This is a genomic window from Bacteroides sp. 214 (genome assembly GCF_010501015.1).
Lineage (GTDB): Bacteria > Bacteroidota > Bacteroidia > Bacteroidales > Bacteroidaceae > Bacteroides.
The window spans coordinates 1-57,671 of record NZ_QVML01000009.1; the positions used below are offsets into that span (position 1 = coordinate 1).

Sequence of the window (57,671 nt, forward strand, 5' to 3'; positions counted from 1 at the left end):
AACTTAAAAGTTTCACTGTAGCGATGTTGTACGGTTTTATGCATAAATAAGAAAATATTATGCAGCAAAAAGGTGACAACCAAATCCCGTATAAGACATTAAAGAGTAAACATAACACTGTGTTGTCATGTAAATGAAGATGTCTTACGGTTTGTATACCAGTGATAAAAGTTATATTCAATAGAACTTGTATAGTGAAAGAAAAATAGCTATATTTGCACTCTATTTATTCCGCGCTAATGAAGATAAAGGAAATAGTTAGTGCCCTTGAACGTTTCGCGCCTCTGCCTTTGCAAGATGGATTTGATAATGCCGGTCTGCAATTAGGATTAACAGAAGCGGATGTTACAGGGGCTTTGTTGTGTCTGGACGTTACTGAAGCAGTTCTGGATGAGGCTATTGAATTGGGCTACAACTTAGTTATCTCACATCACCCACTTATTTTTAAAGGCTACAAATCAATTACCGGCAAAGATTATGTTGAGCGTTGCATCTTGAAAGCTATCAAGAACGACATTGTAATTTACTCTGCGCACACCAACTTAGATAATGCGACTAATGGAGTAAACTATAAAATAGCCGAGAAGATTGGTTTGAAGAACATTCGTTTCTTGTCCGAAAAGGAAGAGATGTTACTTAAGTTGGTGACGTTTGTTCCTTTTGCCCAAGCAGACGAAGTGCGCCAAGCGTTGTTCAATGCTGGTTGTGGGAATATTGGGAATTATGATTCTTGTAGCTATACTGTAAAAGGAGAGGGCACTTTTCGTGCTCAGACTGGCGCAAATCCATATTGTGGAGAAGTTGGTGAACTGCATCATGAAGGAGAATTGCGTATAGAAGTTGTGCTTCCGGCATTTAAAAAATCACAAGCTATCAAAGCTTTGTTGGCTGCACATCCCTACGAAGAACCTGCGTTTGATATCTATTCTCTAAAGAATACATGGGCACAAGCCGGTTCGGGTATTATAGGCGAACTGGTAACTCCCGAAACACAACACAACTTCTTAAAGCGTATTAAGCAAACCTTTGAGGTGGGTTGCCTAAAGCATAATTCTATCTCTCAAAAACAAATAACCCGTGTTGCCTTGTGTGGCGGTGCAGGCGCCTTTTTGCTCCCATTGGCAATAGCCAATCAAGCGGATGTCTTTATAACCGGAGAGGTTCGTTATCACGAATACTTCGGGCATGAAAAAGAGATACTTATCGCTGAAATAGGACACTATGAGAGCGAACAGTATACAAGAGAAATTCTGAAAACAATCATTGAGCAGAGTTGCCCCAATGTAAATATGCAATACAGTAAAATAAATACGAATCCAATAAATTATTTATAAGATGGCAAAAAAAGAAAGTATTGATCCCAAGGATCTAACGGTAGAACAAAAGTTGAAAGCATTGTTTCAACTTCAAACGATGTTGTCGGATATTGACAAAATTAAGACCCTGAGAGGTGAGTTACCCTTGGAAGTACAAGACTTAGAGGATGAAATCGCAGGTTTGACTACTCGTGTAGATAAAATCAAAGTAGAAGTTGCTGAGCTAAAAGCTTCTATTGCTGCCAAAAAGATTGAAATGGAAACTTCTAAAGCGGCTATTGAGAAGTATAAATCTCAACAGGAAAATGTGCGTAACAACCGCGAATTCGACTTCCTTACTAAAGAAATAGAGTTCCAAACACTGGAAATTGAGTTGGCAGAGAAGAGAATCAAAGAGTTCTCGGCAGATGAAAAATACAAATCGGAAGAAATTGTAGCAAGCGAAGAATCATTGGCCGAAAGACAAAAAGACCTTGATTTGAAGAGAAGTGAGTTGGACGAAATCATTGCCGAAACAAAGCAAGAAGAAGAAAAACTGAGAGAAAAAGCAAAAAGTCTTGAAGCTTCTATTGATCCACGCTTATTACAATCGTTCAAACGCATTCGCAAAAACTCAAGAAATGGTTTGGGCGTGGTATATGTACAACGTGATGCTTGTGGTGGATGTTTCAATAAAATACCACCTCAGAGACAGTTGGATATTCGCTCGCGTAAGAAAATTATCGTTTGTGAGTATTGTGGACGTATCATGATTGACCCCGAATTGGCTGGAATAACCATAGAGGTAAAACCCGAAAAGACAAGTAAGAGAGGAAAACAGGAAGCGTAATTCTCCCAATACTTAATAACACCCACCAGGGGCGAATTCAATAGGCTATGCTGATATTTGATTCGCCCCTGTGTGAAATATAAATACCATCCCTCCCATGAAAACCCCACCTTATATCTATCTCCTTTTATTATTAGTGTGTTTATTAACCGCAAGTTGTTCACAATCGGACAAGCTCCGGAGAACCACTTTGCCGGGCTTTATTACCAGCCCATATTTCGAAGAACAAGTATTGGCCTATACTTATTTTCCGGATGCACTGATAGAAATAAATGCTCCATCCGTCAAAGAGTTCGACCTCAAGAAACCAACAGCCATTGTTATGTATGGATTGCCTAACGGAAACACAATCGATTGGACAATCGGCAAGAAAGCTTCCGACGATGGAAATGATGATTGGCACTACCAGATACAGCATATCGGTGCTCAAACCCGGTTTGTTCGTGCCCAAAAGCCGGATTATAACTTAGTAACGGTTTACTTACAGGCAAAAGAAAGATCGTGGGGCGCCTGGCGAAGAAATAATCAGGATAGTAATCAGATTATAAAAGATATTACGGAAGATGTTATGTCGTTGTTTGCCCCTTATAATCCCTATATTATTTTAAGCGGGCATAGCGGCGGCGGGAACTTTGTGTTCGGGTTTATCGAGTCTGTTCAGGAGATTCCTTCGTACGTAAAAAGGATCTCTTTTCTCGATAGCAACTACAATTGGGATGAGACTAAATACGGGGCCAAAATAGTTGACTGGCTTAATGCTTCTTCGGAAAACGCTCTTTCTGTTATCGCTTATAATGATAGTGTTGCTATTTACGAAGGCAAACCTGTTGTGTCGCCTACGGGTGGAACCTGGTATAGAAGTAAGTGCATGCACGAGTATTTGAAAGAAAACCTTCCTGCGGTTGAATGGACGGAATCAAGATCAAACGATTTGCTCTCATTCAATGGCGCCGGTAACCGCATACAATTTCTGTTGAAAGATAATCCGGCATGCGAGATTTTGCATACTGTACTTGTTGAGAAGAATGGCTTTATTCAGACATTATATGCAGGAACACCCCGCGAAGAACGGACGTATGCGTTTTACGGAGAACATGCTTATGATGCTTTTATTCAGTCGGATACGGTTTTCCCCCATATCCTTCGAATTCCTCCCCGGAAAACCGGTGCGATAAAAGGAAGTGAATTCATCGAAAAGGTGAAAAATATGTTTCCCGAGGAAAGAGAAAAGGAGCTTTATAGCGAAATAAGTGCCGGCAACATTCCCAACTCACACAGACAGCCAGTGCGGATAAAAGAAACATTGACGGATGCCGATGGCGCTTCTCACCAAGTGGAATTTGAGGTTCTTCCCGACTTCCTGTCTATTGGTGCCGACGACGATTTCTTCCGCATCCCAATGCTACCCGGAACGGCACAACAAATAGCCGATCTGTTCGGTGCCGTACTTCCTACTTCTAAAATATCGGATATTATCCATAAGCATGCAAAAGTAAAGATGAATCCAAGTCCTATGACTCCCGACGAGACCATGACCACTGTCCCCGTTTTTGCCGAACACGACCGGATCATTGAACAAGAACGTTTGGAGAAAGGCGAACCTTTGTCTTCGCTAATTGCCGGGCATAAAAAAGACATTGTAATCAGCAACAAACTAATCGAACGCCCCAATGCAGTGGTTATATATGGCTGGCACTATCCCGAAGGAAAACGAATTCAGCCTACACATGCCGGGCATTCGCGAAACTATGTCGACTACAGTCATGGAGTACGCCTGATCAATAACGAAATATTGCTTGATGGCGTGAACGTAAAAATACAAGATGTTCTCAAAGATCCGGTGATGTATAAGTTGCTGAGCGATGAAGACGCACCTTTGGCAAGTACGGGGTATCATTATTAAAACTCAATCGTTTTCTGTTGCTTATTTTAGCATACCAAACTTACATATCTATTTTTTTACTAATTTTGCAGCTTAATAATAGAAAGAGCTTTATATTAAAATAACTCATTAGTATGGCAAAAGAATTGAAAGACCTCACCAAGCGAAGCGAGAACTACTCGCAATGGTATAATGACTTGGTGTTGAAAGCCGACTTGGCTGAGCAGTCGGCAGTTCGTGGATGTATGGTTATTAAACCCTATGGCTACGCAATTTGGGAAAAAATGCAGCGTCAGCTCGATGATATGTTCAAAGAAACAGGGCATGTGAATGCTTATTTCCCTCTTCTTATACCAAAATCATTTCTTAGCCGTGAAGCCGAACATGTGGAAGGCTTTGCAAAAGAGTGTGCGGTTGTAACCCATCACCGTTTGATGAACGATCCTGAAGGTAAAGGGGTGGTAGTAGACCCTAACGCAAAGCTTGAAGAAGAATTGATCATTCGCCCTACTTCCGAAACAATCATTTGGAATACGTATAAGAATTGGATTAACTCGTACCGTGATTTGCCTATTTTGGTAAATCAATGGGCAAACGTAATGCGTTGGGAAATGCGCACCCGCTTATTTCTCCGTACTGCTGAATTTTTGTGGCAAGAAGGTCATACCGCGCATGCTACCCAGCAAGAAGCGGAAGAAGAAGCTATCAAAATGTTGCATGTCTATGCCGAATTTGCCGAAAAGTACATGGCTGTTCCTGTTGTGAAAGGAGTAAAGAGTGCTAACGAACGCTTTGCCGGTGCACTCGAAACTTATACAATCGAAGCGATGATGCAAGACGGAAAAGCATTGCAAAGTGGTACGTCTCACTTTTTGGGTCAGAACTTTGCTAAAGCCTTTGATGTGCAGTTTGTAAACAAAGAAAATAAAATGGAGTATGTATGGGCAACCTCTTGGGGCGTTTCTACACGTTTGATGGGGGCACTAATCATGACACACTCCGACGATAATGGCTTGGTGCTTCCTCCTACATTGGCGCCAATTCAAGTTGTGATTGTTCCTATTTATAAGAACGAAGAACAACTAACGGCTATTAACGAAAAGGTAGACGGTATCGTTGCCAAACTGAAAGCACTGGGTATCTCTGTGAAATACGACAATGCAGATAATAAACGCCCAGGTTTCAAATTTGCCGATTACGAACTTAAAGGTGTTCCTGTGCGCTTGGTTATGGGTGGACGCGACTTGGAAAACAATACGATGGAACTTATGCGTCGTGATACACTGGAAAAAGAAACTATTTCTTGCGATGGTATCGAAGCGTATGTGAAAAACCTATTGGACGAAATCCAAGAAAACATCTATCAAAAAGCATTGAACTATCGTAATACTCGTACAGTAGAAGTAAATTCGTACGATGAATTTAAGGAAAAGATAGAAGAAGGAGGATTTTTGTTAGCACATTGGGATGGAACTCCCGAAACAGAAGAAAAGATTAAAGAAGAAACCAAAGCAACTATTCGTTGCATCCCGTTGGAGGGCGACAAGACGCCCGGTACTTGTATGGTAACAGGTAAACCTTCGGCTTGCAGGGTAGTGTTTGCGAGGGCATACTAATAATCTTAGTGAAGACCCTGTGAAGGCAAAAAGAAGGGGTCTTCACACGCAACTGGCTTACTTCCATTTGGTTACAGCGGTATGTGAAGGTGAAGACCTATTTGGTAAAACTACATTTGGAGTGTATATTGAGCACTAAATTAATTCGCCAACGAATTTTTATATAAAGAGTACGCCATTCTGAGCATTAAATGTTTGGGATGGCGTTTTGCATTTGGTGCTTTCTAACATCATTTTTTTCAAACAAACTTATTTGTTGTATTTTTGTCTCTTCAAAAATAATGCAATGAAATATATCTACTTCACCCTTGTTCTTCTTCTGTTCTCCTATTATGCTACCGCCAATAGCATGGATTCCCTCTACCGTTTGCTGCCTACTCTGGAAGGGGAAGCTAAACTTGAGGTGTACGACCAGATGTACCTCATGACAGATTATAGTATGGACCCGGAAAAGGTTTTGAAGCTGTTGAACGACTTTCTGCACGAAGCGGAAAAGCAGGGCATGCTTAACTATGAAACAACGATGTATGCTGCCATACTTAACTTTTACTACAACCACGGATGGAAAGAGGAGTTCATGGAGGCTTTTCCCGAACACATACGCTTTCTGGAGGAAAACGACGAAGAACTGATGCTCTTAATGTGGTCGCTGAAGATACGGTTATACCTTTTCGACCGCCAATATAGTCAGGCGCTGGAAGAAGCAGAGGCTTTGCGCACTGAGATTGCTCAAAAGAAAGACCCTTACCTATTGGGAGTGGTTATCGGCGAAATAGGAATGATTTATAAAGAACAAGGACACATTCAGCAAGCCATACCTCTGCTGATAGAAGCTATTGAGCTGATGAAGCAAAAGCCGTCCTACGACCCCGGCTCTATGTTCAATGGCTACTACCATCTGGCCAATGCTTTACTAGGCGAACACAGATTGGAAGAAGCCATCCATTATAATGCCGAATATGAAGCACTTATCCGGAAAGAAGAGGAAGAAGCTCTGGAAAGGTATGGCACGGTGGATGACAATATCAGAATAATACTCAACAAGTACTTTTGCTACTCTCTGTATGCCAAAGTGTATCTGGAGAAAGAAGAACTTGACAAAACAGCGCACTATCTGAATGAATGCGAGGCAATGCTACCCAAGGTTGGAGAAGATACGGAGGACTTCTTCTATGCCAAAGCTCTATACCTTGACAAGAAGGGAGCGTATTACCAGGCGGCAGAACAGATTCAACGCATCATCGACAGACTGGAAGACGGTACTATAAAAGCTACAGAAATAGCTCAACCTAAGTGGTATAAGCTAAAGGCTGACTACCTGACTAAAGCCGGACACAATAAAGAAGCCGGCGAACTATACAACACGGCTTACTCGCAACTTGAAGAGAGCAACCACTGGGAGTTTGAAAGCCGCATCGCAGATTTGCGTACCCGCTATGAAGTAGATAAACTGGAAGCCGAGAAGTTACGCAACCGCAATTACTTTCTTTTCGCCCTTGGCGGATGTGTATTGCTTGCACTGATTCTTTTTCTTATCATCAACTATCAACGTCGGTTGCGCGCTAAGAACCGCCGTCTTATCCGGCAGATTGAGAGCCAGGATGTGCTCAAAACAGAGTTGCGGAATATACGGCAACAGCGCTTAAGTGACTCCGTAACGAAGAACACCAATCTTCCGGAAGAGACAGCCGAAGCCATTCTCTTTGCCCGGCTCGAAAACTACCTGCGTACTACTCATATATATATCAATCCCGAACTCGATCGGCAGCAGTTAATTAATACACTGGCTACCAACCAAACTTATCTTTACAACGCTGTTAAAGTAGTTACCGGTATGTCGCTACAAGAGTATATCAATTCGCTTCGTTTGGAGAAGGCTAAAGAGATGCTCAAAAACAGCCCCAATGAAAGCATTGCGCAGATATCCGCACAGTGTGGTTTCACAACCATACAAACCTTTCGCCGACAGTTTAAAGAGTGCTATGGCCTGACCGCTTCAGAGTACAGAAACTCCTTAGGATAGACAGAAATGTAACAGGTGTTCCCTCAAATGTAACGGGTGTTCCCCTCTCAATTGCTTTATATCGCATCTTTGCTGCAAAATTAGAAATCTTACATTATTAATTAAAAGCAAAGAAACATGAGAAGTAATTATCAACCTCCGCAGCTCGAAATAATCGAAATGCAAAACGAGGGCTCTATTATGACCGGAAGCGGTCTTTCACAGATGGAAGGTCAGGACTTTATTAACAATATCAGCAGTTCGACAGACACAAACATACACCAAGAGGTCAGTCATATGCAAGATATGGAAGATGTATTAAACGAACTATTTACTGTACAAAAATGAAGAAAGTAATGTTGTTAGGTATAGCGGTCATCATGATGACTGCATGCCAGAAAGATGAAGAAACCACAACCCCCGACCAACCCTATAACATCACGGCAATCATGCCCCAAGTTGCAGATACAAGATTATCATACGAAGAAATAGGCGAAGACCCCAAAGGTTTAAAAGTAAGATGGGCGATAAACGATGTAATTGCAGTTGGCAACAAAACCTGCTTACCTCTGACTGAGGGTAAAATCTCAGAAGACGGAACTGTAGCTACTCTTAGCTTTGCTATTCCACCCGTCGGCACCAATGCTTCTTTTGGTAAGCATGATAATACTGTAGAACAAATGCTTAGTGTGAACCCATTGAAAAATCTGAGTAAGTATCATGCCATGGTTGGAACATTCAATAGCGAAACTAAAACGGTTAAGCTTGAACATACAACTTCTGTTATGCATATCGAACTATCCGGACTGCCGAGTAAGATATACCCTAGTTATTTTACGCTGTCGGACAACGCAACTACTTACTATAAAGCCGATGCTGAAAGGCTTAGAGCTACAGAAGAAGGAACACTTGACTTTTACCTTGTTGTAGACCCTCAGGTATTGAACGGTAAAACCGAACTTGTGTTCAGTCTTACTTGCTATAATCCTGTTGGTGACCCAGAATTTGTAGATATAAAATACACCGAATACTTCTCCGAAGGTGTTAAAATAGACCCGGGAAAAGTGTTGCACTGTAACATCAAGATGTCATATACAGAGTCGGAGGTTTAATAAAAATATAGGATAATTATATGTAAAAGGAGGTGTGTTTAATTGCAGCTTAACACACCTCCTTTTTAAAACAACTACAACCGAAGTCGCTTCATTCAACAAAAGTACCTTTGTTAGATTGCAGTAATAGTCGTGATAGAGAAAGGTATCTCCCCTTTGTTCTTAAAAAAGAAACATAAATTTCTTTTTCCCTAACTAATGTTTTCGTAATTTTGCACCTTATTTTAAGTAGTATATAAAAGCAACGAATTTATGAGTAAGAAATTTGCTGAATATTCTCAGTTTGACCTTTCGCAAGTAAACAAAGAAGTACTTAAGAAATGGGATGAAAACAGCGTTTTTGCTAAAAGCATGACCGAACGCGAAGGATATCCTTCGTTTGTGTTTTACGAAGGTCCTCCTTCCGCCAATGGAATGCCGGGGATTCACCACGTAATAGCACGTGCGATTAAAGACATTTTCTGTCGCTATAAAACAATGAAGGGATATCAGGTAAAGCGTAAAGCTGGTTGGGATACGCACGGATTGCCGGTAGAACTTAGTGTGGAAAAAGCTTTAGGAATTACAAAGGAGGATATTGGCAAAAAGATTTCTGTTGCCGATTACAATGCAGCGTGTCGCAAAGATGTAATGAAGTACACCAAAGAGTGGGAGGATTTAACCCATCAAATGGGATATTGGGTAGACATGAGCGACCCTTACATTACATATGACAATCGCTATATTGAAACCCTATGGTGGTTACTCAAACAATTGTATAAAAAAGATTTGCTATACAAAGGGTACACTATTCAGCCATATTCGCCGGCTGCCGGAACAGGTTTAAGCTCGCACGAATTGAATCAGCCGGGTACATACCGAGATGTAAAAGACACTACTGTTACCGCACAATTCCGCATAAAGAACCCTAAGCCTGAAATGACAGCATGGGGAGAAGCGTTCTTCTTGGCGTGGACAACCACACCATGGACACTTCCTTCGAATACAGCGCTTTGTGTAGGTCCTAAAATAGACTATGTTGCCGTACAAAGTTATAATGCTTATACCGGTAAACCGATAACCGTAGTACTTGCCAAAGCTTTGGTGAGCGCACAATTTAATCCTAAAGCTGCCGACTTGGCATTGGAGGATTATAAACAGGGTGACAAATTAATTCCATATAAAGTAATAGCCGAATATAAAGGAAGCGACTTACTGGGTATGGAGTACGAACAGTTAATCCCATGGGTGTATCCGGGCAATGGCGCATTCCGTGTGATACCGGGCGACTATGTAACCACTGAAGATGGTACTGGTATTGTTCACATAGCACCAACTTTTGGTGCGGACGACGCGCAAGTGGCAAAGGCTGCCGGTGTGCCTCCGTTGCAGCTGTTAAGTAATAAAGGTGAATTGCGGCCAATGGTTGATTTGACCGGAAAATTCTACACACTCGACGAATTGGATGAAGAGTTTATCAAAGAACGTGTAAACGTTGATTTGTATAAAGAATATGCCGGTCGTTTCGTGAAGAATGCCTATGATTCAAACTTAACGGAAGCTGACGAAACCCTCGATGTGGCCATTTGTATGATGCTGAAAGCCAACAATCAAGCTTTCCGCATAGAAAAACATGTGCACAACTATCCACACTGTTGGCGTACTGACAAGCCGGTATTGTACTATCCATTGGATAGCTGGTTTATCCGTTCTACTGCTTGTAAAGAGCGCATGATGGAACTGAATAAAGAAATTTACTGGAAACCAGAAGCAACCGGAACAGGACGTTTCGGAAAATGGTTGGAAAACCTGAACGATTGGAACCTTAGCCGTTCGCGCTATTGGGGAACTCCGCTGCCGATATGGCGCACCGAAGATAAGAGCGAAGAGATTTGCATCGAATCGGTAGAAGAACTATACAACGAAATAGAAAAATCAGTTGCTGCAGGCTTTATGGCTTCCAATCCTTACAAGGATAAAGGATTTGTGCCGGGCGTGTATAACGAAGAAAACTACAATAAGATAGACTTGCACCGTCCTTATGTGGATGATATTATCCTTGTTTCGGCAAATGGGCAAGCTATGAAACGTGAAGCAGACCTTATTGACGTATGGTTTGACTCGGGTGCTATGCCATATGCACAAGTACATTATCCTTTTGAGAACAAAGAATTGGTAGATAAAGGAACTGTATTTCCTGCCGATTTTATAGCCGAAGGTGTAGACCAAACGCGTGGATGGTTCTTTACATTGCATGCAATTGCCACGATGGTATTTGACACAAAATCATTTAAGGCAGTTATATCCAATGGGTTGGTACTCGACAAGAATGGTAATAAAATGTCAAAACGTTTGGGTAATGCAGTTGATCCTTTTACAACCATAGAGAAGTATGGCTCAGACCCTGTTCGTTGGTATATGATAACCAATTCTTCGCCATGGGATAACCTTAAATTTGACATTGAAGGAGTAGAAGAGGTACGTAGGAAGTTTTTCGGAACTTTGTATAATACTTACTCTTTCTTTGCTCTTTATGCCAATGTAGATGGTTTTGATGGTTCGCAAACTGAAGTGAATATAAAAGAACGTCCTGAGGTTGACCGTTGGATTATTTCGTTGCTCAATTCGTTGACAAAAGAGGTTGATGCTTGCTACGCCGATTATGAACCAACTAAAGCAGGTCGTTTGATTTCTGATTTTGTAAACGACAACCTCTCTAACTGGTATGTGCGCCTGAATCGCAAACGTTTCTGGGGTGGTGAGTTTACGCAAGATAAACTTTCAGCGTATCAAACGCTTTATACTTGTCTGGAGACTGTTGCCAAATTGATGGCACCTATCGCTCCATTCTATGCGGATCGTCTTTACACTGATTTACTCAGCGTAACAAGTAAAGAAGAAGTATCTTCAGTTCATCTTGTTAATTTCCCCGAATGGAAAAATGAATTGATAGATAGTGAGTTGGAAATCCGTATGCAAATGGCTCAGGATATAACTTCGATGGTGTTAGCACTCCGTCGCAAAGTTAACATCAAGGTTCGTCAGCCACTACAACGTATCATGATTCCAGTGATTAATAAGGAGCAAAGAGAGCATATCGAAGCGATAAAATCACTGGTGATGAACGAAGTAAACGTGAAGGAGGTTGATTTTGTTACTGAATCCGAGAGCGTTTTGGTTAAGAAAGTAAAGTGCGATTTCAAGAAACTAGGACCTAAGTTTGGTAAGCAAATGAAAGCTGTAGCAGCATTTGTAGCCGAAATGTCGCAGGAAGCTATTGCCGAACTGGAGAAAAACGGTAAATATCCTTTGAATATAGAAGGACAGGAAATGGTGCTTGAAGTAGCTGATGTTGAAATAATTAATGAGGACATTCCAGGGTGGCTGGTTGCTAACGAAGGCAAGCTTACTGTGGCGCTCGAAGTTAATATTACTGAAGAGCTTCGTAGAGAGGGTATTGCGCGCGAGTTGGTAAATCGTATCCAAAACTTACGTAAGTCTAGTGGATTGGAAATAACTGACAAAATAGCAATCACCGTTTCTAAAAATCCTATAACAGATGATGCGGTAAATGAATATAATAATTATATTTGCAACCAAGTATTGGGACTGAGTCTTCAATTAGTTGACAACCAAGAGGGCGTTGAATTAAACTTCGATGACTATACTTTATTTGTCACAATAGGCAAACAATAAAAACAATCTTTATACCTTAGAAGTTATGGCAGAAAAAACAAGATATTCAGATGCTGAATTAGAAGAGTTTCGTGCAATTATCAATGAGAAACTGGAATTGGCACAACGCGATTATGATCAGCTGAAACGCAGCATAATGAATCTGGATAGTAATAATACAGATGATACTTCGCCTACATACAAAGTGTTGGAGGAAGGTGCGAGTACCTTATCTAAAGAAGAAACAACACGTTTGGCACAACGCCAACTTAAGTTTATTCAAGGATTACAAGGTGCATTGGTTCGTATTGAGAACAAAACGTATGGAATCTGTCGTGAAACAGGTAAATTGATTCCGGCCGAACGCTTACGTGCTGTACCTCATGCTACATTGAGTATTGAAGCTAAAAATGAAGGAAAGAAATAATTAGTTATAAAGATAAAAGATAAAGGTTGATGGTACTTACTCAGTACCTTCAACCTTTGCTTTTAATATGAAGAATGATGAGAATATCCAAAGGACACATATCCGTTTTAATTATTGTACTATCGCTACTAATTGATCAGGTTATTAAGATTGCCGTTAAGTTGAATATGTATTGGCATGAAAGCATACATGTAACCGATTGGTGCTATATCTTTTTTACAGAAAACCCGGGTATGGCGTTTGGTATGGAGATATTCGATAAACTCTTTCTTACATTATTTCGTATAGTAGTTGTTACGGCAGGATGCTGGTATTTGCATAAAATAGTCAAAGAAAAGCTTAAGATGGGATATATCATCTGTGTTTCGCTTATTATTGCGGGTGCATTTGGTAATATTATAGATAGCGTGTTCTATGGTGTTATTTTTAGCGAAAGTACCAATACTGCTATTGCTACTTTTATGCCAGAGGGCGGGGGATATGCTCCCTGGTTTCATGGTAAGGTGGTAGATATGTTTCACTTTCCTATTATTGACACTTACTGGCCAGATTGGATGCCATTTGTTGGAGGTAAGAACTTCGTGTTCTTTAGTCCAATTTTTAATTTTGCAGATGCCTGCATTAGTTGTGGTATGATTGCTCTTATTATTTTCTATGGAAAATATTTCTCTGAAATGTATTCGGATAAAAAGAAACATAATGAAGAAACCGCAGACTAAATATTTGCCTATTTTCTTTTTATTCCTCTTTACGCTGACCGCTTGTAAGGTGCAGCGTCCTCGTGCTGTTTTATCTGAAAGTAAAATGGAAGAGGTGCTTTATGACTATCATATGGCCAAATCCATGAGTGATAATTTGATGTACAACGAGAACTACAAAAAGAAATTGTATATTGAGTTTGTCTTCAAAAAGCATGGAATAACCGAGGCGAAATTTGACTCTTCGTTGGTTTGGTACACACGTAACCCTGAAATCTTCGGTACATTATATGCAAAAGTAACCACTCGTCTAAAAGCAGAACAAGAAAATGTTAATAACTTGATTGCTATTAGAGACAATAAGCCTAAAGAAACAATGCCGGGCGATAGCATTGACATGTGGATTTGGGAGAAGTTATATCGATTGTCGGGAGATCCGTTGGCGAACAAACTTACTTTTACACTCTCTTCGGATACCAATTTTTATGCGCGCGATACACTTGTATGGAGCGTAAACCATACATTTATAAATGTTCTGGATAGCTTGGAATATGCTATTATGGCAATGACTGTACAATATAAGGATAGTTTGGTGAGTGAGGTGAGGAGAGTGGTAGATTCTGGTAGACAAACTATTGTGTTACAATCAGATACATTTGGGAATATTAAAGAGGTAAATGGTTTTGTTTATTATCCCCGTGGAAAGAAACCAAATGTTCTATTATTAAGTGATATCTCTTTGTATCGCTACCATTCTACTGATTCGCTAACCTTTGAAAGGAACGATTCCATCGCTCCGGAAAAGCAGAAAGAGGAACCAATGATGACAATTGAGGAAGAGGTTAAGCCAGTTGAGTTAAAAGAACAGCTTCCACAACAACGCCTTGAGAGACCGCGCCCTAACCCGAACTTGAGAGCAGCTCCCGAAGAAAAAAATCTAAAAGAATAAAATGAAGCGTTTTGCTGCTAACTATGTTTACGTGTCGCAGTTGGCTCTTCTTAAACAATATGTTGTAGAGATTAATGAAGAAGGGCTGGTTATTAATCTTTTCCCTTTGACGGAGGAGCTCCATTCTGTTAGCTGGTTACCCGGATTGCTTGTGTTGCACAAAGGAGAATTCTCTCCTGTTGATATAAATAGCATTCGCAAATTTGTTCATGCAAAGTCTCTTTCCCCAGAAATGCTTCACACAATAACCTCTTCCGAATATCAACTTACACAAGTACCTGCATTTGATTTTAGTACTCTCTTCTCCTGAATTCTGCGCAAACAATTGCGGTTGCTGTAGCTACGTTCAGCGATTCGGTACTTGGCTTCTCGGGAGGATAATTGGGGATGTAGAGTTTGTTCGTTACAATTTCTTCCAAATCCTTAGATATTCCATTTCCTTCGTTTCCCATGATAATAAGTCCGTTGTTGCTAAGACTCTCTGTGTACATATTTTTCCCGTTAAGGAAGGTGCCGTATACAGGGATATCGCCTAAAGATTGGATAAACTCTTTTAGTGGCAGATAGTGCATTTTTACACGGGCTATTCCACCCATTGTTGCCTGTATGCTTTTGGGATTGTATACATCTGTAGTATTGAGGGAGCAAAAAATATGCTCAATGCCAAACCAATCTGCCAACCTAATAATTGTTCCCAGGTTACCCGGATCTTGGATATCATCGAGTACCAGAGAGAGGGAGTTGCGAATGCTCTCTTTATCTATCGTATACTCAGGTTGCTTAAACACGGCTAGAACTTGTTGTGGCGTTTTGAGCAAACTCGCTTTAGTGAGTTCTTCTTGCGTAACTTCCACTATTTCGTCTGCTTGAATAGCATGAGAGTGAAGCCACTCTTTCGTAGCGGCAAGAAACAGGCAATGAAAGTTCTCTTGTAGCTCTTCAATCAGTTTAGGCCCTTCGGCAAGGAAGACTTTTTCTTCTTTCCGGTTCTTTTTCAGTTCGAGTGAACGGAGATACTTTATTTTGTTCTTACTGAGTGACATGGAATAAAATTCTAATTATTTCAGGAACAAAACTATAAAGATATTCTTAAATATGCCCCCTTCCATCGTTTTTATTTCCTTAACGCAAAAAATAAACTTATATTTGTATGCAGATTAATCATACTATCTTTAGGCTCGAGAATGAACAAATCAATCCAGTTCTTCATTTTGTTAGTCTTTATTGCAATATTGTCTTCATGTACAGCCACTAAGTATGTACCTGAAGGGAAGTATTTATTGGACGAAGTGAAGATACAGACCGATAACAAAGATGTAAAACCATCTTCGCTCGAACCTTACATCCGTCAGAATGCTAACACCAAGTGGTTCAGCCTGGTGAAAACACAGCTCTATATTTACAATCTTTCGGGAAGGGATTCTACCAAATGGCGTAATAAAGTATTGCGACGGTTAGGGGATGAACCGGTTATTTATGACGAATATAGTAACGAGCGTACCCGTGAAGAAATGACAAAGGCTCTTCAAAATATGGGCTACATGGGTGCAAGTGTCAAAAGCATTCCTAAGATTAATAAGAAAAAGCTGAAAATGACCTACCAGGTTACTACTGGGAACCCTTATGTAGTCAACAGTTTGCGCTATGACATTCCTGATGATGGGATTCTTTATTTTATGAACAAAGATTCTGCCAGAACCTTGTTGCACGAGGGTATGCTTTTCGATGTAAATGTACTTGATGCCGAACGTCAACGTATAACCAATCTGTTGCGGCAAAATGGTTATTACAAATTCAATAAGGAGTATATCACATTTGATGCTGATACTATTCGCAATACATTTAAGGTAGATCTCACGATGCATTTGGCTCTCTACCGAGCAGTTTCGGGTGATAGCGCAAAAGAGCATCAACAATACACAATCAACGATATCAGCTTCATAACCGAATATGACATGATGCGAACTTCGGCGTTGAGTAGCATAGAAATAAATGACTCTATCCATTATAAGGGATTCCCTATTTATTTCAAAGACAAACTATATTTACGTCCAAAAGTATTGGTGGATAATCTTAACCTACAACGTGGTAGCTTGTACGATGAGTCGGATGTGCAACGAACCTATAATAATTTCGGCCGATTATCTGCTTTGAAGTATTCTAATATCCGTTTTGTAGAGACACAAATAGCTGACAGTAGTATGTTGAATGCGTATGTGTTACTGACCAAAAGCAAACATCAGTCGGTTACTTTCGAGATAGAAGGAACAAACTCGGCTGGAGATTTGGGTGCGGCAGCTTCGGTTGCGTATCAGCATCGCAATTTCTTTCATGGTTCAGAGAGTTTTATGTTTAAGGTGCGTGGTGCTTATGAAGCAATATCAGGACTTACCGGTAATTATCGTAGCGATAATTACACCGAGCTTGGTGCCGAGACAAGTGTTAACTTTCCACGTTTCTTGTTCCCTTTTCTGTCGTCGGGATTTAAAAAAAGCATTAGAGCAACGACAGAGTTTGGCCTACACTACAATTATCAACTCCGTCCGGAGTTTTCGCGAACAGTTGCTGCTGCTTCGTGGGGTTACCGTTGGACACAAAAGCAGCGCATTCAGCATCGTATTGATTTACTTGACATCAGTTATCTGTATATGCCTTGGATAGACCCTACGTTTGAACAGAAATATTTGAATGATGAAAAGAATTACATTCTGGAGTACAATTACAAGAATAGGCTGATTGTGCGGAGTGGTTATGTATATAATTACAACAGCGTAAACCCCAATCTGATGAATCAAACGTTCAAAACCAACTCACATAGTATTCGATTGGGTGTAGAATCGGCAGGTGGATTACTATATCTTTTTTCTAAGGCGGCAGGACTCTCTAAAAATGGAGAAGGAGAGTACTCAATTCTTAACATCCCGTTTGCACAGTACGTCAAATTTGATTTTGATTTTGCCAAAAATATTGTTATTGACCAGCGTAACTCATTGGCATATCATATAGGAGCGGGGATAGCTGTTCCGTATGGTAATGCCAGTGTAATCCCTTTTGAAAAGCAATACTTTTCGGGCGGGGCAAATAGTGTTCGTGGATGGTCTGTGCGTTCACTTGGACCAGGTTCGTTCCCCGGAGATGGTAACTTCTTGAATCAGTCGGGCGATATTAAATTAGATATGAATATTGAGTATCGCAGTAAGTTGTTTTGGATATTACAAGGTGCTTTCTTTATCGATGCAGGTAATATCTGGACAATCAAAGAGTATGAAGAGCAACCAGGTGGGAAGTTTCAATTTGATAAATTCTATAAACAAATAGCAGTGAGCTACGGGTTGGGCTTTCGCTTTGATTTGGACTTCTTTGTGCTTCGTTTTGATGGGGGTATGAAAGCAATAAATCCTGAGTATGAAAAAGGAAAACGACGTTACCCCATTATTAGTCCTAGATTAAAACGCGACTTTGCGTTTCACTTCGCGGTGGGTTATCCATTCTGATTACAGTGTATCGTAGGCGGGTATATCGGTGAGAAAAGAATAACTATTTTTTTCGTAATCCATGCGGCAGCAATAATGTTGCATGCCATTGCTCACAATCAAGTAATCTACTTTTAGTACAATATTATAGCGGGTAATTTGGTCAAATACTGCCTGCGTGATGGGTATGTCGGGTGCTTTGTATTCAATTATCATGCGGGCAGTAGCGTCGCGACCATACAACAAAGTGTCACAACGTTTGGTGGTTGAGTTGAGTTTAAGTGTAACCTCGTTTGCCATTAGTCCTGCCGGATAGCCTTTATAGTTAATCAAAAAATGAACAAAGTGCTGCCGCACCCATTCTTCGGGAGTTAGTGCAATGTAGCGCTTGCGGATTATGTCAAAAATGACAGACTTTCCGTTGCGCTTGGCAATTTTAGTTTCGAATACGGGTAGGTTTAACAATAACATTTATTATTTTTGTGAGTTAAATAATCGTTCCAACTTATACGTGGGACACAAATTTAACGGATAATTATGAAAACAAAGCAAGAAATCGTTGATAATTGGCTTCCGCGCTACACCAAACGCAACTTGGAAGACTTTGGTGAGTACATTCTGCTCACGAATTTCAATAACTATGTCGAGATATTTGCCGAAGCGTTCAATGTTCCGGTTTTGGGAAGAGATGCAAATATGATATCGGCTTCTGCCAATGGAATCACTATCATAAATTTTGGAATGGGCAGTCCGAATGCAGCAATTATCATGGATTTGCTTGCGGCTATAAAGCCGGTGGCTTGCTTATTTCTCGGAAAATGCGGTGGAATCGACAAAAAATTGAAGCTTGGTGACTTGATTTTACCCATTGCTGCCATTCGTGGCGAAGGAACCTCCAATGACTATTTCCCCCCTGAAGTTCCCTCGCTTCCGGCATTTATGTTGCAACGAGCAGTTTCCTCAGCCATTCGAGACCATGGTCGCGATTATTGGACAGGTACCGTTTATACCACTAACCGTCGTATCTGGGAACATGATGATACTTTCAAAAATTACCTTAGAACTACCCGCGCTATGGCTGTGGATATGGAAACAGCCACTCTTTTTAGCGTTGGCTTTGCTAATCATATCCCTACAGGTGCACTTTTGCTGGTGTCCGATCAACCTATGATTCCCGAAGGTGTGAAGACTGATAAAAGTGACACACACGTAACACGCAATTTTGTTCGCGAGCATGTAGAAATGGGAATTGCTTCATTGCGTATGATAATAGACGAGAAGAAAACAGTAAAACACCTCAAATTTGATTGGTAAAAACAAGATTAATGGCTAAGAAAGAGTGGACATATGAGGGTATCCTCACTGACTTAAAGAACGGAAAATACTATCCGGTCTATTACCTCATGGGTGAGGAAGCCTATTTCATAGACCAAATAGCCGATTATATAACCAATAATGTTCTGTCCGAAGACGAGAAAGAATTCAATCAAACCATAGTCTACGGCATGGACACAGACATTTCTACTGTTATTAATGCGGCAAAGCGATATCCTATGATGTCTAAGTATCAGGTTGTTATGGTGAAAGAAGCGCAGTCGCTGAAGAACCTGGAAGAGCTTTCGTACTATCTACATAAGCCATTGGAATCGACCATTCTTGTCTTTTGCCACAAACATGGCTCACTCGACCGCCGCAAGAAAGTAGCTGCCGAAATAGAAAAAACAGCGGTACTCTACGAATCAAAGAAAATAAAAGACGCGCAGCTTCCGACATTTATAGCCTCTTATATTAAGCAAAAAGGTGTCGACATAGAACCCAAAGCTGCAGCTATGCTCGCCGAATTTGTTGGCACAGATTTAAGTCGCCTTACTGGTGAACTAGAGAAACTTGTTATAACTCTTCCGCAAGGACAAACCCGTATTACTCCTGAATTAATTGAGAAGAACATAGGCATTAGCAAAGATTATAATAATTTTGAGTTGCGTAATGCTCTGGTTGAAAAGGATATCCTGAAAGCTAATACCATCATTAAGTATTTTGAAGAGAACCCCAAAACAAATCCGATACAAATGTCGCTTTCACTACTTTTTTCGTTCTATTCCAATTTAATGCTTGCCTATTATGCGCCCGAAAAGAGCGATCAGGGTGTAGCTGCTTGGTTGGGATTAAGAAGTCCTTGGTTGGCTAAAGACTACATGACTGCTATGCGAAAATATACCGGTATCAAGGTGATGCAAATCATTGGCGAGATACGCCAGGCAGATGCAAAATCGAAAGGAGTAGGGGGCGCTTCCATCTCAAGTGGTGATATTCTTCGCGAACTGATATTTACTATATTGCATTAAGATAAAAAGAAATCCGCCTATGGATCGTGCTCCTTCAGCCATAGGCGCACGAGTGTTCATCCATAGGCTCACACCTCTTCGTCCATAGGCTCACGCCTCTTCAGCCATAGGCTCATGCTTGCTCCGCTTATGGGTTATAGTTTGTCAACCATAGTTTAAGTAAAGAAGCCATTAAATTCAAAAGAAAACCTCTTTGTTGTATACAAAACTTACAATTCTTTTTTAGTGAATTTGTACTATTGACGTAAATAAATTTCTTTTTGTGTATTTGTTGGTCAACAATAGTTTGAAGCAAAATTCCAGAGATTCTTTTCATCCTCCTCTTATCTTATCATAACTCTTTCTTATTGGTTATTAATAATTACAAATAGTTCTCTGTTTTTCAGTATTCAGTTTTCCCTGCTTTTTCAAATAAAGAAGTAAAACAGGTAATCAATTTCTCGACTTATTTCAAAGATATTGGGAGAGAGGAGTTTTCTTATATATGGCCCAAATGCTATCATAATGTCAAAAATAGCATAAAATAGAAATTTTGCTTATTTGATTCAAAAAACAAACAAAGTAGAAAGAGCCGAAAAGTGGCTTATCTTTCTGATAGCCAAATGATTAACTCATTTTTAAGCCTAGTAGAATCGTTTTTTTTCGACAAACTGTCCGGGATGGCGAAATTTTTGAAGTATTGAGGCCTTAAAGGTACTTTGTTTTATGAAATGTAATGATTTGTTTTATTTTTATAGAGTGTACAAAAGTAAATTGAAAAATACTACTGCATAAAACTATGACGAATTGATAGATTTGTTTCATTTACAACTATAGCTTTGTGAAATTTGAATATCGGTAATTTACAGTTGTGATATTTACAATTAGAATGGTATTACAGTTATTATTGTAGTATACTACTTTACAATAATAAAACAAGTAAATTACGATTTTATATTAAGAAATCATTCTGTGATAATTAACTATTAACACAGTTGTTTTGAATAATATTATTTGTTGAATATCAGCCGATTATAATATTTTATATAAACGAACAGTGGCTATTTGAGTTATTTGATGGGTTACAGTTGTAAAACACCTCTTTTCTGTTTAGTTGTAAGTAATTTATTATGCTTATTATTAGCGCTTTATGTAATATTACCTCTTCTAAAAAAACAAATATATTTTAGATCGATGTTGAAGGTTTATTTTACTGTATTATAGATTTGTAAATGTAACCTCACAAACTTAAATTTGCAAATGTAAAATATATGTTTTACATTTGTGCTTTATGTGTATCTTTGTATTTTAATAATGTAAAAGCACAACTGTAACAATATAAATCAATAATATTATCTTTATTATGGGAATAAAAGAGAGAATGGAGCTTATAATGGAAAGTGAGAAGTTAACTTCTACAGCATTTGCCGAGCGTATTAATGTTGTACCAGGCACCCTTTCTCATATCTTTAATGGCAGAAGCCAGCCAAGCTTGAATGTTGTGATGAAAATAAGTAAGCACTACCCTAATATAAATTTAGAGTGGTTGCTCAAAGGAGTTGGCGAAATGTATAATCAAAAAAGCGTTCTTGCTGGAGATTCTTACCCAAGTTTATTCGATTTAAGCGAAGAAATTCCGGCCGAGCGACCGTCTGCTCCGGAAAATCGCAAGGAAATGGCATTAGAAACCCCTAAAAACGAAGCTAACCATACTGTAATTCAAGAAGTTAAATATATAGAAAGACCTCCACGGAAAATCACAGAAATTCGAATCTTTTTCGACGATAATACATACGAAACCTTTAAAGGTGAAAAATGAGTTGCAAAACCTACTCTTGATGGGCAATTTCATTGTATCTTTGTGCTTTAATGACTAATTACTCCTCTTTATTACACCAGATGAAAAAATATGTTTTAGATCTGACGGTAAGCGAGAGTATTCAATTGAATGATACAAATGTATTACTCAAAATGACTTCCTCGCAACCGCTCCCCGAAATGATTCCGGGACAATTTGCGCAATTGCGCGTAGACAATTCTCCTACCACCTTCCTGCGTAGACCTATTTCAATCAATTTTGTGGATAAAGCACGCAATGAAGTGTGGTTTATGATACAATTGGTTGGTGACGGTACACGTTGTTTAGGACGCTCTGTAGAGGGCTCTGTAATCAATGCAATGTTGCCCTTAGGCAATGGGTTTAGTATGCCCGAAGCTGCTACTGAGAAGCTACTGCTGATAGGTGGTGGCGTGGGAACAGCTCCTATGCTTTTTTTAGGCGAGCAATTGGCTAAAAAGGGTTATATACCAACGTTTTTGTTGGGTGCGCGTAGTTCTAAAGACTTGCTGGAACTGGATGAGTTTGGTAAGTATGGCGAAGTATATGCCACTACCGAAGATGGTTCGTATGGCGAACGAGGATATGTTACTCAACATTCTATATTAGAAGGTGCATTTGATCGAATTTACACTTGTGGGCCAAAGCCAATGATGGTTGCTGTAGCAAAGTACGCTAAGGCAAACAACATACTCTGTGAAGTATCATTAGAAAACACTATGGCGTGTGGAATTGGAGCGTGTCTTTGTTGTGTGGAAAATACCACTGAAGGTCACGAATGTGTGTGTGTAGAAGGTCCTGTATTCAATATAAATAAACTATTATGGCAGATTTAAGTGTAAAGATAGGTGACTTAAAATTAAAGAATCCCGTGATGACAGCTTCGGGAACTTTTGGATATGGCGAAGAGTTTGCCGACTTTATAGATATTGCGCGAATAGGCGGTATAATTGTAAAAGGAACTACTCTTCACAAACGTGAAGGTAATGCCTATCCTCGTATGGCAGAAACGCCCTCAGGTATGCTGAATGCGGTTGGTTTGCAAAATAAGGGGGTAGATTACTTCGTAAATTCGATTTACCCACGTATAAAAGAGGTTGATACCAATATAATTGTAAATGTTTCGGGTTCTGCAATAGAAGATTATGTAAAAACAGCAGAAATCATTAATGAACTTGACAAAATTTCAGCTATTGAATTAAACATCTCTTGCCCCAATGTAAAGCAAGGTGGAATGGCGTTTGGAGTGACTGCCAAAGGAGCAGCAGAAGTTGTTAAATCAGTGCGTTCTGCTTACAAAAAGACACTTATCGTTAAGCTCTCTCCGAACGTAACCGATATAACCGAGATAGCCCGTGCAGCAGAAGAAAGTGGCGCAGACAGTGTTTCATTGATAAATACATTACTAGGAATGGCAATAAACGCCGATACAAGGCGTCCAGTGCTATCTACGGTAACTGGTGGCCTCTCTGGTGCAGCCGTAAAACCCGTAGCATTGCGAATGGTTTGGCAAGTAGCTAAAGTAGTAAATATTCCTGTCATTGGGCTTGGCGGAATTATGAATTGGAGAGATGCTGTTGAGTTCTTATTGGCAGGTGCTTCAGCAATACAAATTGGTACGGCAAATTTCGTAGATCCTACTGTAACTGTAAAAGTAATTGAAGGTATTAACGAATACTTAGAGTTACATAAATGTCAATCAATTTCGGATATAATAGGTGCGCTTGAGGTATAACTAAAAACAAGTGATTGCCATTCGCGGGTGTTTTGGCTGAAAAGTGATAATAACGCGATGAAATGGGACAAAAAGAGAAGCTACAAAAACCGTAGCTTCTCTTTTTGTTTTACCCATAAATGGTAAGTTGATTTCTATGTTCTATTTCACTCTTTTCTACGGTTATCCTCAACGAATACAACAATTGAAAATACTTAACGAAAAGAGTTTATTCCTTTAATAAGTCCGGACGAAGTCTTTTTGTGCGTTCCAAAGACTGCTGCAATTCCCATTCTTTTATCTTTGCCTCGTGCCCTGAAAGAAGTACATCAGGTACTTCCCATCCTTTATAATTTGCCGGACGGGTGTATACCGGTGCAGCTAATAAGTTATCTTGAAAAGAGTCGGATAGTGCAGATTGTTCGTCGGAAATAACACCGGGTATGATTCGTACGATGGAATCGGCAATAACAGCTGCAGCAAGTTCGCCACCAGTCAATACATAGTCTCCAATACTTATTTCTTTCGTAATCAGGTGTTCGCGAATGCGGTAGTCTATGCCTTTGAAATGGCCGCAAAGGATAATTAGGTTATTTGCAAGAGAGAGTGTGTTGGCTGCTTTTTGGTTAAATTGCTCACCATCGGGCGTTGTGAATATCACCTCATCATACTCTCTTTCGGACTTCAGTTTGTTTATACAACTCTCTATTGGCTCTATTTTCATTACCATACCGGCAAATCCACCAAAAGGATAGTCATCTACCCGGCGATGTTTGTCGGTAGCATAATCACGAAGGTTGTGGATGTGTATCTCTGCAAGTCCTTTATTTTTTGCACGTTGCATAATGGAGCAATTGAAGAAACCTTCAATCATTTCGGGCAATACCGTAATAATATCTATGCGCATAGTTGCTTAAATTTGTGCAAAAGTACGAATATTCAAAGATAAACCCCTATTTTTGTCTGAAACAATCCTTTAATATGACTGCGAAAGATAGAATTGACGAGCTGAGAACAGAACTTCATCGTCATAACTACCAATACTATGTACTAAATACGCCGGAGATATCCGATCGCGATTTCGATCTTCTAATGCATGAACTACAAGAACTGGAAGAAAAGCATCCCGAATATGCGGATGCAAACTCGCCAACAATGCGTGTAGGGAGTGATTTAAACAAAAACTTTGTGCAAATACAGCATAAATATCCCATGTTGTCGCTTGCAAATACCTATTCGGAAAGTGAGGTTACTGACTTCTACGAACGTGTGCGCAAAGCTCTAAACGAAGAATTTGAAATCTGTTGTGAGTTAAAATATGACGGAACTTCCATCTCGTTGACCTATGAAAATGGACGCTTAATACGTGCTGTAACACGTGGTGATGGCGAAAAAGGAGATGATGTTACAGATAATGTAAAGACCATTCGTTCCATTCCCTTGATGCTTCATGGCGATACATATCCGCAGGAATTTGAAATCCGTGGTGAAATACTCATGCCTTGGGACGTATTCGGACAACTAAATGAGGCGCGTGAGGCGCGTGAGGAGCAGCTGTTTGCCAACCCACGAAATGCAGCTTCGGGTACTTTGAAGTTACAAAATTCAGCAATTGTAGCGTCGCGAAAGTTGGATGCCTATTTATATTATTTATTAGGAGAGAATTTACCTTTTGATGGTCATTATGAAAACCTGCAGGAAGCAGGAAAGTGGGGATTTAAGACATCAGATGCCACACGTAAATGCGAAACGCTGCAGCAGGTATTTGATTTTATTAAATATTGGGATGTTGAACGCAAGAATTTACCTGTTGCTACTGATGGTATTGTACTGAAAGTAAATAGCTTACGCCAACAAAAGAATCTTGGATTTACAGCTAAATCACCTCGTTGGGCTATTGCTTATAAGTTTCAGGCTGAACGTGCGTTGACACGCTTGAATAAAGTGACTTATCAGGTTGGTCGTACAGGCGCAATCACACCGGTAGCCAATCTGGAACCTGTTCAGTTATCCGGCACGATGGTAAAACGCGCTTCATTGCACAATGCGGATATCATTGAAGGGCTTGATTTGCATATCGGAGACATGGTGTATGTAGAAAAAGGAGGTGAAATTATCCCCAAAATAACCGCTGTGGATACTGATGCACGAAGTTTTATGCTTGGTGAAAAGGTGCGATTTATAACTCGTTGTCCTGAGTGTGGCAGTGAATTGGTGCGCTACGAAGGTGAGGCAGCTCATTATTGTCCTAACGAAACAGTTTGTCCTCCGCAAATAAAAGGGAAAATAGAGCATTTTATTAGTCGTAAAGCGATGAATATTGATGGCTTAGGACCTGAGACGGTAGATTTATTCTATCGTCTACAGCTTATTAAAGATGTTGCCGATTTGTATAATCTAAAGATGGAGGACCTGAAAGACTTAGATCGTATGGGCGAAAAGTCGGCAAGCAACATACTAACAGGAATTGAAGCAAGCAAAAATGTGCCATTTGAACGTGTTATTTTTGCTCTTGGTATTCGCTTTGTGGGCGAAACTGTAGCTAAGAAATTAGCAAAATCCTTTGTGGATATCGACGAATTGGCACATGCTGATATGGAAACACTTACGAATATTGATGAAATAGGTGAAAAGATAGCGCAGAGTGTTCATGCATACTTTGCCAACCCGGCTAATTCTTTATTGGTTAATAGGTTAAAGAGCTACGGTTTGAAACTTCAACGAACGGAAGAAGATATGAGCGGTTACACCGATAAACTAGCAGGAAAATCTATCGTTATAAGTGGTGTTTTTATGCATCATTCGCGCGATGAATACAAAGAGTTGATTGAAAAGAATGGAGGAAAAAATGTAGGGAGCATCTCTGCAAAAACTAGTTTCGTTTTAGCAGGCGACAATATGGGACCTGCCAAATTGGAAAAAGCACGGAAGCTGGGTGTCGAAATAATAGATGAAAATACATTTCTGGAGTTAATTTCATAACAATTTAATACGAATATGTAAAATAGGGTTTATATCTGTCTGCAAAAGCCGAATTTATTTGTACTTTTGCGCAGGTTTAAAAGAGACGAAATAATACACATGTTACAGACGATCAGATTGAAAGGAATGGGGGTAGCGTTAATTACTCCTTTCAAGGAAGACGAAAGTATTGATTTTGAAGCATTAGTTAGATTAGTGGACTATGTGGTGCAAAATAATGCTGATTTTTTGTGTGTGCTGGGAACAACCGCCGAGACACCCACATTGAGTGCCGAGGAAAAGAAATTAGTAAAGGATACTGTTATCCAACGTGCTAACCGAAAAGTTCCTATCTTATTGGGCGTGGGGGGAAATAACACGCGCGAAATTGTTGATACACTTAAAAACGACGATTTCACCGGTGTAGATGCCATTCTTTCTGTAGTTCCTTACTACAATAAGCCATCGCAAGAAGGAATCTATCAACACTATAAAGCTATATCCGAAGCATCCAAACTTCCTATTGTTTTATACAATGTACCAGGTCGAACTGGTGTTAATATGACCGCAGAGACAACATTGCGTATTGCACGTGATTTCAAAAATGTGGTTGCTATTAAGGAAGCCTCGGGAGATATAACCCAAATGGATGATATTATTAAAAATAAACCAGCCAATTTTGATGTTATTTCGGGCGATGATGGAATAACTTTCCCGCTTATAACACTTGGTGCCGTGGGAGTTATCTCGGTAATTGGTAATGCATTTCCCAAAGAATTTAGTAAAATGACTCGCTTGGCGCTACAAGGCGACTATGGCAATGCACTAACCATTCACCATAAATTTACAGAACTCTTTAAGTTACTGTTTGTTGATGGTAATCCAGCTGGTGTAAAGTGTATTCTGCATGCTATGGGAATGATTAATAACACACTTCGTTTACCTCTTGTACCTACACGTATAAAAACGTTTGAAGCGATAAGACGCGTGCTTAATGAGTTGAATATTAAGTGCTAAACATAAAAAAACTGACTGAGTTTTGTGTCAAAACTCAGTCAGTTTTTTAAAAAAGTCAGTCAAAATTGGAGTAAAAATCACTCCATTTTTTGAACAACTAATTGTTTTTTTTATCCTTTCTTTAAGAACTCTGTTCGTAATACGATTCCCGAACCATTAATTTTGCAATCAACTTCTTCCGGATTGTCGGTCAGGCGGATATTTTTTACTTTCGTTCCTCGTTTAATAACCAACGAAGATCCTCTCACGTTCAAATCTTTGATTACTGTTACCGAATCTCCTGTTTGCAATTCTGCACCGTTACTATCTCTTGGTGTATCATCACTTGCTGAAGTATTTTCTTCGCCTGTTGCCCACTCATGAAAACAATCGGGACAAACATTTAGTGAGCCGTCAAAGTATGTATTCTCCATGCCACATTTTGGGCAGTTTGGTGTTTCTTCCATAATTCTGTATGTTAATGAATAAATGAATATCTATAAATGAAAAAAGGCACCTTAAAAGTGCCTCTTTCCGTGATCGCGACAGGATTCAAACCTGTAACCGGCTGATCCGTAGTCAGCTACTCTATTCAGTTGAGCTACGCGACCGATTGTTTTGGAAGTGACCGCGACAGGATTCAAACCTGTAACCGGCTGATCCGTAGTCAGCTACTCTATTCAGTTGAGCTACGCGGCCTTCTTTTAACGGGTGCAAAGATACGGTTTTTTATTAAAAAGCAAAATGTTTCTACAAAGTTTTTGCGCTTATTTACTCAATAAAACGATAGTTAAATAGATTCCAACCCAATGAAAGTCCAAAGTTCCACTCTCTTTTCGGTGAGCTATAATGGTTTACATACGCTGAAATAGCACCGAATGGCAACTGACAAACTAAAGAAATATCTGCAATGTATTCAAACTTAGAAAAGACATCGCCATAATACGCTTTGTTGGTCGATTGTTTCTCGATTGGAAATATGGGTGCAAATCCATAGAATTCTCCGCGCAAATGGAGTAGTGAGTTCAGATGGAATATAGGTTTAATGCCAGCCGCCACGTATTGATTTGCTCTAAAGGCATCATTATAAGTCATTTTACTATGCGGTGTAGGCGAAAAATCTCCTGCTTGCATCATAGTTGCCGCATAGTTTTCCGAAAAGTTCCTGGATGCATATAGTGCCTGAATATGAGAACCTAAGGTAAATTTGTTCCCTATTCTGTGATATTCTTCGCGCATATATAAGATTTGCAGCCATGATTGGTCTTTTTTATACTTTTCGGCCATTTCATCTTGTTTGGCAGCATAATATTTTTCGTTTCCAGTAAATATCTGTGCCGTTATTTCTTCACGATAACCTTTAGTAGCATACTGCCGGGCATTGAGTGTGCTTCCATTTATACTCAAAGAACCCCCTATGAGGTTATAGATGCTTTTATCAAATTTGTATTCGTTCAAATCAATAATATCCGATTGTAAGTAACGGTCTTCCAGTTTTCCTATTCCAAATCCAAACTCAGCACGTTTGCTTGACATAAAAGGGAGTGCTACCTTTAGTTTCACAAATGCTTCTTCTTTCTTAGTGAAGGAATTCTTGTTATGCGAGGAAAAAATATTATCGTCTTTGAAATAATCGAATGTGCTATATGAGGCAATAAGCCTGTATGAGGTTGGAATTTTTGTAGGAAAGTCCATTCTTGCCATAAGTTGCACGTTGTTGTATATTTTTCCGATTTGACCGTCGAGCGAAACCTCTTTGGAATAATAGTTTAAGTCCTGATAGCTTAAACCAATGTAAATCTGGTTGGAGCTACTTGTAGAAACGCCACCTCCTACACGTATAGAAAAATCTGCTTGCAATTTTACATCTAAATGCAAATCGAACAGGTGAGTTTCTGGGTCATAAACTGCATGTGGAATGATTTCCGATATCAGATTATCAGAAAGTAGACGGAAATAGGCGCGCTTAAGATCTTCGTAAGTGAATATGTCATCGTCCGAGTTATGAAATTCCCGCTCAATATATTCCCTCTGTTGCGCGTTAGCACCTTTTATTTCAATACTCTTAAATCGAAGTTCGGGGTAACTGCTTTTATAAACAAGTCGGCGTAGGCGTACATTCTCTGCACTAACCGTACGTTTGATTCTGGTTTTTATCGAATCCATCATGCTAATGGTGCGGTCGTATCCAATTTTAGAGAGATCATCGATACGGTCGAAATCCAATAGGTTTACATCTTCATACTTAAATGTAAGCAGAATACCCAGTGAGTCTGCCATGGTATAGTCTGTTTTCTGCATTACCATGTTGTCTATCTGACTCATCAGGTCATTTTTGTCGGGTTTGCTAGGGTTTTTTGCTACCACACTACCAATAATGATATCGGGGGAAAAGTCATCAATCATAACATCAGTAGGGAAATTATTGTAAATACCGCCATCATATGCTAATGTGCCATTTATCTCAATCGGCCTGAATACAAACGGGAAACTCATAGAAGCTCGTACGGCATCTCCTAAATCCCCCGATCCTAATATTATCTGTTCTTTATTATGAACGTCCGACGCTATACAACGAAACGGAACAAATAAGTTATCGAAATCTTTATTTGCTGCCGCTGTGGCTGAAGCAAACAGTTGGATAAAAACCAAATTCATTTGTATAGGATTTACCATGTTAGTAGGCAATGTCAGCTGACTACCTATGTTTGAAAGGGAATCCTTTAATGAGATACGTAGGTTAAAGAAGCGTGGGTTATCTCGGTTTTTTTTGAAATAATAAATATAATCTTCTTCAATGGTACCAGTGTACCATCGTTTGAAATCTTCAGAGCGAATCAATTCTGTCATTTCATCGGGCGAATAACCCATTGCATAGAGCGAACCGATAATGGCGCCCATGGAGGTTCCTGTTATATAGTCTATAGGCACATTGTTCTCTTCGAGTGCACGTATAATACCGATATGTGTAAGACCTTTTGCTCCACCACCACTCAACACAAGACCGACCTTCTGCGCCTGTGCGCTTGTTTGTATAAATAAACTGATTATTAATGGTATAAGGTATTTTTTCATAGAAAGTTGTTACTTGCAAAAAAGCTATTTGTTTGAATTTCTCAAATATAACAATAAGTTTTTTGCAAATGTTTTTATTTCAAGCTAAATAATCAAAAAAAAGCATCACGAAATACTTCGTAATGCTTTTTTAGTAGCGTTTTAATCTGTATGATGTTAAATCATATCAATGCTTCTTTTCACAAAATTGCTAAGCGCTTCTCCTTTCAACATATTATTTTGTAATAAAGCAAGATCAATAAGTTGGCGGATGGTCTTATTATCGGTCGCGTATTTTGCGAAAATTCCTTCTTTATTAGCTTTAAGTGTATTCCACTGATTATCTAACTCTTTAAGTTGATCTTTTTCGGCAGTAGGAATTTCTTCATCCTTCTTCTCTTTATGACTATCTTTAAGCGTATTGCGAAGCTTATTCACATCATCAATTTCTGTTTGGATAGGTATGAGTTGAGCTTGGCAAGCTTCTTCTTCATCAGCAAGTACCTTTTTGATAAGTTTATGATCGGAATTGAGTATCAAATTAAACATATCGGGCATTTCTCCATAAAAACTCATGCCTGCCTGAATACTTGCCATGTCTTTCATACGGCGCATATATTCGCTTTGAGTAATCATTATTGGGCTACTGTTTTCGCCCAATGTTTGCGTTGATACATGAAATTCCACTTTTTCAATTTTAGGCAACTGACTCTTAAAGGCTTCTGAAAGAGCTTCTTGTTTGTCTGCAGCAAGGGCAGTGGCTTGCTTATCTTCTTTCACAATTAAATTGTCTACCACATCGCTGTCAACTCGTGTAAAGCGGCTCTTTTCAAACTTCTGTTCCAGCATACTGATGAGTGCAGTATCCAATTGTCCATCCATAAGGAGTACATTGTAACCTTTGTTTGCTGCAGCATCAATATAACTATATTGTTCGTCTTTATGATTGGTGTAGAGGTAAATCAAGTTGCCATCTTTGTCTGTTTGGTTCTCTTTAATGAGTGTTTTGTATTCCTCGTATGTATAAAACTTTCCGTCGGTATCGCCAAGCAGAGCAAATTTTTCTGCCTTTTCGTAGAAATCCTCTTGCGACAACATACCATAGTTTATAAATATCTTAAGGTCATTCCACTTTTCTTCAAATTGCTTACGATCTGTTTTGAAGATAGATTGCAGGCGGTCTGATACCTTCTTTGTGATGTATGTTGATATCTTCTTTACGTTAGAATCGCTTTGCAGGTAGGAACGTGATACATTTAATGGAATATCCGGCGAGTCGATAACACCATGCAATAAAGTAAGGAAGTCTGGAACAATACCTTCTACAGAATCGGTAACGTACACTTGGTTGCAGAACAACTGAATTTTATTCTTGCCCAAATCGATATTGCTTTTTAGTTTTGGGAAGTAAAGAATACCCGTGAGGTGAAATGGATAGTCCACATTTAGGTGAATCCAAAACAATGGCTCATCAGACATTGGGTAAAGATCGCTGTAGAATTTCTTGTAATCTTCATCGGTAAGGTCGCTTGGTTTGCGTGTCCAGATTGGATGTGTTTCATTAATGATGTTATCCTCCTCTGTTTCAACTTGTTTACCATCTTTCCAATCTTTCTTTTTACCAAAAGCAATAGGAATTGGTAAGTAGCTACAATACTTCTTTAGCAGAGTTGAGATGCGTGCTTCTTCGAGAAATTCTTTCGACTCATCATCAATATAAAGTATGATGTCTGTACCACGATCGGCTTTCTTCACTTCTTCGATGGTGAATTCGGGACTTCCATCGCATGACCATTTCACAGCAGGAGCATCGTCTTTATAAGACTTCGTTACGATTTCTACTTTTTTCGATACCATGAACGAAGAATAAAAACCCAATCCGAAGTGTCCGATAATGGCATTGGCGTCCTTCTGATACTTTTCAAGAAAGTCGTTTGCACCCGAAAAAGCAATTTGGTTAATGTATTTATCAATTTCTTCGGCTGTAAGTCCAATACCACGGTCGGAAATAGTTAGTGTTTTTTTACTTAGTGATACACGTACGGTTAAGTCACCAAGTTCTCCTTTGAAATCGCCCATAGAAGCTAATGTCTTCATTTTTTGTGTGGCATCAACCGCATTGGAGACTATTTCGCGAAGAAAGATTTCATTGTCACTATACAAGAATTTTTTGATAACGGGGAAGATGTTATCGGTAGTAACCCCAATATGACCTTTTTGCATACCTTATTTTATTTATGTTATTAATTATTGTTTTACGAAAAACAGGACAAAAAAAATGCCAGACCAACAGGTCTGACATTTTGACGTATTGCAATATACATGTTATTCTGTTACAATTGGGTTCACTTTCATTTCCAGTTCGCCCTTTTCATCATTAAGGATTACATGAATAGTATCGCCTTCTTGTGCTTTTACCGAAACAATTATCTCAGACAATCCATCTTCCAGATATGTTTGTATTGCTCTTTTTAGTGGGCGAGCACCGTATTGCACATCATATCCTTTTGTAGCGATGAACTCTTTGGCATTTTCGTCGATAACAAGTTTATAACCAATTGATTCTATTCGCTCATAGAGTCCTTTCAACTCAATGTTTATAATTTGTTTGATAGCATCAATCGATAGTTGGTCAAATGTGATAATCTCATCTACACGATTAAGAAACTCGGGTGAGAAAGATTTGTTCAGCGCTTTTTGAATTACACTGCGTGAATGTTCCTTGTCGTCAAAATTGGCTTGTGTGGCAAAACCAACACCACGACCAAAATCCTTGAGTTGACGCGTACCTATATTGGAAGTCATGATGACAACTGTGTTTTTAAAATCAATTGTTCTGCCATAACTGTCAGTCAGACGACCTTCGTCCATTACTTGCAGCAACAAGTTGAATACATCACTGTGTGCCTTTTCAATTTCATCGAGCAAGACGATGGAGTAGGGTTTGCGACGAACTTTTTCGGTAAGCTGTCCACCTTCTTCGTAGCCTACATATCCCGGAGGTGCTCCGACAAGTCTTGATACGGTAAACTTCTCCATAAATTCACTCATGTCAATACGTATCAATGCATCCGAAGAACCAAACATATACTTCGCCAATTCTTTCGCCAAGTGTGTTTTACCAACGCCTGTGGGCCCCAAAAACATAAATGTGCCAATCGGCTTGTTGGGGTCTTTTAATCCCACACGGCTGCGCAAGATAGCTTTTACGAGCTTCTCAATAGCGGGGTTCTGTCCAACAACTTCTTCTTCAAGTTTGTTCTTCATACCTGCCAGCTTCAGCCCTTCTGCTTGCGCCATGCGTTGTACCGGAATTCCTGACATCATTGAAATAACATTCGCAATATCCTCTTCGTCTACTGTTTGGCGATTGCTCTTCAGGCTCGATTCCCATTCTTCTTTCATTACTTCAAGTTGTTTGCTCAGCTCTTTTTCCTTATCTCGGAAGCTGGCTGCCAATTCGTAGTTCTGAAGTTTTACGGCTTCATTTTTCTTCAACTTAGCTTCTTCAATGAGGTGTTCCTGGTCTTCCAACTCCTTTGGAGCAGTTACATTAGTAATATGTACGCGCGATCCTGCCTCATCCAAAGCATCGATAGCCTTGTCAGGGAAGTTGCGATCGGTAATGTAGCGGTCTGTCAGTTTGACACATGCTGCCAAAGCAGCATCGGTGTAGTTCACATTGTGGTGTTCTTCATACTTATCCTTTATGTTTTTAAGGATTTGAAGTGTTTCTTCGGCAGTAGTAGGAGCTACCATAACCTTCTGGAAACGACGTTCAAGAGCACCATCTTTTTCTATGTTTTTACGATATTCATCGAGAGTAGTAGCACCAATGCACTGTATCTCTCCGCGTGCCAGGGCAGGCTTCAACATGTTGGCTGCATCCATTGAGCCGGTGGCCGAACCTGCACCTACAATAGTATGAACTTCGTCTATAAACAAAATAACATTCGGGTTCTTTTGCAACTCATTCAGGATAGAGCGGATACGCTCTTCGAACTGTCCACGATATTTCGTTCCGGCTACAACAGAGGTCATGTCAAGTGCCACAACTCGTTTGTCGAACAAGATGCGCGACACTTTCTTCTGTACGATGCGTAGTGCTAAACCTTCGACTATTGCCGATTTCCCTACACCTGGTTCTCCTATTAATACAGGGTTATTCTTTTTCCTGCGGCTTAGGATTTGAGCTAAACGTTCTATTTCCTGCTCACGCCCTACTACAGGATCAAGTTTTCCCTCTTCGGCAGCTTTCGTCATATCTGTGCCGAAATTATCAAGTACAGGAGTATCGTTGGCTGCTTTCTTTGATGTGGTGGTTTGTTTTTTATCTCCTTGTTGTTGCGAGGAAGCTGAAGAAAATTCGTCTTCATCCTCGTCGTCATCTTCGGTAAAACCAAGTCCGGACGAAATATCTGGCTGTAAAGAAAGTTGTTCAAATACTTTCTTATAGTCCACATCGTTTTCGCCTAAAACAGTAGCTGCAATGTTATTTTTATCTTTTAAGATAGCTAATAGCATATGCTCTACATCGGCTGTGTCCTTTTTCAAAAGTCTTGCTTCTAACAAGCACATTTTTAGAATTTTAGCCGATTCTTTAGATAATGGAACGTCTGCATTTGGCAATAACATTTCATCTTTATAGTTTTTCAAAACGCCTTCCAATTGTTTTTTTACAGCAGGGAGGTCTATCTTGAGTCTTGTCAATATTTCTATTGCTTTCCCGTCACCGTCGCGTATCAAGCCAAGCAACAAGTGTTCGGGTCCTATATAGCCATTGTGTAAGCGATTGGCTTCTTCTTTGCTATAACCAATGACTTCGGAAACTTTTTGTGAGAATTGATTATTCATATGTGTATCTCCTTCGTTATTAATCGGTTTAGTTTATTACAAATATAATAATATAATTAATGATATCTGCTCTATGCCGTTATTTTTGAATAGTATAACAAATTATGTGCCAACTTTTCTTACTCTTTACACTTAATATGTGTTAATACGCTGGATATACACTCCAATTCGAGTTTTGAGAGATAGGTCTTCACCTTCACAAAACGCTGTAAGTGAGTGATAGTAAGTAAGTTGTGTGTGAAGACCCTATATTTTATCCTTCACAGGGTTTTCTGGAGAATTTCTGACTGTTTTTGTATTAAGAAAACACTGAGAAACAGTTCGAAAAACAGTGAGAAGTGAAGCAAAAAACAGTCAGAAAAAGAGATTGCTTAAAAGCCTATGCTTCATACTCCGACAAGCCATAGTCTAGTGTCTTTCGCTATAAAAAGCATAGAACCTACGTGTTGAGGTGGTTTCTTGGAAAGTTTTTGATGTAATCGTTTTGTATGTCCTGAAAAAGCAGTAATTTAGCATGGTTTTTACAAACCATAAAATGTTTAATTAACAAACTCTCTAAATGCTTGAACAAGACAGAATTATAAAGATTAACATCGAAGAAGAGATGAAATCGTCCTACATTGATTATTCAATGTCGGTAATTGTTTCACGCGCTCTGCCCGATGTTAGGGACGGATTTAAGCCAGTTCATCGTAGAATTTTATACGGAATGATGGAACTGGGTAATACTTCAGATAAACCTTACAAGAAATCAGCTAGAATTGTAGGTGAAGTACTTGGTAAGTACCACCCACATGGAGACTCTTCTGTGTATTTTGCTATGGTTCGTATGGCGCAGGAATGGGCTATGCGATATCCTTTGGTAGATGGACAGGGTAACTTCGGGTCGGTCGATGGTGATAGCCCCGCAGCTATGCGTTACACCGAAGCTCGCCTAAATAAATTAGGTGAAGAAATGATGCAGGATTTATATAAGGAGACTGTAGATTTTGAACCAAACTTTGACGATACTCTAAAAGAGCCTAAGGTAATGCCCACACGTATACCGAATTTATTGGTAAATGGTGCCTCGGGTATTGCGGTAGGTATGGCAACCAATATGCCTCCTCACAACCTTTCCGAAGTAATAGACGGGTGTATTGCTTACATCGAAAATAACGACATCACCATAGATGAATTGATGGAATACATCAAAGCACCGGATTTCCCAACAGGAGGTTATATCTACGGAATGAGTGGTGTAAAAGAAGGATATCTTACCGGTCGTGGACGTGTTATAATGCGCGCTAAAGCCGAAATTGAAACCGGAAATACTCATGACAAAATCGTTATCACTGAAATACCTTACAATGTAAACAAAGCGGAACTCATTAAGTATATTGCTGACTTGGTGAACGACAAGCGCATTGAAGGTATCTCGAATGCTAATGATGAGTCGGACCGCGAAGGTATGCGTATCGTTATTGATATTAAGCGCGATGCCAATGCAAGTGTAGTGCTGAATAAGCTTTATAAGATGACAGCGCTTCAATCATCGTTTGGTATTAATAATGTAGCATTAGTAAAGGGGCGTCCACAAACGTTGAATCTTCATGCTATGATCAGCAACTTTGTTGAACATAGACACGAAGTGGTAATTCGTCGTACACAATTCGAATTACGCAAAGCCAAAGAACGTGCACATATCCTTGAAGGATTAATTATTGCTTCGGATAATATCGACGAGGTAATCCGTATTATTAAAGCAGCTAAGAATCCGGCAGAAGCTATTACAGGGTTAATGGAACGTTTTGAACTTTCAGAACTTCAGGCACGCGCAATTGTAGAAATGCGTTTAGGACAACTCACAGGGCTGATGCAAGATAAACTGCATGCCGAGTTTGATGAATTGCAAAAGAAGATTGCCGAGTACGAAGAAATTCTGAATAATGACGAACGCTGTCTTGAAGTAATCAAAGAAGAATTATTGGAAGTAAAAGCCAAATATGGTGATGAGAGACGTACGGAGATAGTTTATTCCTCGGAAGAATTTAATCCGGAAGATTTCTACGCCGATGATGAAATGATTATTACCATTTCGCACATGGGGTATATTAAGCGTACACCGCTTTCAGAATTCCGTGCGCAGAATCGTGGTGGGGTAGGGTCCAAGGGTACTGAAACTCGTGATGAAGACTTTATCGAGCATATTTATCCGGCTACGATGCACAATACCATGATGTTCTTTACCCAAAAAGGCAGATGCTACTGGCTCAAAGTGTATCAAATCCCTGAAGGTTCAAAGAACTCAAAGGGTCGCGCCATCCAAAATATGTTAAACATCGATTCGGATGATGAAGTAAATGCTTACCTTCGTGTTAAGAACTTGAATGATACAGAGTTCATAAACAGTCATTATGTGTTGTTTTGCACCAAAAACGGTGTTATTAAAAAGACATTGCTGGAACAATATTCACGTCCGCGCACTAATGGAGTAAATGCTATTACCATTCGTGAGGACGATAAAGTGATTGAAGTTCGCATGACAAATGGTAACAACGATATTATTATTGCCAACCGCAATGGTCGAGCTATTCGTTTCCACGAAACCGCAGTACGCGTAATGGGACGCACAGCAACTGGAGTACGTGGTATGACACTCGATATGGATGGCGAAGATGAAGTTGTAGGAATGATTTGCATTAAAAACCCTGAAACAGAAACAGTTATGGTTGTTTCGGAACAAGGATACGGCAAACGTTCTGAAATAGAAGATTACCGTAAAACAAATCGTGGTGCGAAAGGTGTTAAAACACTTAATGTAACAGATAAAACCGGTAAGCTCGTGGCTATCAAGTCGGTAACTGACGAAAATGACCTGATGATTATCAATAAATCGGGTATTACTATTCGTCTTGAAGTAAAAGATGTTCGCATCATGGGACGTGCTACGCAAGGTGTTCGCTTGATTAATTTAGAAAAGCGCAATGATCAGATAGCATCAGTTTGCAAGGTAACAACATCCGAAGAAGTATCGGAAGAAATGGATGAAACTATCAATGAGAATCCTGAAACTGATACGATAGCAAATGGAGATAATGAATAAAAATAAAAGTATTAATTTTTTAATTTCAAACTAATCATGAAAAAAGTATTATTTTCAATGGTTTTACTTATGGCTAGTAGCTTTGCTTTTGCTCAGGTTAAATCAGTAAAAGACGCAGATAAAATAGCTAAAGAAGCAAAGCCTGATTTTGCGAAAGCTGAAAAGCTTATCAACGAAGCACTTCAATCTCCCGAAACAAAGGATGATGCTGAAACTTGGAATGTAGCCGGTCTTATTGCAAAGAAGTACTACGATAAAGAGACAGAAAAGGCTTATTTGAATCAAAAATACGATACTGTAAAGTCGTATAATAGCATTTTTAACATGTTTACTTATTTTCTGAAGGCTGACGAGTTGGCTCAAATTCCAGATGCAAAAGGTAAAATCAAGAACAAGTACAGAAAGACAAATGCTGCTACATTGAAACAAGAGCGCCCTAATTTATTGAATGGTGGTATCTATTTTTTCAATGAAAACAACAATACAAGAGCGTTTGATTACTTCTCTTTGTATATTGAGTCTTCAAAAAGCCCAATTCTGGAAAGTGAAAACTTTATGCAAACAGATACTCTTATGGGGCAAATAGCATATTATGCCACATTGGCTGCTGCTAAAGAACAAGATGACGCCAAGATGCTTAAGTATGCTTCACTGGCAGAAAATGATGCTGAAGTAGGTAAATATGCTATGGAATTTGCTGCAACAGCCCACAAAAATCTAGGCGATACAGTTCAATGGCTGACTACATTGCAAAACGGTATTGCAAAATACCCAGAACACGCATTCTTCTTTGGTCATCTAATTGATTATTACAGCAATAATAACAAGAATGAAGAAGCAATGGCATTTGCCGACAATATGATTGCAAAAGATCCTTCCAATGATTTTTATCTTTATGTGAAAGCATATTTATATCAAAATATGGCAGATTACGACAATGCAATCGTATATTACAAAAAAACGATCGAAACAAATAGTGAGTATGCTGAAGCTTATTCAAATATAGGTTTAGCTTATCTTCAAAAAGCACAAGATTTCTCAGAAAAAGCGACTTTAGACATTGACAGTCCTCAATATGCTAAAGATCAAGAAACTCTAAGAAAGTTCTATGAAGATGCAAAACCATATTATGAAAAAGCAAGAGAACTCAAACCAGAGGAAAGAGATCTTTGGATTCAAGGTTTATACAGAGTTTATTACAACTTGAATATGGGTGCTGAATTTGAAGAAATTGAAAAATTGATGGGGCTATAAGTTCTTATTGAAAGACTATTAGAGGCTGTTCGAATCACTTCGAACAGCCTCTTTTTTATTTGTATATCTGTTCAATTTGGATATTCAGCAGCTTCCAATAATAAGTGGTAAATATAGAATATAATTGGTATTATGTTAAGTTGTGTTTATAACATACTATAACACAGGTTCTTACCTATTTAAAGATTGTTTGCTCTTACCTTCTCCCTACTTAATTACTAGCAATGGTGTATCTGAATGGAACAGCATCTTTCGTGCTAAACTCGGATTAAATAAGCGCGAAAAGATATTTCGCTTATATGATGCAAGTGCAAGTACATCAATAGAATTCTTTTTAATGTACGTGTCCATACTATATAAAATGTCTTCACCATTGATGACATCGTAGTTTATTCTTAATTTGGGATATTGTTTTTTGAAATACTCTTTAATTCCAGCCAGTTTTATCTCTCCCCATGCGTCCTTTGAGTCAGAAATTAGTGATACAGAGAAATTGTATTTACTTAATCCTTGAATAAACGAATCGAATGAAATTAAGTCGCGTTGATCGAAGTTGGTAAGAAACGCAATGTGCTTTATGTCATTGAAGTCGCTAAATGGCGTATTTTCGGGAATAGCAAGAACTGGAATGCGGCTGCGTTCAATAACCTCTGCAGCTACGCTGCCTATGAGGTCAATATCTTTTTGATTTTTGCCACGTGTTCCCATAATTATGATGATGGGATTTATCTCTTTGCTATATCGAAATATCTCTTCCTCGGGTATCCCCTCTTTAAGGGTGCAGCTAAATTCTACATTAGGAAGTGTGCCAGAAGTAATTTTCTCTTTAATTTTTTGAGATAATTCATTCAAATCCTCATTGACCTTATTTAATGTGTCTTTTATACCGATTTCATCGCTAATTTGATAGCTAAATACATCACCGTAGGGCAATGCAGAAGTATACATCGGGGTTAAGTACACGTGAATAAGAGCTATTTGTGCATGTAGTCTTTTGGCCAAATGAAAACCTATTTCACATGCTTTCATCGAGTATGCCGAAAAATCTACAGGAATAAGGATTTTAGATGGAATATTCTCTTTTGGAGACTCTTTATGCCCTTCTCCACCCAGGATATCGGCAGATAACCATGCTGAGCTTTCTATAATCTTCAGAGCACGTGGCAGGTCTGTTTCTTTGATCCGCAGGCGTACACCCGATGATACGATGGGTTGGATAAGATTTACATTGTGTATATATGCCTCTATTCCTTCGTTCTCAAGAACATTTTTGAGAATTTGGGCTTTCGAATACGTAAGGATGGCGAGAGTTATTAGTTTATCTTCCATAATTCTATCGTATTATTTATGTTTTCCTTCTACTATAATAACAATAAAAAATCCCAATTGTTTGCCTGGTTTGGTTCAATTGGGATTCCTTTTACTATTTATATGTTTTTAGACTGTTTCGGTAGCAGCTTCTTGTTGCATTTGAACTTCATCCAGTATGGAAAGAGCCCTATCAAGTACAGTGGTATCATCAATTACAACGAGTCCACCATCTGGTCCGGGCTCTAAATGAATACCTACACTTTTCCCCTCTTTGAAGTTTCGCCCACCGAAGAAATTTCTTACTGTGTCCACATTTAGACCGAGTTCATCTGCAATTCTGTGCATGCTACCGTTTGGCAATGAATCTTTAATTTTTCTAAGCTCATTGAATGTTATCGTCCTCATGTTCCTTAAATTTATTGGTTAATACTATTAAAGTGTTATTTTATATATCACGGAATAAACTTAATGATTAAAAAGCACAAAAGCAACTATTTAATAATCTTTTTGTATTAAGTAAGCGTTTTAACTTGGGCTTAAGGTGGTTTTTCTGTTACTTGATTGGTGAAGGGTGGTTGCAATCATCCCTAACAAATTGATTTTCAGTAAAAACAGGAACAGAATGAAGGGTGAAGGATACTTCTGAAAAATGCAGTGAGAAAAGATATTTTTTGACTTTGTTTTTAGCCAAAACTAAGTCAAAACGTAGTTAAATTGCAGTCCGTTTTTCTGCTTATAGCAGTTGCATCAAGAGCCATAAGCAAACGACTCAAGAGCCATAAGTAAACGACTCGAGAACCATAAGCATTTGCTCCAACATCCATAGTCTCTCGGAGCAAGAACTATAAGCAAAAAAAGTGATTGGTTAAATAATCTCTATATCATCTGCCGAAACCCATCCCACTTTACCATCTTCGATCATGATTTCTTTCCAATTGCGCATGGAATTATCTTTTATTCGCACTTTTTTTCCTTCATGCAAGATAAAAAGATTTGTTCCGCTTTCATTGGGAGTGCTACGTATGGTAACGCTTGGGTTCATTATGATAGCAGTTTTTCGGTTCAACAAGGTTTGTCTTTGATACGAAGCAAATTGCATGGTTGTAACTGCAAATATCAGCACCACTACCCCACCGAAGAATCCTATTTTCTTCATTATCGTGCTTTTTGAAAAGAAGAAGAAATAAAGTGCTACAATAAACAGTAAGAAGAATGCTATTGACCATCTTGCCCAAACATCTATATTGGCGCTGTTTATTAGTGACTTAATCCACGAGACAAAGAATATTTCCGGCACTTCGGTTACTTTGTCTACTGTTTTGGCACGGGCAATCTCTAAATTAGCACGAAAGTCTCCATTGCCCGGTTTGAGTAGCAAAGCTCGTTCGTAGTTTACAATAGCTTTGGCTATATTTTCGGTTTTGTAGTAACTGTTTCCTAGGTTATAGTATACCTCCGCTGCTTCACCCTTTTCTTCTAGCAATGTTTCGTACAAGTGAATGGCCGTAGCATAGTCGGCATTCATATAGGCGCTATCAGCTTGAGCTTTTGTTGGAGCCTTCTGCATGGCAGCTTCTTCTTTAAACTGTGCCGGTGCAGATTGTTCTAACGTGTCTGTTTGGTTTTCTGCATAACTAAGTGTAGTTATCATCAGGAAACATATATATACGAGTATCTTTTTCATGTTTTTATTCTCCTCTTACTAGTGTTTAATAGAGTTTTCGATCTTACTGATAACATTTAATGCCGTTGTATAGACTTTATCCATAGCCTGGCTCTCGTCTCCTGGTGCAAAACGTGCAAATTCACATTCGTGTAACGCGTTGAGGAATTCTTTCGTCTGTTCTTCGTTCACACCATACTTAATTAATTTTTCTTCGATGTTATCCTTCGATAGTTTGGATACAGGAATATTCAATTTGTCGCTAATATACCCCCAAAGAGCTTTCAATACTTCGTCGTAGAATTGGTCTTTCTTGTTTTCGTTAAGGAGTTTACCGGCTAATTTCAATCGTTTGGTAGCTACTTTGTTCGCTTTTTTGGTTTTAACTTTTGCTACGTTCGCATTTTCAACCACTTGTTTGCGGTGCAATATAAAGAACGCAATAAATGCTAATGCAGGAAGGATAAAATATAACCAATAGTGCAGTGAGTTATAGAAGAATTCTCCTTTGGGACGGAACGTCACATCATTCATTTTGATGAAGCGAATGTCTTCACCCAATATTTTTAATTCTTCTTTATTGGTAAAATTAGCAATTACCTGTTCGGCATTCCCGGCTCCTTTTTCTACGTTAATTTTGTATTCTTCGGTGGTAAGTGTTTTATACGACTTACTTTTGAGATCAAAATAGCTAAACTTTATTGCCGGAATGGTATATTCACCAGCATGTCGTGCTATAGCCAGGTATTCTATGACCTTATTTCCTGTTAGCCCGTTGCTGGTTAAGCGTACTTTGTTATCTACTTTGGGTTCGTATGTTTCAAAGCTCGGTGGAAACTCAACAACTGGATTGGATATCAACTTCATGTTCCCTGTACCCGAAATAACCAGTTTCAGTGTAATTGCTTCATTTGTTTTAAGCTCTTGCGTGTTGATGGAAGAAGTTATATTGAAATCTCCTACTCCACCCGAGAAACCTGCCGGTTTGCTAGGCAATGAGCTAACATTCACCGTTATTTTTGGTGTGTTGATTGTTTTTTTAATCTCTACATAGTTGCTTCCGCCATTAAAGAAAGCATCAAACGGATCTCTATCTCTAATCACTTTGGCTATCGAGGCATCAAAACGAGCCGGTTCAATCGTCAATTCGCCACCATGTTGTGGAAAAAGTACAAACTGGCGATATACTGTTGTATGATAATTCCTGCCTTTATAATGCTCTAATTGCCATTTTTGATTGCTCGAAAGTTCTACTTCTTGTGAGTGGAACCCCTTAAAATCGGGCAATTTCACATTATCAAAACTGCGCAAGTCTACCAGGGTATATATTTTGTAAGTAAGTAGAAAGGCTTCCTGTTCGTACACATTTGTTTTAGCGGCAGTAGCCGTAATAAACAAATCTTCATTGGAAACGGTATTGCCGGAAGATGCGCTCGAAGCACTTCCTGTATTGCTTCGGGAGTTGTTATTATTGCTACTTCCCGATGTCGTGCCGCCTTGGTCGGCAGGTATTACCTTAATCTTAACAGCATTAGAGATTAGCGTTTCTCCTTCTGCCACAATGGTTGCTGCAGGAATGGAAAATTCTCCTTCCTTATTTGCCGATAATATATAAGTATACGTTATACTGCTTGTAGAGGTCATGCTACCGTTAATGATTGATGTACTGCTTTGTTGCGACCTGCTTGGTCCCATTAAAATATCAAATCCATCTATTGATCCCGGCGCACGGAAATCTTTTACTTTTTGTGAACTAACCGTGTAAGCCAACCTAAACTGATCACCTACTGCTACTACATCGGGGGCAGAAGCTGTAAAGGTTATTTTTTCAGCGTAAGCTTGACTTATCCATGGGAGTATACATAATAAGAGAATCAATTTCCTCATCTTTTTATCGTTATTTCGTAGTTATTTACCATTCTTTCTCTAAACGCCTGCCTTGTAGCACTTGTTGTTTCTGTTTCACTTTTTCTTGCACCTCTTTTTCATCTTGCATCACAGAGTTGAGCATTTGTTCCGCATTCTCTTTAGACATTTCATTCTCTTGAGGTTGTTGCTGTTGCTCCTGTTCCTGTTGTTCTTGCTGATCTTGGTTTTGTTGCTGTTCCTGATTTTTTTCGTTTTCTTGCTCTTGTTGCTCTTGCTCCTGCTGATCTTGATTTTGGTCTTGATTCTGCTGGTCTTGCTGTTGTTGCTCTAACAATTTTTGTGCCAATGCCAAATTGTAGCGTGTTTCATCATCGGTAGGGTTGTTCCGCAATGATTGCTTGAACCCTTCTACCGCCTTAGCATAGTCTTTGCCTGCCATGAAGATAACTCCTGCGTTGTGATATATTTGTGCCAACTTTGACTTATCCTTTTCTATGTCGGCAGCAGCTTGGTATTGGTCCATTGCCTCTTGAAATTTATGTTGATTGGTCAATGAATTGCCTAAATTATACATAGAAATGGTTGATTTTGGATTTACCTCCAATGCTTTGCGATAGCTAACCTCTGCATCAACAAAGGTACTGTCATTAAATTGACGATTACCTTTTCTGATGTGCTCACGCTCAGCTTTTTGTGCTGTGACGCTAATGCTTATCGCCACGAGCAATGAGAATACTATATATCTGTTTGCTAACATACTACTATTGCTTGTTTGAAAATAAACGAATGTTTCTGAATAATGGATTTTTGGATTCTAATACCAACAACTCGGCAAACAGCAGCAATAAAACAATCCATGCTACAGCTTGAAATTGCTCGTTAAAATCAGTGTAGATTGTACTTTCTATATCTGATTCGGCGATGTTATTTATTTCTTTAACAATAGCACGTTGTGCGGCATTTGAGTTGTCGAGGTGTGTGTAAATTCCCTTTCCGGTCTGTGCAATTTCATTGCACATAGATTCATTCAGGCGGGTAACAACCACATTTCCGTCTTTGTCTTTTAAGAAATCGCGCGTGCCGGGCACAGGAATTGGTGAACCTTCGGTAGAACCTACACCTATTACATTTACCTGTATTCCTTTTTCTTGTGCAGTTTTCGTAGCCTCAATAGTACCTCCTTCATGGTTTTCGCCATCAGTAATAATAATAATTGTACGCCCTACGCCTTCTTGCGGAGTAAAACTACGCATAGCCAAGTTTATGGCTGTACCAATTGCTGTTCCTTGTTTGGAGATAAGTGACGGATTTATAGACTCTAAGAACATCTTCGCAGAAATATAATCGCTTGTTATCGGTAGCTGCGTATAAGCATCTCCGGCAAATAGGATGATACCTACTTTATCATTATTCAATTCATCCACCAGTCTGGACATTAATCGCTTAGCACGTTCTAAGCGGCTTGGTTCCACATCCTGTGCCAGCATTGAGTTAGAAATATCCAATGCTATGATAACTTCTACCCCACTCCGTTTTACAGTTTCAGTTTTTGAGCCAAATTGCGGACGTGCCAAAACTACTGTAAGTAGTGCAATAGCAGTAAAAACCAGCCAAAACTTAACATCAGGGCGATAGCGAGATACACTTGGCATCAAAGGAGCCATTATAACCGGATCACCAAATTTACGTAATGCTTTTCGCTTTCTGAAATTAGAATATAGGTAGAAAGCTACCAGCAATGGTAACGCCAGTAATATATATAAATAGGTTGGGTCTTCAAATCGAAACATTTCTTACAATCTTTGTTAGGGTAATTTCTTTAATACAGAATTGCGTAACAAAACCTCCAGCAGAACACACAACAATGCGATAAATGCATAGATTCTGTATTCCTCTTGACGTTTACTGAACTCTTTTACATTCAATTTCGTACGCTCCAATTTATCTATTTGCTCATATACCTCTTTCAGTTTAGTATTACTGGTTGCACGATAGTACTGCGCATCGGTAATACCTGCTATTTGCGAAAGAGCTTTCTCATCAATTTCTACTGGTACATTTACATATTGCACACCCATAGCTGTGGGATATGGGTACGGAGCAGTACCGTTTGTACCTACACCAATAGTGTAAACTCTTATACCAAAACTTTTAGCAATCTCGGCAGCAGTCAATGGCGAAATGTCTCCACGGTTATTGGTTCCGTCGGTCAGTAGAATAATTACTTTAGATTTTGCTTTACTATCTTTCAACCGGGAAACAGCATTGGCAATTCCCATCCCTACAGCTGTTCCATCTTCAATGATTCCTGTCTTGATACTGTTGAAGAGGTTTAGAAGTACCGCATGATCAGTAGTTAGTGGGCATTGTGTAAATGTTTCACCCGCAAAGACTACGATACCTATATTATCATTTGGACGGCCATTAATAAACTCTGCGGCTACATCTTTAGCTGCTTCCAAACGATTAGGTTTCAAGTCTTCTGCCAGCATACTGGTCGAAACGTCGACTGCAATCATTATATCAATCCCTTCTATTTCGCTACTCTGCCAACTGTTAGTTGATTGTGGTCGGGCAAGCACTATAATAATCATTGTCAACGCTACAATTCTAAGCACAAAGGAAGCATGCAATAGGTATATTCTCCATGTTTTAGGCGTATGAGCATACACCCTGGCATCCGAAACCTGTAGAGTTGCCTCATTTCTCTTTCTTCTTATTATATACCAAACAATGTATGGTATGAGCAAGAGTAACAAAAACAAATATTCAATATTGGCAAATACCATTCTTTATCTTTTAAGTTAAATATAATGTACTATAAACAAGTAAATCAGTAGGTTAAGAAAGTAATTCTATTAGTCTTATTACAATATAAGTTAGTGCAACAACACTTCCTGTAGCTAGTGCAACAATACTTGTTATTAGTATAATTTTTGAGCGCAAAGAGCGTTTCTCTATAATTGTAATTTCTGTAGGTTGTGGTTTGGCATTTTCTTCTTCCTCAGACTTAGTTTCGTTGATGAAGTCGATAGCATTAATCAAATTAGCATCATTCTCGTTCATCAAAGGACTATGCTTGGCAAACTTTACTAAATCAGCTGTTTGAAAGAGTAATCTCAATTCTTTGATATCCTCTTTGTTGCCAATAGACATTAGTTTGTCAATTATTTCGGACGAAGTCATTTCCATAGCGTTAAAACCATAGCGACCATCAATATATGTACGAATCACATCAGTAAGTTCCGTATAGTAAGCTTTAGGTTCGCCCTTCTGCCAGCTCTTTTCATTTTTGATACGTTCTATTTCCTGCATCGCCAATTTGTGAGGTGGTATCTTAGGTTCTACTTTTATCTTACGGATTATTGGTTTGTTATCGCGCAAACGCACTATAAGGTAGAACAGCAATACTAGTATGGGAATGAAAACAAACGAAAGAGCAATAAGCAGCCACCAATCTTCCCATACGAAAGGAGGCTTCATTACTGTTTTCTGTCCAAAGAAGTGATCTGGGTTCTCTGTATCTACAGGTATTGTGTATACTTTCAAAGCAAGTGCCTTTGACTTGTATTCTCGCTGATCTACCAATACGGAAAGTGGCGGTAGATAATAAAGAGCCGAGTCAAAAGAAGTGATAAGATATTCTTGCGTAATATGCAATCGCTGCTTATTATTCAGGTATTGTGTATCGGGCTTGAGAGTTTCAAGTACTTCTACACCGCGCACGATTGTATCTCTGAAATGTGGAAAAATAATTTCTTGTCCGTTATCTACCGTTGCTTCTAGCCTTATTTTGGTTTGCTCACCAATAAGTATCTGCAATGAGTCTATTTGAGCCTCTATCGTAACGTTTTGCGCGATAAGCTTTCCAAAGAGCCCTAGAAATAGTATTATAAGTGTTTTTTTTCGATTCATTATCAGTTTCGTTTTGCAAACAAATTAAGTAATGCTTTTACATAATCTTGATCAGTACGAACAGAAACAGCATCAACATTGCTTTTCTTGAAAGTGTCGCTCAGCTCTTCCTGTTTTTTGCGCCACCAATCGTTGTGTACGCGTCGTACTGCTGCCGAAGAAGTATCAATCCACTGTTCGTAACCAGTTTCAGCATCTTTTATTTTCATCAACCCAACCGACGGTAGTTCAGCTACACGTTTATCATACACCTGCAAAGCCACTACATCGTGTTTGCGATTAGCTATGATAAGTGCATTCTTGAAGCTCTCTTGGTCAATAAAGTCAGATAAAATAAATGCTGTACACCGTCTTTTCATAACATTGGTAAGATACTCAATCCCTACACGTATATTGGTACGGCGACTTTCTGGTTCAAAATTAATCAATTCGCGAATGATATACAGAATATGCTTACGTCCTTTCTTGGGAGGAATAAACTTCTCTATTCTATCCGAAAAGAAGATAACTCCAATCTTATCATTATTTGAGATAGCCGAGAAAGCAATCGTTGCTGCAATCTCTGTTATCATATCTTTCTTGAATTGCTTGATTGTGCCGAACTCCAAACTCCCCGAGACATCAACCATTAGCATTACCGTAAGTTCGCGCTCTTCTTCAAACACTTTTATATAGGGCTTGTTAAAGCGTGCGGTAACATTCCAGTCAATATCGCGCACATCGTCTCCAAACTGATACTCCCGTACTTCCGAGAAGGCCATTCCCCTACCCTTAAAAGCTGTATGGTATTGACCGGCAAAAATATTGTTAGAGAGTCCGCGGGTTTTGATTTCGATTTGACGAACTTTTTTAAGTATATCGCTTGTTTCCATTAAGGCACTTCAACTTTGTTCAATATCTTGCTGATAATTTCTTCTGAAGTAATGTTACTGGCTTCGGCTTCGTAAGTTAAACCAATGCGGTGGCGAAGCACATCATGTGCTACTGCACGAACATCTTCTGGAATTACATATCCGCGACGCTTAATGAAGGCGTATGTGCGAGCTGCTAATGCTAAATTGATTGAAGCACGAGGCGAACCTCCGAATCCAATCATATCTTTCAACTCTTTGAGTCCATACTGATCGGGGAAACGGGTCGCAAATACAATATCAACAATATAGCGCTCTATTTTCTCATCAAGATATACTTCTCGAACAACTTTACGTGCTTCGAGTATTTCTTCTGCCTTGAGAATGGGTTTTACATCAAATTTAGCGCCGGTTATATTTTGACGGATGATTAGCTTTTCTTCTTCATGTTTAGGGTAGTCGATAACTACTTTAAGCATAAAACGGTCTACTTGTGCTTCAGGAAGAGGATAGGTTCCTTCTTGCTCTATTGGGTTTTGAGTCGCCAATACTAAGAATGGTTCAGGTAATTTGAACGTTTCCTTGCCGATAGTCACTTGGCGCTCTTGCATAGCTTCGAGTAATGCACTCTGCACTTTAGCTGGTGCACGGTTTATTTCATCTGCCAATACAAAGTTTGCAAAAACCGGTCCTTTCTTGATGTGGAAGCCTTCGTCCTTCTGACTATATACCATAGTTCCTATAACGTCGGCGGGGAGTAAGTCGGGTGTAAATTGTACGCGACTATATTTCGCTTCAATAAGTGAAGCCAATGTTTTGATAGCCAGCGTTTTTGCCAAACCGGGAACTCCTTCCAGCAAAATGTGACCATCGGATAGAAGTCCGATTAGGAGTGATTCAACTAAGTGTTTTTGACCAACAATGACTTGGTCCATTCCTGTCGTTAGGTTCGTAACGAAAGCACTTTGTCTTTCAATTCGTTCGTTAAGCTCGCGAATATCAATTGATTCAGCCATATTTTTTATTAATTTTATTGTTTTGGATTCTGTTCTGTAAAAAAACGCATCCAAAAATACGGCTTATAATTAACCATTACAACTAAAATTTATTAAAAAACAAAGGCAAACGCTTTAAGTGTTTTAATCGTTGTGAAATAAAGATAGCACAGCAAGTTCAGTGTGGTTTGCTGGTTACTTCTTTTGTAGTTCAGGTATATTAAGTGTTACGCCTGGTGGTACTACATTGGGGTTGGATATCTTTGCTTTGTTGTGTATATAAATGAATGGCCACAAGTCTTTTGTTCCGTAGTATTCGAGTGCTAACCTTACTAGTGTTTCGCCCTCTTTGAGTGTTCGTGTGGCTTTTGTTCCTACAATCTGATGGGTAGTAGTGTCCATTTCTGTTACTACGTGTGATCTTTTAGGGATGATAGTCTGTTGCGGTGATGCTTCAGTTGGTGTAGCAGTGGTTTCCACAGAGTCTACAGGCAGTATAGACGGTTCGGGGGTATCTGTTTCTGGTTCTTCAGGAGTTTGAACGGCTGGAGTAGTTACTTCAACTTGTTCATCTTGTGGAAGTGACTTACCCAACAGGGCGTCAATCTCTGTTTTGTAGGAAAAATAACAGGCAGCACCAATAACAATAATAACTACAGTTAGCAACACCCACAACCAAATCGGCTTTCTTTCGGTTTTAGTTTTCTTGGGAGTAGAGCTAGCTGCTGTTTTTGCAGGTTGCTTCAGGGTTTTAGTCACAGGAACTTCTTTTTGAAGTGGTTCTTCCAGTTTAGGTTCCTTGATTGCTTCAGTTGTAGTTGGCACAGGAGGAATTATAGGTGTTTCCTCTGTCTCTGTTTTTATTTCAGAATCTTCCAGTGTATCTTCAAAAGACACATTGTCATTGAGTACAACTGTTTCAAAATGCGCGAATGGCTTATTGATCGACTCTTTTAATACAGTATCGGGGGTAAATGAAACCTTAGAGTGCCCTTTGATTTCAATACGTTTACCGGTATTGATGTCTACACTTTCGCGACTCTCTACTTCTATTAACTTAAAAGTTCCGAAGCCTTTAATCTTAACATAACCTTCGCTTTCAAGGCTTTCTTTGATCAACGCAAAAAATTCTTTGATAAAGATTTCTGAGTTCTTTTTATTGAATCCTTCTTCTTTCTCGAATAGGTGTTTGACTAATTCGGGAATTGTAATTCTATCTGCCATGACAGGTTATTTAAGCTTTTCTTTAAGGTTACTACTAGGCTTGAAGTGGACGGCGAGTTTGGGTGGAACAAGCATTCGTTGCTTGGTGGAAGGATTAATAATAATGCGTTCTTCCTTTTTCTTCACCGAAAAGGTTCCCAAATCAGCAATGAGTATTGAGTTGCCTTCTTGCAAATCTTCGGTAATACCTGCAATAAGCAAATCTACAAGGTTTGAGGTTTTATCTTTAGAGAGCCCCATTTTGTCCGAAAGTGCTGAAATAAGTTCTTTATGTTTCACTTTTCCTATAATTAGTTCGCTGCTATATTAGTGAAAAATAACGATATAGCCAAAAAAGTTGCGAAAAATTAAACAATTTCACCGAATAGGTCGAAATCATCCGAATTGGTAATCAAAACTTGACACATTGAACCTATTTGCAACGTATTATTCTTTCTCTGGATGAGTACTTCAGGATCTACTTCGGGTGAATCAAACTCAGTTCTACCAATATAATAATCTCCTTCTATGCGGTCGATAATTACCTTGAATTGTTTGCCTACTTTTTCAGAAGCAATCTCGGCTGATATGCTTTGTTGCAAAGACATTAGTTCATCTAAACGAGCTTGCTTTATTTCTTCAGGAATAGAATCTTTGTATTTTTTTGCCGAGTATGTTCCTTCTTCTTCCGAATAAATAAAGGCTCCCATGCGATCGAATCGTGCTTTTTGAACAAATTCTTTTAGTTCTTCAAAGTCAGATTCTGTTTCACCGGGATGTCCTACCATGAGTGTAGTGCGCAAATTGATACCTGGTACTTCTTCGCGCATACGACGGATAAGTTCGTAGGTCTCTTCTTGGGATACATTACGCCGCATCAACTTCAGCATATTATCGCTGATGTGTTGTAAAGCAATATCCATATATTTGCAAACATTGCTACGTTCGCGCATTACGCGCAGCAGATCATAAGGAAAATGAGCTGGGTATGCATAGTGTAGGCGTATCCATTCCACACCGGGAATATCTGCTATACGCTCCACGAGTTCGGGTAACATTTGTTTCTTATACAAATCAATGCCATAGTAGGTAAGTTCTTGCGCAATGATTTGAAACTCTTTTACGCCTTTGGAAACTAAATATTTAACTTCTTCTACAATTTCCTCCATAGGGCGCGATACATGTTTGCCCGTTATAATAGGAATAGCACAATATGAACATTTGCGGTCGCAACCTTCGGATATTTTCAAATAAGCATAATGGTTGGGAGTAGTGAGTGTACGCTCTAATTTTAGATTGTCATCATAAGACTTCTCAAGGTCACCTAGTAATTCTTTCCAGTTGAATTTACCATAGAATTTGTCTACTTGTGGTATCTCGATTGAAAGTTCTTTGAGGTAACGTTCCGAAAGACAACCCATTACAAACAAATTTTCAAGTTCTCCTTCATCTTTTTTTTGTGCAAATTCCAGAATCATATTGATAGATTCCTCTTTTGCATCACCAATAAATCCACAGGTGTTTATAACGGCAATTTCTCCTTCTGGTGCTTCTGTATCATGGGTTACATTAAATCCAACTGCTTCCAATTGTCGAATAAGCTGTTCGCTGTCTACTAGATTCTTGGAACACCCTAAAGTGATTACATCGATTGTTTTACGCTTCATTCGCTACCGAATAATGATTCTACAAACTCTTTACGGCGAAAGACTTGTAAATCTTCCATTCCCTCTCCTAGCCCAATATATTTTACTGGAATTTTGAATTGGTCAGATATACCAATAACAACGCCACCTTTAGCTGTTCCATCCAATTTGGTAATTGCTAAAGCAGTAACTTCGGTGGCCAAAGTGAATTGTTTGGCTTGCTCAAAGGCATTTTGCCCGGTGGAACCGTCTAAAACGAGTAGTACTTCGTTGGGTGCATCAGGTACTACCTTTTGCATTACGTTTTTGATTTTGGTTAGCTCATTCATTAAGCCAAGTTTGTTGTGTAAGCGTCCGGCTGTGTCAATGATAACAACATCAGCATTATTAGCAACTGCCGAACTCAGTGTGTCAAAAGCAACCGAAGCAGGGTCTGCTCCCATTTTTTGCTTTATTACAGGTACTCCTACGCGTTCTCCCCAGATTACAAGTTGTTCTACTGCTGCCGCACGAAATGTATCTGCTGCACCGAGATATACTGATTTCCCTGCTAATTTGAACTGATGTGCAAGCTTTCCTATAGTCGTTGTCTTTCCTACTCCATTTACACCAACAACCATTATTACGTACGGCTTTTTGTCTTTAGGTGTATCAAAATCTTCTACGTCGGCAGAGTGGTTTTCCATAAGAAGGGCTTCAATCTCTTCACGTAGAATATTGTTGAGCTCTTCGGTGTTTATATATTTATCGTTTGCCGCTCGTTTTTCAATACGTTCTATGATTTTTAATGTGGTTTCAACGCCAACATCAGATGTGATCAATACTTCTTCTAGATTGTCGAGTACCTCATCGTCTACCTTTGTTTTTCCGGCAATAGCACGTGCTATTTTACCAAAAACACTTTCTTTTGTTTTAGACAACCCTTTATCTAATGTCTCTTTTTTCTCTTTTGAGAAGAAATTAAAAAATCCCATACTGCTTAAGTTGTTTGTAGATTAGTTTACAAAGATAGGATTTCTAAGTTGCATAGTGAAATAAAATAAAGTGAAAATAGGGTATTTACTGGTTAGTAGAACACATTTAGCGCATATTTTATTTACCAAAGGAGTTGATATGTATGCTAAATGCTATTCCGTTTTGAGTTTGCATGTGGATTTTCTCAGTGATTTTGGCTCTGTTTATCAGTGGTTTTTTACAGAAATTCACTGAGAAACAGAGCCAAAATCACTGAGAAATGAATCGAAAAACAGTCAAAAAAAAGCCTCCCAACTTTAATTGAGAGGCTTTTCTATATTGTTTTGTTTCTAAGAAATTACTTCTTAAAGAACTCTTGAACTTTATCGTTAGGAACCATTTGTTCGTCAAACATGTAAGCACCTGTTTTAGGAGACTTAACCATTTTGATAACCTTTGTGTAAGAACGGCCTTCTTTGCTACCGTCTTGCAAACTTGCTACAGTTTTCTTTGCCATTGCTTATATTCTTATTTAATTTCTTTATGTACTGTCATTTTCTTCAAGATCGGATTGTATTTCTTCAATTCTAATCTTTCAGTAGTATTTTTTCTGTTTTTTGTAGAGATATAACGAGATGTACCCGGCATACCACTGTCTTTGTGTTCTGTACATTCCAGAATCACTTGTACTCTATTACCTTTTGCCTTCTTTGCCATAATTTCAATCTCCTCTTAATTAGCCAATTACTTTAATGTTCTTCCAGTCACAAAAGCCTTTGTTTACTGCATCTTTCAATGCTGCATCAAGACCTTTCTTATTAATAACGCGCAACCCTGAAGCGCTGATGCTTAAGGTAATCCAACAATCTTGTTCTACATAATAGAACTTTTTACTAAACAAGTTTACATCAAATGTTCTTTTGGTTCTTCTATTTGAGTGTGAAACATTGTTGCCAATCATGGCTTTCTTTCCGGTAATTTGACAAATCTTCGACATTTCTATCTTATTTTTTACAGTTTTTTGCTATGCTTGTTTCAAACAGAGCGCAAAGTAAGCACTTTTATCTTTATTACGCAAATAATTCTTTTAATAATTCATTGAACTTTAGCATATTTTCCTTTATTAAGTAAGTCAAGTAGTAAAATTAACCCATTGGTTACAGCGCGCTTCGTGTTTTGTTCGCGTCCTCTGTCAGATGTTTGCAAGAAAGTTGCTGTTTGTTCTTTATAAGCAGCTGCTATCCAAACTGTTCCTGTTGGTTTCTCTTTCGTTCCTCCGTCAGGACCCGCTATTCCTGAGACAGCAATGGCGCAGTCTGTTTTCAGTGAATTCATCGCTCCTTTTACCATTTCTTTCACTGTTTCTTCGCTTACTGCACCATATATTTCTAGTGTTTTAGGTGATACATTCAGTAAAGAAACTTTAATGTCATTAGCGTATGCTACAATACTTCCTTTGAAATAAACGGAACTACCCGGAACAGAAGTTATTAATGTTGCGATTTGTCCACCAGTGCAGCTCTCGGCAGTGGAGAGGGTCAATCCTTTTTTCTTCAAAAGTGCTCCTACAGCAACTTCTAATGGAGTGTTGTCTTCGTTAAAGATATCACTTCCAAGTGTTGCTTTTAGTCTGCTCTCCTCTTTATCCATAGATGCGATTATTATTTGTTATAAAACTATAATATAACGCGAGAATAAGCCGGAAGATCCATCGAAGCAAAATCTTTATCCTTATACTTGAAGTGACCAGTAATAGCGATCATCGCTGCATTATCAGTGGTGTAGCTAAATTTGGGAATAAACACTTTCCAACCATACCGTTTGGCATAATCGTGAAATGCGTTTCGCAAACCAGTATTTGCCGAAACTCCTCCAGCCAATGCAACTTGCTTAATTTTGTATTCTTTGGCAGCTTTGTAGAGCTTATCCATAAGAATTTCTACAACTGTTGCTTCCAGCGAAGCAGCTAAGTCCTCTTTATGGTGTTCAATAAAATCAGGGTCTTCTTTTATCCAATCTCTTAGCGAATACAAGAAGGAAGTTTTCAATCCGCTGAAGCTATAATCCAATCCCGGAATTTGCGCTTTATTAAATGTGTAGGTCTTTGGGTTTCCTTGACGTGCTAGTTTGTCGATAATCGGGCCACCTGGATAACCAAGCCCCATCACTTTTGAGCACTTATCAATAGCTTCGCCAGCAGCATCGTCAATAGTTTGTCCCAACACTTCCATCTCTTTATAAGACTTCACCAAAATGATTTGTGAGTTTCCTCCCGAAACGAGTAGACAGAGGAATGGATATTCAGGTTGTTCCGCATTGCTTTCATCTTTAATAAAGTGTGCCAGCACATGTGCCGAGAGATGATTAACGTCTATCATTGGAATACCAAGCGAACGTGCCAACCCTTTAGCAAACGAGACTCCCACAAGCAATGATCCCATTAACCCCGGTCCACGTGTAAAAGCTATGGCGTTTAGTTCTTCTTTAGTTACGTTAGCACGCTTCAATGCTTCGTGTACTACAGGAACTATGTTTTGCTGGTGTGCTCTCGAAGCTAGTTCGGGAACAACTCCACCGTACGCTTCATGTATTGCCTGGCTCGCTACTACATTGGATAGTAGTATCCCGTCTTTAGTAACAGCAGCTGATGTATCATCACATGAAGATTCAATCCCTAAAATTATTACACTCATATTTTCTTTATTTAACGCTGCAAAAGTAGTCATAATGTCAATTCATTGGGTTATATTTTATATTTTTGTTCGCTAATTAAAATGAATATTCACTATTAAAAAAGTTAGGAACATCATATTTTACTTGCTTGGCATTATACTCTTTGTGTATGTCGGTACTGTTGCATTGTTGAGCGTCCCTGTTGTTCAACGTAAAGTAGCATTGGCTGTAACGAATGAATTGTCTGTTTTTCTAAACACCAAGGTAAGTGTAGGTCGTATTAATCTTGGTTTCTTGAACCGTATTATAATTGATGATGTCTTAGTTGACGATCTTTCGGGCAAAGAAATGATAAAGGTTTCACGTCTTTCTGCGAAATATGATATTGCTTCTCTCTTTCAAGGACGAATTTCGATAGGAACAGTGCAATTGTTCGGCTTTGACGTCAATCTTAATAGGTTAACACCTGAAGCAGATGTAAACTTTCAATTTTTATTGGATGCTTTTGCTTCAGAAGATACAATTAAGAAAGAGAGTAATCTTGATTTACGTAT

The 57,671-nt window shown here is 39.0% G+C and carries 49 protein-coding genes and 2 tRNA genes (1 of these 51 running past the window's edge); 23 read left to right on the forward strand and 28 right to left on the reverse strand.

Going from position 1 to position 57,671, the window contains the following annotated elements:
* Nucleotides 1-239: 239 nt before the first annotated feature.
* The 12 genes from D0T50_RS08345 to D0T50_RS08400 all read left to right on the forward strand — a co-directional run bounded on the left by D0T50_RS08345 (nt 240) and on the right by D0T50_RS08400 (nt 14,795).
* On the forward strand, nt 240-1,334 hold the full coding sequence (locus D0T50_RS08345; protein WP_163223070.1) for a Nif3-like dinuclear metal center hexameric protein: 1,095 nt from the start codon (nt 240-242) through the stop codon (nt 1,332-1,334).
* 1 nt (nt 1,335) lies between these two features.
* The gene (locus D0T50_RS08350; RefSeq protein WP_163223071.1) at nt 1,336-2,145 is read left to right on the forward strand and encodes a zinc ribbon domain-containing protein; all 810 of its coding nucleotides are present in this window, start codon (nt 1,336-1,338) and stop codon (nt 2,143-2,145) included.
* A 97-nt stretch (nt 2,146-2,242) separates the two neighbouring features.
* On the forward strand, nt 2,243-4,048 hold the full coding sequence (locus D0T50_RS08355; RefSeq protein ID WP_239058234.1) for a hypothetical protein: 1,806 nt from the start codon (nt 2,243-2,245) through the stop codon (nt 4,046-4,048).
* Nucleotides 4,049-4,161: 113 nt separating this feature from the next.
* A complete protein-coding gene (gene proS, locus D0T50_RS08360; RefSeq protein WP_163223072.1) occupies nt 4,162-5,643 on the forward strand; it encodes a proline--tRNA ligase in 1,482 nt (493 codons plus the stop codon).
* Nucleotides 5,644-5,929: 286 nt separating this feature from the next.
* Complete coding sequence (locus D0T50_RS08365; RefSeq protein ID WP_163223073.1) at nt 5,930-7,666, forward strand: helix-turn-helix domain-containing protein; 1,737 nt, start codon at nt 5,930-5,932, stop codon at nt 7,664-7,666.
* Nucleotides 7,667-7,783: 117 nt separating this feature from the next.
* Nucleotides 7,784-7,993 carry a hypothetical protein gene (locus tag D0T50_RS08370; protein WP_163223074.1) on the forward strand — a complete coding sequence of 70 codons (210 nt, stop codon included), beginning with the start codon at nt 7,784-7,786 and terminating at the stop codon, nt 7,991-7,993.
* On the forward strand, nt 7,990-8,757 hold the full coding sequence (locus D0T50_RS08375; RefSeq protein ID WP_163223075.1) for a hypothetical protein: 768 nt from the start codon (nt 7,990-7,992) through the stop codon (nt 8,755-8,757). The genes D0T50_RS08370 and D0T50_RS08375 overlap by 4 nt, the downstream gene beginning before the upstream one ends.
* A gap of 252 nt (nt 8,758-9,009) precedes the next feature.
* Nucleotides 9,010-12,432, forward strand: coding sequence for an isoleucine--tRNA ligase (gene ileS, locus D0T50_RS08380; protein ID WP_163223076.1), 3,423 nt, complete (start codon nt 9,010-9,012; stop codon nt 12,430-12,432).
* A gap of 25 nt (nt 12,433-12,457) precedes the next feature.
* Nucleotides 12,458-12,838, forward strand: a complete 381-nt coding sequence (locus D0T50_RS08385) for a TraR/DksA C4-type zinc finger protein (RefSeq protein WP_163223077.1) — start codon at nt 12,458-12,460, stop codon at nt 12,836-12,838.
* Between the two features lie 74 nt (nt 12,839-12,912).
* Entirely contained in the window at nt 12,913-13,557 is a 645-nt protein-coding gene (locus tag D0T50_RS08390; protein WP_163223078.1) for a lipoprotein signal peptidase, read from the forward strand.
* Nucleotides 13,538-14,485 carry a DUF4296 domain-containing protein gene (locus D0T50_RS08395; RefSeq protein WP_163223079.1) on the forward strand — a complete coding sequence of 316 codons (948 nt, stop codon included), beginning with the start codon at nt 13,538-13,540 and terminating at the stop codon, nt 14,483-14,485. The genes D0T50_RS08390 and D0T50_RS08395 overlap by 20 nt, the downstream gene beginning before the upstream one ends.
* Before the next feature lies 1 nt (nt 14,486).
* Nucleotides 14,487-14,795: a hypothetical protein gene (locus D0T50_RS08400; RefSeq protein ID WP_163223080.1), complete on the forward strand. Its 309-nt coding sequence runs from the start codon at nt 14,487-14,489 to the stop codon at nt 14,793-14,795.
* Here the strand turns inward: D0T50_RS08400 and D0T50_RS08405 are convergent.
* Nucleotides 14,776-15,528: an RNA methyltransferase gene (locus D0T50_RS08405; protein WP_163223081.1), complete on the reverse strand. Its 753-nt coding sequence runs from the start codon at nt 15,526-15,528 to the stop codon at nt 14,776-14,778. The two genes, D0T50_RS08400 and D0T50_RS08405, sit on opposite strands and share 20 nt — an antisense overlap.
* 141 nt (nt 15,529-15,669) lie before the next feature.
* Here D0T50_RS08405 and D0T50_RS08410 point away from each other — a divergent pair, with 141 nt between their 5' ends.
* Nucleotides 15,670-17,979, forward strand: a complete 2,310-nt coding sequence (locus tag D0T50_RS08410) for a BamA/TamA family outer membrane protein (protein ID WP_163223082.1) — start codon at nt 15,670-15,672, stop codon at nt 17,977-17,979.
* Here the strand turns inward: D0T50_RS08410 and D0T50_RS08415 are convergent, their stop codons facing one another.
* Complete coding sequence (locus D0T50_RS08415; protein WP_163223083.1) at nt 17,980-18,429, reverse strand: type I restriction enzyme HsdR N-terminal domain-containing protein; 450 nt, start codon at nt 18,427-18,429, stop codon at nt 17,980-17,982.
* A gap of 66 nt (nt 18,430-18,495) precedes the next feature.
* Here D0T50_RS08415 and D0T50_RS08420 point away from each other — a divergent pair, with 66 nt between their 5' ends.
* From D0T50_RS08420 to D0T50_RS08440, 5 genes are all read left to right on the forward strand, one after another.
* Nucleotides 18,496-19,272, forward strand: a complete 777-nt coding sequence (locus tag D0T50_RS08420; RefSeq protein ID WP_163223084.1) for an AMP nucleosidase — start codon at nt 18,496-18,498, stop codon at nt 19,270-19,272.
* Between the two features lie 11 nt (nt 19,273-19,283).
* The gene (gene holA, locus D0T50_RS08425) at nt 19,284-20,303 is read left to right on the forward strand and encodes a DNA polymerase III subunit delta (RefSeq protein WP_163223085.1); all 1,020 of its coding nucleotides are present in this window, start codon (nt 19,284-19,286) and stop codon (nt 20,301-20,303) included.
* 1,342 nt (nt 20,304-21,645) lie between these two features.
* The gene (locus D0T50_RS08430; RefSeq protein WP_163223086.1) at nt 21,646-22,101 is read left to right on the forward strand and encodes a helix-turn-helix transcriptional regulator; all 456 of its coding nucleotides are present in this window, start codon (nt 21,646-21,648) and stop codon (nt 22,099-22,101) included.
* An 80-nt stretch (nt 22,102-22,181) separates the two neighbouring features.
* Nucleotides 22,182-22,955: a dihydroorotate dehydrogenase electron transfer subunit gene (locus D0T50_RS08435; RefSeq protein WP_163223087.1), complete on the forward strand. Its 774-nt coding sequence runs from the start codon at nt 22,182-22,184 to the stop codon at nt 22,953-22,955.
* On the forward strand, nt 22,943-23,854 hold the full coding sequence (locus tag D0T50_RS08440) for a dihydroorotate dehydrogenase (protein ID WP_163223088.1): 912 nt from the start codon (nt 22,943-22,945) through the stop codon (nt 23,852-23,854). Before D0T50_RS08435 ends, D0T50_RS08440 begins: the two co-directional genes overlap by 13 nt.
* 208 nt (nt 23,855-24,062) lie before the next feature.
* Here D0T50_RS08440 and trmD read toward each other — a convergent pair whose 3' ends face one another.
* Nucleotides 24,063-24,740, reverse strand: a complete 678-nt coding sequence (gene trmD / locus D0T50_RS08445) for a tRNA (guanosine(37)-N1)-methyltransferase TrmD (RefSeq protein ID WP_163223089.1) — start codon at nt 24,738-24,740, stop codon at nt 24,063-24,065.
* 74 nt (nt 24,741-24,814) lie between these two features.
* On the opposite strand from trmD, the gene ligA reads away from it, so the two are divergent.
* Both ligA and dapA read left to right on the forward strand, forming a co-directional pair.
* Entirely contained in the window at nt 24,815-26,815 is a 2,001-nt protein-coding gene (gene ligA, locus D0T50_RS08450) for an NAD-dependent DNA ligase LigA (protein ID WP_163223090.1), read from the forward strand.
* A 99-nt stretch (nt 26,816-26,914) separates the two neighbouring features.
* On the forward strand, nt 26,915-27,811 hold the full coding sequence (gene dapA, locus D0T50_RS08455) for a 4-hydroxy-tetrahydrodipicolinate synthase (protein WP_163223091.1): 897 nt from the start codon (nt 26,915-26,917) through the stop codon (nt 27,809-27,811).
* 110 nt (nt 27,812-27,921) lie between these two features.
* Here the strand turns inward: dapA and D0T50_RS08460 are convergent, their stop codons facing one another.
* From D0T50_RS08460 to D0T50_RS08485, 6 genes are all read right to left on the reverse strand, one after another.
* The gene (locus D0T50_RS08460) at nt 27,922-28,257 is read right to left on the reverse strand and encodes a zinc ribbon domain-containing protein YjdM (RefSeq protein WP_163223092.1); all 336 of its coding nucleotides are present in this window, start codon (nt 28,255-28,257) and stop codon (nt 27,922-27,924) included.
* A gap of 70 nt (nt 28,258-28,327) precedes the next feature.
* Nucleotides 28,328-28,401, reverse strand: a tRNA-Arg gene (locus D0T50_RS08465).
* 14 nt (nt 28,402-28,415) lie between these two features.
* Nucleotides 28,416-28,489 (reverse strand) — tRNA-Arg (locus D0T50_RS08470).
* Nucleotides 28,490-28,561: 72 nt separating this feature from the next.
* The gene (locus D0T50_RS08475) at nt 28,562-30,865 is read right to left on the reverse strand and encodes a patatin-like phospholipase family protein (RefSeq protein ID WP_163223093.1); all 2,304 of its coding nucleotides are present in this window, start codon (nt 30,863-30,865) and stop codon (nt 28,562-28,564) included.
* Between the two features lie 156 nt (nt 30,866-31,021).
* Nucleotides 31,022-33,067, reverse strand: a complete 2,046-nt coding sequence (gene htpG / locus D0T50_RS08480) for a molecular chaperone HtpG (protein ID WP_163223094.1) — start codon at nt 33,065-33,067, stop codon at nt 31,022-31,024.
* A gap of 102 nt (nt 33,068-33,169) precedes the next feature.
* Nucleotides 33,170-35,698: an ATP-dependent Clp protease ATP-binding subunit gene (locus D0T50_RS08485; protein WP_163223095.1), complete on the reverse strand. Its 2,529-nt coding sequence runs from the start codon at nt 35,696-35,698 to the stop codon at nt 33,170-33,172.
* A gap of 559 nt (nt 35,699-36,257) precedes the next feature.
* On the opposite strand from D0T50_RS08485, the gene gyrA reads away from it, so the two are divergent.
* Nucleotides 36,258-38,783: a DNA gyrase subunit A gene (gene gyrA / locus D0T50_RS08490; protein WP_163223096.1), complete on the forward strand. Its 2,526-nt coding sequence runs from the start codon at nt 36,258-36,260 to the stop codon at nt 38,781-38,783.
* Nucleotides 38,784-38,819: 36 nt separating this feature from the next.
* Nucleotides 38,820-40,037, forward strand: a complete 1,218-nt coding sequence (locus D0T50_RS08495; protein ID WP_163223097.1) for a M48 family metallopeptidase — start codon at nt 38,820-38,822, stop codon at nt 40,035-40,037.
* A gap of 207 nt (nt 40,038-40,244) precedes the next feature.
* Here the strand turns inward: D0T50_RS08495 and D0T50_RS08500 are convergent, their stop codons facing one another.
* The 19 genes from D0T50_RS08500 to tsaD form a co-directional block, all read right to left on the reverse strand.
* A complete protein-coding gene (locus D0T50_RS08500) occupies nt 40,245-41,366 on the reverse strand; it encodes a universal stress protein (protein WP_163223098.1) in 1,122 nt (373 codons plus the stop codon).
* Nucleotides 41,367-41,474: 108 nt separating this feature from the next.
* Nucleotides 41,475-41,753 (reverse strand): DNA-binding protein, encoded by a 279-nt coding sequence (locus D0T50_RS08505; RefSeq protein ID WP_163223099.1) that lies wholly within the window; start codon nt 41,751-41,753, stop codon nt 41,475-41,477.
* 460 nt (nt 41,754-42,213) lie between these two features.
* Nucleotides 42,214-43,032, reverse strand: coding sequence for a tetratricopeptide repeat protein (locus D0T50_RS08510; protein ID WP_163223100.1), 819 nt, complete (start codon nt 43,030-43,032; stop codon nt 42,214-42,216).
* A gap of 18 nt (nt 43,033-43,050) precedes the next feature.
* Nucleotides 43,051-44,898 (reverse strand): BatD family protein, encoded by a 1,848-nt coding sequence (locus D0T50_RS08515; RefSeq protein ID WP_163223101.1) that lies wholly within the window; start codon nt 44,896-44,898, stop codon nt 43,051-43,053.
* A gap of 25 nt (nt 44,899-44,923) precedes the next feature.
* A complete protein-coding gene (locus D0T50_RS08520) occupies nt 44,924-45,637 on the reverse strand; it encodes a tetratricopeptide repeat protein (RefSeq protein ID WP_163223102.1) in 714 nt (237 codons plus the stop codon).
* 4 nt (nt 45,638-45,641) lie between these two features.
* A complete protein-coding gene (locus tag D0T50_RS08525) occupies nt 45,642-46,670 on the reverse strand; it encodes a VWA domain-containing protein (protein ID WP_163223103.1) in 1,029 nt (342 codons plus the stop codon).
* Between the two features lie 15 nt (nt 46,671-46,685).
* A complete protein-coding gene (locus D0T50_RS08530; RefSeq protein WP_163223104.1) occupies nt 46,686-47,669 on the reverse strand; it encodes a VWA domain-containing protein in 984 nt (327 codons plus the stop codon).
* Between the two features lie 52 nt (nt 47,670-47,721).
* Complete coding sequence (locus D0T50_RS08535; RefSeq protein WP_163223105.1) at nt 47,722-48,795, reverse strand: protein BatD; 1,074 nt, start codon at nt 48,793-48,795, stop codon at nt 47,722-47,724.
* Nucleotides 48,796-48,797: 2 nt separating this feature from the next.
* A complete protein-coding gene (locus tag D0T50_RS08540) occupies nt 48,798-49,667 on the reverse strand; it encodes a DUF58 domain-containing protein (RefSeq protein WP_163223106.1) in 870 nt (289 codons plus the stop codon).
* Nucleotides 49,667-50,662 carry a MoxR family ATPase gene (locus D0T50_RS08545; protein WP_163223107.1) on the reverse strand — a complete coding sequence of 332 codons (996 nt, stop codon included), beginning with the start codon at nt 50,660-50,662 and terminating at the stop codon, nt 49,667-49,669. The genes D0T50_RS08540 and D0T50_RS08545 overlap by 1 nt, the downstream gene beginning before the upstream one ends.
* A gap of 174 nt (nt 50,663-50,836) precedes the next feature.
* Complete coding sequence (locus D0T50_RS08550; protein ID WP_163223108.1) at nt 50,837-51,865, reverse strand: HU family DNA-binding protein; 1,029 nt, start codon at nt 51,863-51,865, stop codon at nt 50,837-50,839.
* Between the two features lie 6 nt (nt 51,866-51,871).
* Nucleotides 51,872-52,144, reverse strand: a complete 273-nt coding sequence (locus D0T50_RS08555; RefSeq protein WP_163223109.1) for an HU family DNA-binding protein — start codon at nt 52,142-52,144, stop codon at nt 51,872-51,874.
* 68 nt (nt 52,145-52,212) lie between these two features.
* Nucleotides 52,213-53,511 (reverse strand): 30S ribosomal protein S12 methylthiotransferase RimO, encoded by a 1,299-nt coding sequence (gene rimO / locus D0T50_RS08560; RefSeq protein WP_163223110.1) that lies wholly within the window; start codon nt 53,509-53,511, stop codon nt 52,213-52,215.
* The gene (gene ftsY, locus D0T50_RS08565) at nt 53,508-54,464 is read right to left on the reverse strand and encodes a signal recognition particle-docking protein FtsY (protein ID WP_163223111.1); all 957 of its coding nucleotides are present in this window, start codon (nt 54,462-54,464) and stop codon (nt 53,508-53,510) included. The genes rimO and ftsY overlap by 4 nt, the downstream gene beginning before the upstream one ends.
* A gap of 338 nt (nt 54,465-54,802) precedes the next feature.
* A complete protein-coding gene (locus D0T50_RS08570; RefSeq protein WP_163223112.1) occupies nt 54,803-54,961 on the reverse strand; it encodes a DUF4295 domain-containing protein in 159 nt (52 codons plus the stop codon).
* A gap of 11 nt (nt 54,962-54,972) precedes the next feature.
* The gene (rpmG, locus tag D0T50_RS08575; RefSeq protein ID WP_163223113.1) at nt 54,973-55,161 is read right to left on the reverse strand and encodes a 50S ribosomal protein L33; all 189 of its coding nucleotides are present in this window, start codon (nt 55,159-55,161) and stop codon (nt 54,973-54,975) included.
* Nucleotides 55,162-55,180: 19 nt separating this feature from the next.
* Nucleotides 55,181-55,441, reverse strand: a complete 261-nt coding sequence (gene rpmB, locus D0T50_RS08580) for a 50S ribosomal protein L28 (RefSeq protein WP_163223114.1) — start codon at nt 55,439-55,441, stop codon at nt 55,181-55,183.
* A gap of 98 nt (nt 55,442-55,539) precedes the next feature.
* The gene (locus D0T50_RS08585; RefSeq protein ID WP_163223115.1) at nt 55,540-56,094 is read right to left on the reverse strand and encodes a CinA family protein; all 555 of its coding nucleotides are present in this window, start codon (nt 56,092-56,094) and stop codon (nt 55,540-55,542) included.
* A 26-nt stretch (nt 56,095-56,120) separates the two neighbouring features.
* The gene (tsaD, locus tag D0T50_RS08590) at nt 56,121-57,137 is read right to left on the reverse strand and encodes a tRNA (adenosine(37)-N6)-threonylcarbamoyltransferase complex transferase subunit TsaD (protein WP_163223116.1); all 1,017 of its coding nucleotides are present in this window, start codon (nt 57,135-57,137) and stop codon (nt 56,121-56,123) included.
* 124 nt (nt 57,138-57,261) lie between these two features.
* Here tsaD and D0T50_RS08595 point away from each other — a divergent pair, with 124 nt between their 5' ends.
* Nucleotides 57,262-57,671, forward strand: partial view of a translocation/assembly module TamB domain-containing protein gene (locus D0T50_RS08595; protein WP_163223117.1) — the 5' portion only. The gene runs 4,042 nt beyond the window's last position; the window shows 410 of its 4,452 coding nt (coding positions 1-410); it begins with the start codon at nt 57,262-57,264; its stop codon lies beyond the right edge, outside the window.

Bases quoted from the DNA above. Each gene is read 5' to 3' on its own strand.
- D0T50_RS08345 (WP_163223070.1), top strand. From the start codon at position 240: ATGAAGATAAAGGAAATAGTTAGTGCCCTTGAACGTTTCGCGCCTCTG.
- D0T50_RS08350 (WP_163223071.1), top strand. From the start codon at position 1,336: ATGGCAAAAAAAGAAAGTATTGATCCCAAGGATCTAACGGTAGAACAA.
- D0T50_RS08355 (WP_239058234.1), top strand. From the start codon at position 2,243: ATGAAAACCCCACCTTATATCTATCTCCTTTTATTATTAGTGTGTTTA.
- proS (WP_163223072.1), top strand. From the start codon at position 4,162: ATGGCAAAAGAATTGAAAGACCTCACCAAGCGAAGCGAGAACTACTCG.
- D0T50_RS08365 (WP_163223073.1), top strand. From the start codon at position 5,930: ATGAAATATATCTACTTCACCCTTGTTCTTCTTCTGTTCTCCTATTAT.
- D0T50_RS08370 (WP_163223074.1), top strand. From the start codon at position 7,784: ATGAGAAGTAATTATCAACCTCCGCAGCTCGAAATAATCGAAATGCAA.
- D0T50_RS08375 (WP_163223075.1), top strand. From the start codon at position 7,990: ATGAAGAAAGTAATGTTGTTAGGTATAGCGGTCATCATGATGACTGCA.
- ileS (WP_163223076.1), top strand. From the start codon at position 9,010: ATGAGTAAGAAATTTGCTGAATATTCTCAGTTTGACCTTTCGCAAGTA.
- D0T50_RS08385 (WP_163223077.1), top strand. From the start codon at position 12,458: ATGGCAGAAAAAACAAGATATTCAGATGCTGAATTAGAAGAGTTTCGT.
- D0T50_RS08390 (WP_163223078.1), top strand. From the start codon at position 12,913: ATGATGAGAATATCCAAAGGACACATATCCGTTTTAATTATTGTACTA.
- D0T50_RS08395 (WP_163223079.1), top strand. From the start codon at position 13,538: ATGAAGAAACCGCAGACTAAATATTTGCCTATTTTCTTTTTATTCCTC.
- D0T50_RS08400 (WP_163223080.1), top strand. From the start codon at position 14,487: ATGAAGCGTTTTGCTGCTAACTATGTTTACGTGTCGCAGTTGGCTCTT.
- D0T50_RS08405 (WP_163223081.1), bottom strand. From the start codon at position 15,528: ATGTCACTCAGTAAGAACAAAATAAAGTATCTCCGTTCACTCGAACTG.
- D0T50_RS08410 (WP_163223082.1), top strand. From the start codon at position 15,670: ATGAACAAATCAATCCAGTTCTTCATTTTGTTAGTCTTTATTGCAATA.
- D0T50_RS08415 (WP_163223083.1), bottom strand. From the start codon at position 18,429: ATGTTATTGTTAAACCTACCCGTATTCGAAACTAAAATTGCCAAGCGC.
- D0T50_RS08420 (WP_163223084.1), top strand. From the start codon at position 18,496: ATGAAAACAAAGCAAGAAATCGTTGATAATTGGCTTCCGCGCTACACC.
- holA (WP_163223085.1), top strand. From the start codon at position 19,284: ATGGCTAAGAAAGAGTGGACATATGAGGGTATCCTCACTGACTTAAAG.
- D0T50_RS08430 (WP_163223086.1), top strand. From the start codon at position 21,646: ATGGGAATAAAAGAGAGAATGGAGCTTATAATGGAAAGTGAGAAGTTA.
- D0T50_RS08435 (WP_163223087.1), top strand. From the start codon at position 22,182: ATGAAAAAATATGTTTTAGATCTGACGGTAAGCGAGAGTATTCAATTG.
- D0T50_RS08440 (WP_163223088.1), top strand. From the start codon at position 22,943: ATGGCAGATTTAAGTGTAAAGATAGGTGACTTAAAATTAAAGAATCCC.
- trmD (WP_163223089.1), bottom strand. From the start codon at position 24,740: ATGCGCATAGATATTATTACGGTATTGCCCGAAATGATTGAAGGTTTC.
- ligA (WP_163223090.1), top strand. From the start codon at position 24,815: ATGACTGCGAAAGATAGAATTGACGAGCTGAGAACAGAACTTCATCGT.
- dapA (WP_163223091.1), top strand. From the start codon at position 26,915: ATGTTACAGACGATCAGATTGAAAGGAATGGGGGTAGCGTTAATTACT.
- D0T50_RS08460 (WP_163223092.1), bottom strand. From the start codon at position 28,257: ATGGAAGAAACACCAAACTGCCCAAAATGTGGCATGGAGAATACATAC.
- D0T50_RS08475 (WP_163223093.1), bottom strand. From the start codon at position 30,865: ATGAAAAAATACCTTATACCATTAATAATCAGTTTATTTATACAAACA.
- htpG (WP_163223094.1), bottom strand. From the start codon at position 33,067: ATGCAAAAAGGTCATATTGGGGTTACTACCGATAACATCTTCCCCGTT.
- D0T50_RS08485 (WP_163223095.1), bottom strand. From the start codon at position 35,698: ATGAATAATCAATTCTCACAAAAAGTTTCCGAAGTCATTGGTTATAGC.
- gyrA (WP_163223096.1), top strand. From the start codon at position 36,258: ATGCTTGAACAAGACAGAATTATAAAGATTAACATCGAAGAAGAGATG.
- D0T50_RS08495 (WP_163223097.1), top strand. From the start codon at position 38,820: ATGAAAAAAGTATTATTTTCAATGGTTTTACTTATGGCTAGTAGCTTT.
- D0T50_RS08500 (WP_163223098.1), bottom strand. From the start codon at position 41,366: ATGGAAGATAAACTAATAACTCTCGCCATCCTTACGTATTCGAAAGCC.
- D0T50_RS08505 (WP_163223099.1), bottom strand. From the start codon at position 41,753: ATGAGGACGATAACATTCAATGAGCTTAGAAAAATTAAAGATTCATTG.
- D0T50_RS08510 (WP_163223100.1), bottom strand. From the start codon at position 43,032: ATGAAAAAGATACTCGTATATATATGTTTCCTGATGATAACTACACTT.
- D0T50_RS08515 (WP_163223101.1), bottom strand. From the start codon at position 44,898: ATGAGGAAATTGATTCTCTTATTATGTATACTCCCATGGATAAGTCAA.
- D0T50_RS08520 (WP_163223102.1), bottom strand. From the start codon at position 45,637: ATGTTAGCAAACAGATATATAGTATTCTCATTGCTCGTGGCGATAAGC.
- D0T50_RS08525 (WP_163223103.1), bottom strand. From the start codon at position 46,670: ATGTTTCGATTTGAAGACCCAACCTATTTATATATATTACTGGCGTTA.
- D0T50_RS08530 (WP_163223104.1), bottom strand. From the start codon at position 47,669: ATGGTATTTGCCAATATTGAATATTTGTTTTTGTTACTCTTGCTCATA.
- D0T50_RS08535 (WP_163223105.1), bottom strand. From the start codon at position 48,795: ATGAATCGAAAAAAAACACTTATAATACTATTTCTAGGGCTCTTTGGA.
- D0T50_RS08540 (WP_163223106.1), bottom strand. From the start codon at position 49,667: ATGGAAACAAGCGATATACTTAAAAAAGTTCGTCAAATCGAAATCAAA.
- D0T50_RS08545 (WP_163223107.1), bottom strand. From the start codon at position 50,662: ATGGCTGAATCAATTGATATTCGCGAGCTTAACGAACGAATTGAAAGA.
- D0T50_RS08550 (WP_163223108.1), bottom strand. From the start codon at position 51,865: ATGGCAGATAGAATTACAATTCCCGAATTAGTCAAACACCTATTCGAG.
- rimO (WP_163223110.1), bottom strand. From the start codon at position 53,511: ATGAAGCGTAAAACAATCGATGTAATCACTTTAGGGTGTTCCAAGAAT.
- ftsY (WP_163223111.1), bottom strand. From the start codon at position 54,464: ATGGGATTTTTTAATTTCTTCTCAAAAGAGAAAAAAGAGACATTAGAT.
- D0T50_RS08570 (WP_163223112.1), bottom strand. From the start codon at position 54,961: ATGGCAAAGAAAACTGTAGCAAGTTTGCAAGACGGTAGCAAAGAAGGC.
- rpmG (WP_163223113.1), bottom strand. From the start codon at position 55,161: ATGGCAAAGAAGGCAAAAGGTAATAGAGTACAAGTGATTCTGGAATGT.
- rpmB (WP_163223114.1), bottom strand. From the start codon at position 55,441: ATGTCGAAGATTTGTCAAATTACCGGAAAGAAAGCCATGATTGGCAAC.
- D0T50_RS08585 (WP_163223115.1), bottom strand. From the start codon at position 56,094: ATGGATAAAGAGGAGAGCAGACTAAAAGCAACACTTGGAAGTGATATC.
- tsaD (WP_163223116.1), bottom strand. From the start codon at position 57,137: ATGAGTGTAATAATTTTAGGGATTGAATCTTCATGTGATGATACATCA.